Source organism: Streptomyces sp. NPDC053079 (genome assembly GCF_044546695.1).
Taxonomy (GTDB): domain Bacteria; phylum Actinomycetota; class Actinomycetes; order Streptomycetales; family Streptomycetaceae; genus Streptomyces.
On sequence record NZ_JBITZJ010000009.1, the window covers coordinates 1 to 57,671 of the forward strand.

The following is a 57,671-nucleotide window of genomic DNA, read 5'->3' on the forward strand; positions in this document are numbered from 1 at the left end:
GTTACTATTCGCGCCGCCCGCTGGCCCGCGCCCGCCCGGGGGGCCCCCCCCCCCCCCCCCGCCGCCCGCCCCCCCCCCCCCCCCCCCCCCCCCCCCCCGCGCCCCCCCCCCCCGCCCCGCCCCCCCCCCCCCGCCCCCCCCCCCCCCCCCCCCCCCCCCAAACCCGGGAGATCACCGCTGTTTCAGCATGGCACTGGTTTCGGCCATACGACAGAGTCGTGACTGAATTTCGTAGGTGAGGCGGGTGGGCAGGTTGGGGCAGCTGAGCCTTGTCCGTTGGGCGCCGGCTGTGTGACCTCGGCACCGGCCGCGCGTTGAGATTCCGTGATGACGATGACGCTGCCGTGCACGCCGGTCATCATCTCCACCGGTCCACCGGCGCCGCAGCTTCCGGCGGATACGCCCATCTTCGAACAGCTTGTCGCTGACTGGACTGCAGCCGGACGGGCCGTCCCTGGCCACAACGACCCGGAGTGGTCTCGCCTCGTCGGGCAGTCCAGCCCAGAGTCAGCTTCCGCGCCGCCAGGGTCAGCGGGACCGTCAAAGCCACTCAGAAGCGAGCCGTTCTAGCGCCAGCAATGACCAATCAGGAACGAGTTTGACCGCCTCCGTCAGGTCTCTCGCCCAGGCCTCCGCATCTGAGGGACGATGAGGCCCTGCTCCCGCCAGCTCTGCGAGGAGGCGTCGATGCCCGACCACATACCGCCTCCGGACGACGGCCTGAAGCTGCTTCCGGACAATGCCATCCATGGTGTGCCCGGTGATCGCTTCGGATTCGCTCCGCATGCCCGCGTCCTGTGCAACGCCCTGGAGGGTACCGAGGATCTCCCGCTCACCGTCGGTATCTTCGGGCCTTGGGGGACGGGCAAGTCGAGTTTCATGAATGTCTGCCGCGACCTCCTCCGCCAACGGAACGTGCCGACGATTTGGTTCAACCCGTGGAAGTACGACCGGAAGGACGAGGTCTGGCACGCACTGATCCAGACGGTGCTCACCGAGATAGCCAGTGACCTGGAGAAGTCACGGGACAGTGGAAATGAACCATGGCGGGACCGGGTGACCCGGACCCTGGCCACGGTGAAACAGCTGAGTCGCACAGCAGCATGGCTGCTTGCCCGCAGTGCGGTGGGTCCGCTCTCTGGGGGCATCGTGAGGGGGGAGGACGTCGATCGTCTGCAGGAGACGGTCGACGAGCAGGGCACGGAAGCGTATGCGCACGTCAACAGGTTCGAGCAGGACTTCAGGGACGTCGTCCGCGACTATACCGGCGACGGCCGGCTGGTGCTGTTCATCGACGACCTCGACCGCTGCACTCAGGATGCGGCGATCACGGTGCTGGACTCGCTCAAGCTGTTCCTGGGCGAAGCCTCGTGCGTCTTCGTGCTCGCCATGGACCAGCAGGCAATCACAGAGGCGGCTGCTGCGAAGCTGAAGGACAGCTCAGCGGGTCTGGTCAAGGGCCAGCAGTACCTGGAGAAGTTGATCCACTTCCCGTACCACCTTCCCGGAGTACCGTTCGAAGCCCTATACCGCCAGTTTCAGACCGATATACGCCCTGCTGGACTGGCAAGTTCGCGTGAATTGTGGGAGCTGGTCCGGGTCGCCCTCGGCACCAACCCGCGGCGGGTGCGCCGCTTCATCAACGGCTTGAACCTGACGGCCGCCACCTACGCGCTGCACCACCAGCCGCCCTCGGTCCACCGGCTGCTGCAAGCGGCCGTCCTGCTGGTCCTGCGCATGCTGCACCCCGCCTTCTTCCTCCTCCTTCAGGAGGATCCCGAGATATGGAAACGCTTCAATGAGGCGGAGTTGAGGACAACGGGACCGATCGGGCCGGACGAAGTCATCGACAAGCAGAACCCCGGAGTACGACGGCTTCTGGCCGCGGTGTCCACCCACCGGGACGGTTTCGAGTTTCCGCCACCGCCCAAGGCCGAAGAGCTCCGGTTGCTGACCGAAGTCCTCACGGTCACCGGCGGGCTGCCCTCGGCCCCGGATGGTTCATCATGACGGACTCTTGTGTCGAGCAGGCAACTCGCTACGTGGTCGGGCTGGACATCGGTGACGGAGAAAGCGCCCTGTGCTGGCTGTCGACGGACACGGCAAGGCTCCGGGACCAGGCGAACATCTTCGTGCGGGCCACCGGTGAGAAGGGCATCATTACGGCGACAGCCTGGAAGCAGGGCGAAGACGGCCGGCCGCCCCGCCTGCTCTTCGGCGAGGAAGCCGTGTTGTCCAAGGACTGCTTCCAGTTCGGTGTTAATTTCAAGAACCCGCCCGATCCGTTGGACGAGGTGACCCCTCAGACGGTGCTGTTCGCCCAGGCGCTGCTGGGTGAGTTCTTCCGCCGCCATCCCGGGATACGCCGCCGGTGCGTGGTCTACATCGGGCACCCCACCGGGTGGCCCGACGATGTCGTGGCCGCCTACGCACAGCAATTTCACGCTCTCGATGTGCCGGTGCAGCTCATGCCCGAGTCGCAGTCGGCGCTGGTGCACGTCCGGGACCGCAGGGCCACTGACAGCAGTGACGAGTACGGGTACCGAGGGCTGCGGAAGGTGCTTGTGGTGGACATCGGATCGTCCACCACCGACTTCACGTTCGTTGACGACCTGGTGCCGTGCAATCTACCCACAGGAGCCTCCCTGGGCTGTCGGCAGATCGACAAGAAACTGGTCGAACGGGTGATGGCAGCTTCTGCACAGGACACGGGGTTCATCGAGGCCGTCAACTCACCCGGAGGCAAGGAGATGCTTCTCCTTGTGTGCCGCCGCGCAAAAGAGATCCAGTTTTCGCCCCTCGGCGACGACAGCAAGGAGGACCCATTCCTCCGCATGCCCTCCGCGTGTGATCCCCGGTTCTCGCCGATCATGGAGAGGGGCCGTGGCTGCCTGCGCGGTATGGATATACCCGGGCACGTCGTCGCAGCACCCGGTGGATGGGCCGACGGTTTCCGGGCCGTCCTTGCCGAGGTGGCAGAACAGCTTGAGGCGGCTGGTCCGGAACTGATCGTGCTCACCGGCGGTGGTTCACGGATGCCCGTTGTCCGTACCATTTGCATGGAGATTTTCCCGGACGCGCTCGTGGAGAACGACCCCCATCCGGGGCTGACGGTCGCCCGGGGCCTGGCGAGCGCCGGCCGTCACCGGGTCGCGATGGAACGGTTCCGGGACGACATCGGGGCCCTCAAGGAGCGGCCGGACTTCACGGGAAAGATCCGCGAAGCCCTGCTCGACTCCTTCGACGTGGTCAAGGCAAGGCTTCGACAGCGCTTGGAACAAGCACTTGAGGACGGCACGGCAAGCCGCACGCTGCTGGACGAACTCATCGACGAAACGACCGGTGGTGACGAGGTCCGGGAGCACCTACGGAAGGCACTGGAGACCTCGCTGATCCCACTCGTTCAGGAGATATGCCGCACCTACGGTGTCAAGGACGACCACTTCCGCCTCAATCTCGAGGTTCCGGACGTCGTCGGCAGCACCATGAGGGCGCGGCTGCTCACCATTTGCCGTGCCGTGGAATTCTCGAAGAACCTTCTGAAGGCAGCCCGAGCATTTGGCCAGGGCGGCAGCATCGTGATGCGCGGGGCCGTAGAACTGGTTCGAAGGGCCGGTTCGCTGCCGACGATCGCCTCGGCAGGAGTTGTAGGAACGGTCGCTGGCGCTGTCGTGGGAAGTGCCATGGGCGTGGAGAAGCTCGCTCGCCGGCGTCTCGACACGGTGGTTGAGACGGCACAGCTTGAGCCGGACCAGGTGCAACAGCTGGTTGAGCAGGTCGCTGAAGCAATCATGGTGCAGATGGACGCCCGGGCGGTGGAGATCGAACGCTTCCTGTTCTAGTGATCCACCCAGACGGGTATCGGAGCTGCTCGACAAGGCCCAAGATGACCCTGGCCGGCCTGCGCCAGATACCACGGGGTCATGGGCGCGGCCAGCCGCATGTTCGTGGAGATGGTGCGCCCCCAGGGCCGCACTTCGCTTGGATTAGGCCCGCGCCATCGAGGCCGCCAACGAGTCAACCGGCCGCACGGTCGTCCGCGCCTTACGGATCCTGCCGCCCAGCACGGTGCCCGTGCCCGAGCCAGCCGACGCTGATCCGGCGCCCGCCGCCGCGCCGCGCGGACAGGTGCACACCCGGGAGAACGCCTGCGACGGCTACCGCCGGGCGCTTGCCGCGCACCAGGCGGCAGGCCCGCAGCGCCGGGTGGACCCGGCCATCGCGGAAGCGGTGGAGCGGCAGACCGCCGCGATGCGGGAGCTGAGCCGTCGCGCGTTCCCCGAGTCGAAGGCAGCGGCGGACGATGCGCCGGCCCGGATCGAACAGGCCCACGCCCAGCGCCACCGCCAAGCCGCCGCGACGGAGTCGGTCGGCTGCGTCGGGCCCGTGCCGCGCGAGCCGGTGCAGGGGGGCGGGACTTTCGGCCCCGCACACAGCCATCTCACACTGTGCGCGATCTTGAAGTTACGTTCCGTCAATATTCTTGTCCCACCGGCTGGACGCCAGCGCGGCCCGCGACGGCATTACAGGTGAGAGCTCAACGCTCTCCCGGGCTGTTGGGGGGCTGTGAGTCCCGGAAGCCGGAAGACGAGACAGGGATACGTGATGTTCGACGGCACCATGCCGCCTGAGCGCTGTGTGGGGGAAGAGTTCCCCGGACGGCGAGATGAACAGCACCGTGTGCACCAGATGCCTACGGCGCGGGCCGTGCGAGGACGAGCGTGACCGCCAGGCACGCCGTGCTGCGCACGGCTGACCGGAGCTCGGTGGTGTACGAGTCGTTTGTCCTGCGCAAGCGGGACGGGTTCGTGAACTGGGCCTACACGAGGCTGTACTCGTTGGAGGATGCCCGCGAGGCCGCCAACGAGGCGCTGTTCAAGCTGTATCTGTGGTGGGATGACGCGCTGGCCAGCGCCAACGCCGACGCCTACGCATTCAAGATCCTCCGGGACGTGGTGGCCGACATGCTGCGAAAACGCGACCGCCGCCCGTCCGTACCCGTCGGCCTCGCCTTCGAAGCCACCGTCCGCCCGATCGCCGGCGTCCCCGACGAGGAGATCGAACAGGTGTCCGCCCGTCTGGAGATCCACCACGCGGTCACCCGACTGTCCGGCCGCCAACGCACCTGCATCTCCATGCACTACTTCCAGGGCTACGGCATCGAGGAGATCGCCGACATCACCGGTCTCGCCGACTCCACCGTCCGCTCCCACCTCGCCGCCGGCCGCAGCGCCCTGGCCCGACTGCTCGACGCGCCCGACGACGCGCCACCCGCTCATGAGAAAGGCCACCACGGATGATCGACGACATCCTGCGGGGGACACAGATCCGCACCCCCGCCTACACCAGCGAGCAGCGCGCCGAGGACGACCGGCAGCTGCGCGCCCGGATCGAAGAAGTCGAACGCCGACGCGCCCTCGCCGCGCGCAACACGGCCGGCGGCTGGCTCATGCCCACCTCTCCGGAGCTGGCGGCCCTCGTCCTGGAATCGGTCACCGAAGAGTCACCGGAGTCCATCAGCCGGCTCAAACAGCGTCTGTCCTGCGATCTGCAGACCCTGTGCGTCCAGGTCGCCGTCGCCCCCGGCGCTGCCAGCAGGCTGATCGAGTTCGCCGAAGCCGAACGCCCCACCGACCCGGTCGGAGCCCGCGGCCTGGGATGCCTGCTCTACCTGGCCGGCCACCACGAAGGCGCACGATTCTGGTGGCGGTACGCGGCCGGCGCCGACGACGCCACCGCCGCCTACTGCCTCTTCCTCGAAGGCCTGCTGCGCGACCAGCCCGGCGAAGCCGTCCACTGCTACCGCACCCTGAATGCCGGCTCGTTCCTGTGCGACGAGGACTGGGAAACCCCCACTACCCGGACGGCCCCGGCCAGGCCTACCTGGCCGGCCGAAGTCAACGAGCACATCTGCGAAGTACGCACCGGCCCCGGCACCAGCTCGGTACCCATCCCCGAGGGCTACCTCCAGGACGCCACCCCCCACGAACGACAAGAGCTGCTCTGCCACCACTGACCCGGCCCGCCCTCGTGCCCTGCGGCCGCTCGCCAGCCGCAGGGCACCGCCATGTCCGACATACCGAGAAGGGCCCCAATGCTCCGCCAACAAGTCTCCCAGCCTCCCCGCCGCAGGCGGCAGATGAGCCGGGCGGACCGGATCCAGATCACCGCCGCCATCCTCAGCGGCACCCTGCCCGCCCTCGCCATGATCCTCAGCCGGTACATCAGCCACTAGAGGTCCCGGTAGTACTCGCGGAAAACCAACGGAGTAGGCCCTGAACCGCGGCGATGCGGGATTTGAGGCTGATGCAAGCCGATCCGTTCGCGGTGAGCCGGAGGACGGCATAGGTGATCAGGATCCCTCCGCGACGGTGGCCGGGGTCTTCTGCTCGTCGTGTTCGCGCAGCATCCGCATAACGGTGGCGGGCGAGGGGTGCTGGCCTTTTTCTTGCCGTGGGTGATGACGAGACGGGCGGCGATGTCGCGCAGGCTCATCTCCTGGGTGCGCGGGTGGGGGGCCATGGAGAGCATGGCGTCGTCGGTGACGCCGCCGATGGTCTTGCCGCGTTTGCGGGCGGACCCGTGTCCTTCGAGGGTGCGCCTTCAGGGCGGGTCGCCATGGGTTCTCCGGACGGCCGCGGGTATCCCGTTCGTGAGGGGCGCCTCCACCGCGCGCTCGGTCTTGGTCCAGTGCCCGCGTCGGGTGATGATCTGCCACAGGGCCCGCCAGCCGGCCGCGAAACCCAGGTACATGCACACCATGACGGCGGGAGACCAGCAGACCGCCTTCCAGAGCGGCAGGTCGTCGGTGCGGCGCCAGTGGAGCAACGCCGAGGCCAGACAGATGACGAAGGACAGCGACTGCCAGACCAGGACGTTCAGCCACGCCGGACCGGACATGAGGCGAGGCATTCCGGCGCCATCCCCGCACAACGCCCGGAGGATCACGTAGTGCTGGACGATCGAGAAGGGCAGGGTGGCGAGGTACGGGCTGAGCAGGTAGCCGGTGAGTTCGATGCGGCCCGGGAGGCCGACGGCGGTCCGGGTCCAGAGGTCGGGCAGGCGCGTGATCGCGCTCATGTGGCCGTGGTACCAGCGGGTGCGCTGGCGCAGCAGGCGGCGTGGGCTGGTCAGTCCCTGCTGGGAGACGAAGGCCGTGGTGGTGGAGGTGACCGTCCAGCCCCGGGCCGCGAGGCTGATGCCCAGGTCGAGGTCTTCGGTCAGGGAGTCCGACCAGGGGCGCGGCCCGATGCTTTCGAGGGCGGAGAGCCGGCTGAACTGGCCGTTGCCGCCCATGCTCACCGTGCCGGTGGCGGTCCTGCCGATCTGGGTCAGCGCGCTCAGGGTCCAGAACTCCAGGTCCTGTAGCCACAGTACCCAGCGATGGCTGTCGCGGATGCGTACCGTCAGCTGGGCCCCGCCCACCGCCGGGTCCGCGAACAGCTCCGTCACCCGGCTCGCGGCGCCCGGCGTCATCCGGCCGTCGGCGTCCAGCACGCACACCAGCACCCTGCCCTTGTCCAGGCGTTCCTTCCCTGCGCGCTCACGCACCGTGCGCAGCCCGGCGTTGAGGGCGGCGCCCTTGCCCTGCCGGGCGGCGGGCGGTGCCCTGCGGACCAGGGTGACGCGGTCACCGCCGACGTCATGCACGATGCGGGCGGTGGCGTCGTCGCTGCCGTCGTCGACGACGACGATGCGCACGCCCGGCTGTCCGTGGAGCAGGCAGCGCAGCGTATTGGCGATGACGCGCTCCTCGTTCAGGCAGGGGACGAGGACGAAGACGCTCCAGTCGGCGGGAAGCGCGACGGGCCGCTCGTACGTCGGCCTCGACTGCCCGCGCAGTGAACCGTCGGCGCGGTGGGCGAGGACGATGCCCAGGGTGAGGAGCGAGATGTTGTAGGCGCCCGTGAACACGGCGATAAGAACGGCGATATATTGGGTTATTCTGTCTAATTCGGCCATGGGGAGCCTCCTTGTGGGCGCCGCGCACACCCTGGAGTGCAACCTCGCGGGCGGCACCGTTTTCATCGCTCTCGCCCGACCTTTGGACTACCCAGGCGAGATGCCCGATTCACTCCGGTTCATTCAGGTTCGGTGGTTCACGGATCTCACCGACGCACTCGGATACACCCCGGCGCACGATATGCGCCACGGCACGGCGGCCCTGCCGTGCGTCCGACGGTGCCACCGGCCGTACGGCTGAACGAGGCGGGTCCCCGCGGTACCCGGCAGCGGAGAGGGCAGACTGACGGCACTGCCGGCGCGAGGCGGGGGTGACCGGACGACGTGAACGGTACGGGCGGCAGCGCGAAACGTATCGCCCTCGTCGTCGGCACCCGGCCCGAAGCGGTGAAACTCGCCCCGGTCGCCCTGGAGTTACGTCGGCGCGCATGGGCCCGGCCGCTGATCATCACCACCGGTCAGCACGGCCCGGTGGTCCGCGAAACCCTGGCCTGCTTCGGTATCGGCCCGGACGTGGAACTGTCGGCGCCGCACGGCGCGGACAGCGTCACCGAACTGACCGCCGCTCTGCTGAGCGCACTCGGCACAGAGCTGCGCAGGCCGGACATCCACGCGGTCGTCGTCCAGGGTGACACCTCCTCCGCCCTCGCCGGGGCGATGGCGGGGTTCTTCTCCTCCGTCCCCGTGGTGCACGTCGAGGCCGGCCTGCGCTCGGGCGACCTGCACAGCCCGTTCCCGGAAGAGGCGCACCGTCGCATGATCTCCGAGGTCTGCGACCTGCACCTGGCGCCGACGCACACCGCCCTCGGGAACCTGCTGGCAGAAGGCATCCCCGCCCGGCGCATCCTGGTCACCGGCAACACCGTCGTCGACGCGGTCATCACCGCGAGCCGGCTGCCCGCGGACGGTGAGGACTTCCTGCCCGGCAACGCCACACCGCCGCTCGTGCTTGTGACGGCGCACCGCAGGGAGAGCTGGGGCGAACCCATCCACCGCATCGGCGCGGCCGTCGCCGAGATCAGCCGCCGCCACCCGGCCACCACCTTCGTCGTGGCCGCGCACATGAATCCCGCCGTGCGGGCCGAGATCGAGGGCTCGCTGCGCGGACTGCCCAACGTACGGCTGCCGGGTCCCCTGCCCTACGGGGCTTTCGCACGGCTCCTGGCGCACTCCGCCCTTGCGATCACCGATTCGGGCGGAATCCAGGAAGAGGCCGCCGCCCTCGGCGTGCCGGTGCTGGTCACGCGGGACACCACCGAGCGCGTGGAAGGCATCGCCTCCGGCCTCGCCCATCTGGTCGGCATCCACGAGCCCGGCATCATGGCGGCGGAGAAGGAACTCGCCCGCGCGAGCACGCTTCCGCCGGCCGCCCGCCGGCGGGCGGCGATACGCGGCAATCCCTACGGCGACGGGCGGGCGGCGGCCCGCTGCGCGGCCGCCTGCGGCTGGTTGCTCGGGGCATGCCCGAGACCGCGCGATCTGCCGGAACGCTGAATGCCCAGGGTCCATGGCACCAGGCGTGACCCGAGGGGCGGCCGGCGTCAGCTGACGTCGCTCGCCAGCTGAACCTTCGTCGGCCCGGCCCGCCGGAGAGCTCGTTCGTGGCTCTCCGGCGGGGCGGACAACGAGCCAACCGGCTCCATGGAAACGGCCAGGTCAGGGCCTACTCCGTTGGTTTTTCCGCGAGTACTACCGGGACCCCCACTAGGCACTCGCCGACAGGCCTGGAGCAGCACGGTGGATTGGTCGCGAGCCGGAACTGGGACGACCTGGGGCAGCTCTGGGCGGCGCTCGCTGAAGAGTCTCGTCATGGCGGATCGGGGCGGCTGGCGGACGGGCCATCACTCCCGGAATGGCCGTGGCGTTTGGACGGCGAGGTGGTGCTGGAGCCGGGCGTGCCGGAACTGGTAGAGGGCGCCGACCTGGCGGAGGATGCCGATGCGGTGGGCATCGGCCATGAACGGCTGGAGTCGCCACGGCAGCATGCCCTGGAGCGTGAGCAGGGCGCGGGCGGCGGTGTACTGCGGCCAGGCATGAGCCATGAGGGCAAGGATGAAGCCGCAGATGGCGACCAGGGGGAGTTCCAGCTATGAGGATGAGATCGGTTCGAGGGCGCCTTCTGTGGGGCTTGCTGTGATGGTCCTGTCCACTACTTCGAGGAAGGCCCCCGCCGCGTTGGCGGAGCCCGAGTGGGAACGAGTACGACAGACTGTTCGGCGATCGAGAATCGACCGGGCCGCTTGGGCGCTCTCCCGCTCTTTTGGGTGACCTTAAGGATTGCGTTGGATGCGAGGGGAGTCTCTGTCTTCAGAGGCATCGCCGACATGGGGAGGTCGAGATGAAGCGCATCCGCATCTTTGCTTGGTAACCATTCTTGCCGTGGGCGCAGGAACGGGCTTCGCCGCCGCGCAAGGCAATGCGGGCGGCAATCCTGCGGAGAGGCACCGCTCAGCACCGCTGGCTGCACATACCCGGCATGTCAGCAACATTGTCCCAATGCCAGCGGGGCAGACGGCCTTCGCTACGGCAACCTGCCCGGTAGGATCAGTGGTCACGGGAGGTGGCGGCCATGTGCTTGCTGACCCAGCCGTTGAGCCCCCAAGCGCCATCACCGGCAGCTTCCCTGTATCCAGCACCGAGAGCTGGACAATCAGAGCCACCAATAACAGCGAACATTCGGGAAATATCCAGGCCATCGTCATCTGCACCGTTTCCTAAAGCGCGTTCCGCAACCCGGTGAGCGGGCATCTTTCCTGTATGGCTGGGGTGTTGCGGGCCGAGCGGGTGTGGGTGGAGACGTTCACCGGGTTGCGGGCCGGGCAGTTCGAGCGGTTGTTGCGGGTGGTGCGCGAGCGGGGTGGTGAAGGTCCGCGGGTCGGTGGTCCGTGGGCTCTGCCGCTGGCCGAGCGGGTGCTGCTGGTGGCCGTGTACTACCGCACGAACCTCACCATGCGGCAGGTCGCCGTGTTGTTCGGTGTCTCGACCGCCGGCGTGTGCAGGGTGATTCAGCGGCTGGGGCCGCTGCTCGCGCTCGAGCCCGTCCGGCCCGCCGAGAGTGCGGTCGAGCGGCTGTGGATCGTGGACGGGACGTTGATCCCGGTGCGGGACCGCCATGTGGCCGCGTCCAGCCGCAACTACCGGTTCTCCGCGAACGTGCAGGTCATCGTGGACGCGGATACCCGCCTGGTGGTGGCCACCGGCCGGCCGGTGCCCGGCACCACGGCCGATGCCCGCGCGTGGCGGGCCTCCGGCCTGGCGGCTTCCTATGAGGGTGTGACCGCGCTCGGAGACGGCGCCTACATCAGCACGGGCCTGATCGTCCCGCACCGCAAACGGCCCGGCCGGCCCTTGCTGAAAAGCGAGGAAGAAGACAACGCAGCCCACCGCAAGGTCCGTGCCCGGGTGGAACACGTCATCGGCCGCATGAAGAACTACAAGATCCTCCGTGACTGCCGGCAACGCGGCGACAAACTTCATCCCGCAGTCCATGCCGTGGCCCACATGCACAACCTCGCCCTCGCCGCATGACCACCCCAAACAGCCTCATACCCGGCACCACATCCTTGACGAAGGACATAGAGGCACCCCCCCGGCGCTGATGCAGGGACACCGGCCCCGCCGATCTCCTCCGGGACCGTCCCTCCCCGGGGGACACCGCGCCACCGGCCTCCTCGCAGACACCGGCGGGCCGAAGCCACAGGGCCCTGCCCTACCACCCGCCCGGCGGCCTGCACTGCCCCCTGCTAGATGACCCAGCACGCCTATCCCGCCCTCGTACGGACGGCCCTGTGTCACAGAGGCGGCGAGCTGGACCACATGGCAAACGCAGATGCCGAGGCCTACCATGACGGATCCAGAACCCTGGATCGAACAGTTCGGAGACCGATACCGAGGCCGACGGTCACACGAAGCACCGAGACACGCTCAGTGGAGGATCGACATGACGCTTCCCCCAGGCCAACGTGCCGTCGACGGATTCCCACGCTTCGGCACACATCTCCATCACCCGCCTCCGGCCGTCCCCGCCAACCCGGTGATCGAGATCGGCGGAGCTCTGACCGAGGCCATCACTCTGTCCGTGACCGACCTTGCAAAGCTGCCACGAAAAGAGCTCGGAGCCGACTTCCATTGTGTCGCCGGATGGTCGGCAACGGGCCTGCTGTGGGAAGGAATCGCGTTCGAGACCCTCTACCGCACACGGGTCGAACCGCTGCTCGAGCCGGACGCGTCGATCAGCCATATCGTCTTCGAAGGTCTCGACGGCCACCGGTCGATCGTATTACTCGAGGACGCCTTGGCCGACGATGTGCTCATCGCCGACCGTCTCGACGGGAAGCCGCTCGACAGCGACCATGGCGCTCCGGTGCGGCTGGTCAGCCCCGGCCAGTACGGCTTCGTCAGCACAAAGCACCTCTGCCGCATCGAACTTCACACATCCGAACCCCCGGATCCCGACCGGTGGTCACCCATCGCGGCGCACCGCAGGGCGAGGGTCTGGCAGGAGGAACGTCACCGTTATCTTCCCGGCCGCGTGGTGCGGCCGGTCTACCGGGCGCTGATCGGGCCGATCCGCGCACTGAGCGCCCGAGGCAGTCGTACACGGCCGCGGTGATGCCGCTCACCCCGCATCGTCTGACAGAGCCGGCGGCCTCAGGTGATCGTCAGCGTCGTCACACCGGTCGCCCCCGTGAAGCCGGTGGTGAGGCACTGCAGAGCCCCTGGCTGGGGAAGCGTGACGATCTGTAGTGCGGTCCGGCCCTGGAAGCGGCCTTGTGTGACAGTGCCGGTGATCGTGATGACGACTACTTCCCCGCCACCGGCAAGGACTCGGCTCCGGCGCGCCGGGCGTAGTCGTCGGCCGATGCCCAAGCCCCCTCCAGGGCGCTGACGCACCCCTCGTACGCGGCCATGCTCGAAGTGCCGTTGGGCGCTACCCGCATGCTCGCCTGCGGCTCTGCCAAGACGACCAGACGACCGGACCGGTGCGCCAGCCCCGTAGTCTCCTGATCATGGGAGCGGACAGTACGGCCCTCGTCGTCGAGTGGGCCCATCTGGAGACGATCCCCGTCCTCGAGCGCGAGAGCGTGCTTCTCGAGGCCGCGGACCCGGACGCCGATGACGGGACCGTCGAGGACGGCTGGGTCTGGCTGCCGCCCGCCGCCGAAGGGTTCCCGAGCTGGTGCGCGCGGTACGAGTTCGGCGGCACTCTGGGGTCGTTCAAGCCGCATTTCTGGGCGGGCGAGCGGTGGGAAGCTGTACGCGAGCACGCCCCGGCCGACGTGCGCGCCGCGCTCGACACCTTCCTCGCCGGGCTGTTCTGGGATCCCGGAACCGGCAGCGACCCGGACGAGGGCGAGGGCGACGCCGAGCCCTGGCACGGCGCCCTGTGGGGCTACTGCCTACCTTCCGGCGTCCCGGCCCTGGCACGGGCATGGAGCGTGGCCGGCCCCAGGCTCGAAGAGCTGCGTGCACCGTTCGCCGTCCACGCTGCCGACCCCGGAAAATGGGTCGGCCGGTTCGAGGAGTTCACCAGGCTGCTCCACGGGTGGGCCGAGGTCGTTGAGGAAGCCCACCGCCGCGGATGGGGGCTGGTCGGGCTACCGTACTGATCCCCTTCCGCCCCGCGCGAACCTCCGCGCCGCCAGGCTCCGCCAGGACGCACACGCGTCGCCCCTGGACTCCGAGGGCGCTACCCGGCGTCCCTGGCCTTCCGGCAACGCGCAGCGGCGCTGCATGTCAGTGGGCGCTGACATCACCGGCTGCCGACGGCGATTGGGCTGGTCCTGCGCGGGGATCTCGCACCCGCGATCCGTGACGGGGTGCCCTACTCGAAGCTGACCTCGGTATCGGCCCCGGCGGACCTCGCCGCGATGGACGCCCTGTGCGGCTACCTCACCCCGGCACGCGGACACCTGCCCCGGGACTGGCCGACCGTGCCCCTGCGCCGCCCCGACGTCGACGAGCGCGCCGAGGCCGCCCGCCGCCTGGACGCGGCCAGCCCCCTGACACCGGACCACAGGACGGCCGCGCCGAACTTCCCTTCCTCGTGGGAGGCCATCGCCTGCTCCGTGTCGGCGACCAGGGCGCGCGCGATGCCCTTGCCGCGCCACTCGTCGACCACGGCGAGGGAGTCCAGGGTGGCCACGAGGCCGGCAATGATGTGCGCGTTGGGTGATCCCTGAAGCATGGGGTGGGTGAAGGCCCACGCCGCCGGCAGTGCCATCGCGCCTGCGATCAGCGTGCCGGACGATGTCTCCTCCACGACGCGGACCGGCGTGTACTTGTCGGAGTCGAGACTCTGGCGGATCGCGGTCGGCAGCTGCCGCCAGGTGCCGTCGGGGTTGTCCGGGTCGGCCATCCGGATCACGGGCTCCAGCGGGGCCGCGTCGGATGGTGTCGCATCCCGGATCACGATGCCGTCCGGTAAGTCCGGCACGCTCACGGGGATGGTGGTGCCCGGCTGCACCGCGGCCCTGGGGGCTCCTGCAACGAACATGCGCTCACCCAGCACGTTCCCCGAATACAGGCGCTCCGCCTCCCGACGCGCCGGATTGCCCGACCGGCGGGCGCCCTTGCGCGCCCCGTTTCGCTTCCCCGCAGCGTCCCTCCCCTTGTCACCACAAACCTCCCCCACCCGAACTCTGCCTCACACCCGCTTCGACAGCCGGCTTGCCCACCGGAACCCGGTCTCCGTCCACAGGCGGCCCGTGGCCGACTTGGAGGCATGAACGAACACGAGCAGCAGCAGCCGGCCCCGCGCCGCGGCAAGGTCCTGGACGCCCTCGCACGGGCGGAGCGGAAGCCCGGCCGGGAACAGGGCACGGCGAGGGGCTATTGGTCGTACGCCCACGCGCGGCCGGTCTGCCGGTACTCCTCCACCGGGATCGGCTTGATGCCCGGCCGCATCCGGGCGGTGTAGAGCAGGCCGTCGAGATGGTCGATCTCGTGGGCGATGAGCCAGGCCAGGCCCCGCTCGTACACCGTGGTGACCTCGGTGCCGTCCAGGGCGGTGGTCACCACCGTGATCATCAAGGGGCGGGGAACCATGCCGCGGACGTCGAAGAGACTCAGGCAGCCCTCGTATTGCTCGTCCATCTCCTGGGAGCGGGCAGTGATGCGGGGGTTGAGCAGGACGATCGCAGCTACGGGCACTGAGCCATACCCGGAGCCCCGGGCCCCACCGATCCTACGAATGACCGGCCCGAGCCCACCCCTAAAACGTAGGACGGCCACTGACACGCCTCTCAACAGCACGCATCTGACCCACCAATCCCACCAGTTGAACCCTTAGATTGACAGTCCCGTCAGGAGATTCGTCAGCTGGTAGTGGTGGCGTCCGCTGTTGTAACTGCGCATCAGCCCGCGCTGTTGCGGGGGCATGCCATGACGACGCTGGGTGTACGAGCCCTCGTCGTGCAGCGTGCCGGCGTGATTGACGAGCTCGTCGAGAGCCGTGATGGATGGGTGCGGCGCAAAGACATTGTGCTGCAATTAGCAACGGGAGTCCTGCTAATAACAGGCCCTGGCGCTGTCGGGCATATCTGACCAAGACAGGGCGGCAGACTCAGAGACAGCATCGTTGCGCCGAGCCGCCAGTCAGACTAGAAGAGGCTATCGTCCAGCGGGCCCACGATGTGGTCGTAGACGGCCGCTGCGGCGGCGCGCTTGGCCTGGCCTCTACCTGTGTCGACGGCGGGGCTCGATGAGAGGCGCCAGCCCGCGGATCAGCTCACGGCAGACAAGGAAGTGGCCCAAGACACTGGAATGCCCTCCGGGACCATGTCAACGTACAACGTCCCGAAAACACCAGGTCAGCGGAGGAGCGAGGTGCATGCCACCCAAGCCGGAACGGGCATACCAGGCATCAGGTGCCCTCGGGTGCAGGCTGGCCCCTGCGCGGCTCCCCGCCTCGCCCGAGGCCGGAGATCCAAGGAACATACTTGTCCAACAGCCCTCTCTGCTCCCTGCAGTTCATCGCCCCGATCCTCTTCGCCCTCGGCACCCTCAACGCCTCCACCGCGCACCAAAGCTAGAACCATGGCGCGCTGGCTACTGCGCTCTGCCTCTGCGTCTGTGCGGCCGGGCTGGTTACCGAAGACTTCCTGCGACGCGACTACCGGCGTGACCGAGCCATCCTTTTGTACGTCGCTGCCCCACCCAGGTGTCGGCACTCGGCGCATTGCCTGTGCCGTCGACGCACACGAGCGAGTAGTAGTCCGAGCCTCACCCGCCTGAGGATGGTCTCCTCGTGTTGAACGCTGACGGCCCAACGCCTGAGCTTCACTCATACCGCCTGGCAGCCTGACCCCTCGACTCCGGGAGTGGCAGTGGTGTCAATTCGGCTCGGCGATACATAGCCGAGGATCCCCGGTTAGCAAAACCGGGGATCCACCGGAACATTGATGTCGTTCGCAGTTCGGCTGCGCTTCGCGGTGGAGCCGTGCGGACGCAGCTGGCAGTGCCGCACGCATTCACGAGGAGGTAATCACGCGGCTGCTGTCACAAATAAGTGGTAGTCGTCACTCCTTTTGCGCAGTATCTCGCTGCGCGCTGCCGCCGGTGACCGGGGCGCCATGTAGCGCCCGTCTGAGGATCCTCATGTTTCGATTTGTGAAGCCCCCTGCCGTTTTCTCGGCGCCTGCTGGAAATTCAACCCTCCTAATTGGCCTCGCGGAAACGTTCCGCCGATTTGGGGCGAAAAATGGTCACGGTTGCATCTCGGTGCAGGGGTGCAGTGCGTAAGTCTAAAACCGCCAGGGAGAGGTTTGTGGGGATTACGGAAGCGGCTGAATATCTTGACATGAGCGAGCGCTGGATGTATCGAGAATCTTTGCGGCATGGAATCCCGAGATATCGATTCGGTGGAAAGCTGAGATTTTAGGTTTCGGAGCTCGCCGATTGGGCTCGCCAGCAGCGCATCTCGTGAAACCGTCTCGGGATAGCGCAAGTCGTCGGTTTTGGCGTGGGAAGGTGTAGATTGGCTTCGCAGCTCGCCCGGGGCATGGACAGCTTTTTCAAGGACTGCGACTGCTCGAATCCTTCTCGTTGCGCACACGCTTATGTGCTCCGATTCCGGGATGCTACCGGAAGGCAGCGCGAGGAAACGGGTTACCCGACTCAGGATGATGCGATAGATCGGCTTATCGAGGCGTATAAGGAGAAGCGCAATACCCCTCGACAGAAGGCCGAAGTCAAGCGTGAGATCGGACGCCAAAAATTTGGCGAATACGCGGCGACATGGCTTACGCGACAGCGTCACTATGCAGTCGGCAGCGTGCGCACTGTTAAGGGGAGTCTGAATAGTCAGATCTTGCCGGTTCTTGAGTCGCGGCGTATGGATACCTTTACCTCGAGCGTGGTCGAGGACTTTATCCAGGCCATGGAAGAGAAAAAGGTCGGCCTAGGGGCTCAGCAGGCGGCCTTTGATACTCTCAAGAAGATACTGCGTGATGCGCAGCGTAAGGCGGGCTTCGTAGAGGACCCGTTCGAGGGTGTCGTGCCGCCCATGTATATACCGCAGCAGATCATTATCCCGACGCTTGATGAGATTTATGCACTCAAGGGTGTGGGTGACCTCGAGGTGAATCTCATCATAGACCTTATGTCTGGTTGTGGCATGCGGAATGGTGAGGCGTTCGCTGTAAATCTCAATCGAGTGGTCGCAGATGATGTTTACCGAATAACTGAACAGATTGACGGCAAGACTCGCAAACCGGCGCGCCTGAAGCACCGTAAAGTGGGGGAGTTTCGCGAGACCCCGATGCCGGGGAAGGTCCGTGAATCGGTGCTAGAGTATTCGGAGATGCGCAAGGCGGACTCAGCGGGCTACCTGCTGCGTACTCAGAGGAGCCCTCATTGGGGGCATAACACATTGCAATATCGGTGGGACAAGGTAAAGAGACTCGCTGGCATAACTAGGGGCTTGACTCCCTACTCGATGCGCCACTTTTTTGCATCAAACTGCCTTTCTCACAATATTCCGATCACTGACGTTGCGGAGTGGATGGGGCACTCCAGCATCGAGATCACCTTCAAGATTTATCGTCACCTCATGCCCGCCTCTATCGGTCGAGCGGCGAGGGTCCTGAACGAGGGCCTTTGAGGGGTGCCAGTCCATCTCGAATGATGCGGCTGCAACGAATGCATGCATTCAGAGGTATGCGCTCGCGAACCAAACCTGCGAGTGTGCAGGACGGACAGGCCCCGATTGCTGGGCCGCCTTCAAGCCGATGCGGGAGGCAACCGCCGGGCCGTGGGTTGTCGCAGCCCCGCTCCAGGCGATCCGCGCCCTGGCCGGCGGCCGGGCCTCTGCCCCCGCTGCCCGACGCACACTCCTTCGGGCCGTTAGCGCTGCGCCATTCGAAGGCCGCAAAGCAAGTCCCGCAGACGTCCAAAAGTAGTCCTGATTTCTGGCCACCTCGCCGAACACCTTTCCACCAATGCCTCAATCAGTTCACCTAGAGCTGTATCTGGCAGCCGCTCGGCATGGCCAACACCCGCTTCGGCTCCAGCCACCCGAGCTGGCCAAGCGCTGCGCTAGTTCCCCTCCCTCCCAGGCTTCTGTCGCAGCGCCCGGCCGATGGCCGGGACGTGCAGTGTGCGGCGCGCCCTGGGAGTCCAGCAGGGGCACGGAGTCCACGGCCCGGATGCCGATTCTCTGGAGGTGGGCGAAGTGTGAGGGACGTTTGCTGCGCTTGCCCCAGCAGGCGGTAGTGGCTCAACACCGCCGGCGCTGCGCTCTGGCTAGGTCGATCACTGATCGATGTCGTCGAAGACGCTGCGATGCGACCCGTGGGCCTGGTGTCTGCCCCGCTGACCGCCGTGATCGTCCGCAGCGGCAGGCTCCCAACTGTCGTTGCTGGGCGGCCGAGACCGACGCTCGTCGTTATAGAAGTCGCGTGCGTAGTCGAACTCTGCGGCTGCGTCTTCATCGCCTCGTTGGCCGAAGGCCAGGTAGTACCAGAACAAGGTGCTCTCGACGGGGTCGTCATCGTCTCCGGTAGCGTCCGAGAGCCATTCGCCAACCAAGTCGACAAGTCTTGGAACGAGCTCTTGGCGCACGTGCTCGAACAGATGCTCACGCTCCTCGTCGTTGAGGAGGCGATGCCAGACCTTCTTCTGCCAGTCCTCGTCCTCAATCCAGGAGGCGTCCGGACCGGAGACGGCAAGCTCTTTCATCCGGTCAATGGCGCGTTGCCGAATGTCCTCTGACAGAAGACCGGCCTGATGGAGCCGTGCGAGTACGGTCGTCCGGTTGTCGTACTGAGCGGGGGAGTGGAACTTGACGAGCGCTTCGCTCAGTTGCGGGTCTGCAGCCATATAGGCACGCAGGAACGTGTCGCAGCCGCGGGACACCACGTACGACAGGACAGCCTCTTCCGGAGGCAGATGTGCTGCCATGATGCGAGGCGGCCGTAGGGGTGGGCACGCACGGCGGCCAGACGTTTCGCTGCCTGGTTGTAGAGCGAGGGTGGAATACGCAGGAGGGTGCCTTCGCGCTGCTCACTGTCGCGGTCGAGGCAGTCGGTGCGTGACAGCAGAGCCTGGTCGGTCATGCCAGTGAGGACGACCGGCAGCAGGTGTGGCTGGGTGGTCAGCCAGGCGGCGAAACCTTCTCGAAGAGTGGGATGGTGGAAGGCCCAGTACTCCTGTCCGTCGGATGACGTGTTGAGGCGGAGAAAGGCACCGGTGAGCGCGGTCAAGGCTTTGCTGACGCCGGCCTGTGTAGAACCGGCTCGCTCGACGATGTCGCGGTCGCCGGCATCGAAGGCGATCGGGTTCGGCAGGCCGGGCAGTGTCTCGTCTCGGGCCGTTGCGTACGTGAGCGCGAGCGCCGCGTGGGCGTGGGTGTCCAGCTGGTCGTAGACATCGCCGAGCAATTGCTGGGACTGGGCCATGAACGTTGTGATGCCCTGCCGGGTCAGGGGCAATCTGGACGTGAACGCCTGCAGGCCCAGACGGCGCGCAGCCTCGGGGCGAAAGGGCGCGGCGTCGGCTGCCGCTTCCAAATGCGGTTTCATTTGGGCGCGCACGTCTTGGGGCTGGTCGCCGGCGGCGAGGTGGTTGTACAGGATCTGCTGCCGCTCTTCGCGCGTGAGGTCGGCGACGTCCACGGTGACCTGTTGCTCGTGCAGTCGGGGATAGGCGTACGACTTCAGCAGTGGGCGGGCTTCGTTGTAGATGTAGCTGCGGGAGGTCAGCACCACCCGGGCGCCGTTCTTGACCGCGCTCATCACGTGCGGCAGGTCGCGCGCCCAGGCGTGGGTGAGGTGTTCCTCGTGGCGGACCGCGCCGAAGGCGTCGTCGAGCCAGAAGAACTGATCCTTCTCGTGCGGATTCCAGCGTTGCACGAGTTCTTCGGAGGTCCGGGCCTTGATGGCCGCGCAGCCCCAGTTGTCGGCCGCGCTGATGGCCAGCATCAGGGCGATGACGGACTTGCCGACGGCCGGGTCGCCCAGCAGCAGCACGAAGCCGTGATCACGCAGCGCGCGGGCGGCCTTGCGGTAGGCGCCGGTGACGACGAACGTGGCCACCTGTTCGGGCGCGGACGCCATGAGTACCGATGCCTGGGCATAGGCGCGCTCATCGAGGATCTGCGACAGGTCGCCGAGCCCGTAGACGCGGGGGACGAACATCCGCAGCCCGCGATGTGCGGCGATCATGTCGCTCAGCCACTGCCCGTCCAGGACCAGCGGATGTGCCACCCCGGCCGCGCTCAGCCGACGGCGAATCTCCTCCTCGGAGGTGCCGGTGACCCGCGCGTTCGTCAGTAGAATGTACGTTCCGCACACGCCGCGCTTCACCAAGGCGCTGACCTTATCGAATTCGGCTTCCAGCTCGGACGGAGCGAGCGTGGCGTCAGCCTTCTTGGTGTGCTTGCACTGCAGCACGAACGGCCCTGGCGGAATGTCGTGCACGCTACTGGGGCCTGTAGGAAGCTGCCAGGTGCCGTAGAAGGCACCGTCCCGGCCCCCGTCGTTGGAGTCGGCGAATGCCTGCACCGACTGCCCCCATACCTCCCGCAGGACAGCCGCGCACAGGTCCTGGAAGGCCCGCCAGCCCAAAGTGTGCAGCGTAAACCGGGGCGAGCCGACAGCCACGACCTCGCCTGCGCTGCTCACGAGTCGTCCTCGCTGTCATGCTCGTCGGCGTCATAGTCGGCAAGCGCGGCCATGGCTTCCCACATAGCCTCATCGTCGTAGTCCGGCACCACCAGGTCAGGCGTCAGGTCGTCACTGTCGGGATCCAGATCCTCGGACTGAGCCAATACCTCGACCAGGAACCGCTGCGCAGCCTTCAGCAGGCTGGGATCATCCAGCCACAGTCCGAACTCCAGGCTGCGGCGGGAGCTCCCCGTGCCGTTGGCACTGCCCAGCCACAGCCGATGTGGCTTGCAGCCGGTGACATCTGCCACGCCCCCCAGGGCGTCCTCGTCGTGCCACCACAGTTCACCCAGCAGCAGCATCTTGGTGTGGAGAATCGGGACGAGATGGTTTCCGGCCTTGCGGTAGCCCAGAGCGCGCAGCGCTGGCAGCCGGACGTGTTCCTGCGGCGAGCCGGGGCCGAGCACTGGCGCCTTGCCGCCCTGATGGAACCGCAGCTCTTCCAGCTCGGGGAAAGCCTCGGCTGGGAAGCCGGCGGCATCTTTCACCGACTCGGCGACCTTCCGCAACCGCTCTGTGTGGTACTTGCTTCGCGACTGCTTGCTCACCACGACGCACGCGGAGGGAAACTCGGCGATGCGCTGCAGTAGCTCCGCGTCGTCCACCCACAAAAAGGCCCCAAGCATCGCAGGTCCCAGACTTCGCGACCGCCGCTGCTGCTCCAGATCACGGCGGAAGCCATCGATCCCCTCGACGAGACCTGCCAGCACGTTCGTCCCGAACTGGACGGGACGCGTCCCGCCCTCCAGGACTGCCTGCACGTCAAACTGGTTGGAAAACGACGCATCCATATGCCCTCTTGTGCCACCAGCATTATGACGCGACACCATGGATAGCCGGCTACTGAGCGGCGGCACCCTCGCGCTGACCGGCGTCCCCAGCATCCACAACCGACGGCGCCGCCGTCCCGGACGCCATGCGCGCCTGTCGAAGTGCAGCAACGCATCCGCCGTTCACAGTGCGGCGAGCACAAAGGTCAGCAGTGCCAGGGAGAGGGTGGCACTGCCCGCGAAGGCCACGGCACCCCGTAGCAGGGCGCTGGCGTAGGTGGCTCCGTCGATGCGAGCAAGCAGACCGGCCGCAGCCCCTACGAGGATGCAGAAGAGCGCGACGACTGCCAGGAGCAGGGCCAGGAACATCAGGTGGATGGATGAGGTGTTCATGCCTTCTTCCCAGGAGGATCGATGACGGTGTCTCCGGGGAATTTCGCGATTCTGCTGTTCGCCGCGGTTCAGGGCGAACAAAGATGAACGAAGACGGTCGCGGCGAGAGACGGAGGAGCAGGACATGAGGGACGTGCACGAGGATCCGTTGGCGGAACTCGCGCTGCGGCTGCGCACCCTCAGGGCGCAGCGGGGTCTGCAGATGGGCGGGTTGCAGCAGCGAACCGGGCTGGGGCGGACAACGGTCAGCCAGGCGCTGAACGGTCAAGTGGTGCCCTCCGAGGCCACGCTGGTGGCCTTGGCGAAGGCCCTGGGGGCGGATGTGAGCCCGATGCTGGCCCTGCGCGAAGCCGCGGTGCGCATACCGTCGGTCCAGGACTTGGCAGGAAAAGCCGTGCGCGGTCGGCCGATCAGCGACTGGGATCCCCTCGACCTGGAAGTTCATCCTGCCGCGCCCGCGCCGTCCGTGGCTCCGGCGGGGACATACAGTCCCTCCGGTCTACCCGGCTATGTACACCGACAGCACGATGAGGACCTGGCCAGGTGCGTAGCTGCAGCCGCCAATGGGACCAGCCAAATGGCGGTTCTGATCGGCTCATCGTCGACGGGCAAGACGCGTGCTTGCTGGGAAGCGATCCAGCCGCTGGCAGCTAACGGATGGTGGTTGTGGCGTCCTTTCGATCTCACCCGGCTCGAGGCCGCTCTGGCTGAGATCGATCAGCTTGGTCCTAGGACTGTGGTGTGGCTGAATGAGGCCCAGCACTACCTAGGTGCAGGGCACGGATTCGGCGAACGCCTGGCTGCAGCACTTGCCACCCTCTTGTCTGACCCGAGTCGGGGGCCGGTCCTGATTCTTGGCACTTTGTGGCCCGAACATGCTGATAGGTACATGGCCGTTCCGCATCCAGGACTGGCGGACCCGCACGCCCAGGTGAGGGCCCTGATCGCCAATCGCCGGATCAACGTCCCGAACAGGTTCGACGCTGGCGCCCTTGCCGCAGCACAGGCTCTTGCTGGTGCTGGCGACCAACAGCTCGCAGCCGCTCTTGAGCGCACGCGGGACGGGAACCTGGCGCAAGATCTGGCGGGAGGCCCTGAACTCCTCCATCGCTACCACACTGCCCAGCCTGCGGCCCGGGCGGTGCTGCAGGCCGCTATGGACGCCCGTCGTCTTGGCGCCGGTGTCCGTCTCCCGCTCGCATTCCTGGAGGGGGCAGCCGAGGACTATCTCACTGAGACCGAGTATGACACGCTGCCCGATGACTGGTTCGAAGAAGCGCTCGCTGACCTCGCCCGCCCTGTCCACGGCAACCTCGCCCCACTGCGCCGGATCCGCACCCGACACCCACGCCAAACCCCAGGCGTAACGTCACCGGTTTTCGCGAACCAGAAGCACGGTCCGGTGTACCGGATAGCGGATTACCTCGAACAGTACGGCCGCCACGAACGTATGTCGTTGTGCCCTCCGACTTCCTTCTGGCACTCCGCCCACGACCACATCACGGACTCCGATGACCTCGCGCAGCTCGCACAAGAGGCGCTACATCGCTACCGACTCTACTGGGCCTTCTACCTCCACCGTGCCTCCGGCGTCTGTGGGCCTACCGGCGGCGGCACCCAGACGTGTGTCGTACGAATGCGTGAAACCGCTGGAGATTCCGCAGGAGTCGATGCACTAGTTCACCGCGAAGCCAACGCCGGCAGCGTCTGGGCACTGCTGTGGCTCGCAGCGAATCGAGAGAACGCTGGCAAGCGAGACAGTGCTGAACACTACTTGAATAAAGCGGCGGATGCTGGCCACGTCGGCGCCCTCGTGCGACTCCTCGCACTGCGTAGAGACGCCGAGGATACGCGTGACGCCGAAAACCTCGCCCGTCGGGTAGTCCATGCCACCGGCTCTCCTCAAGACCTCCTTCCCAGCATGCTTCTGCGCACAAAAGGGGATGAACTCAAAACACTCAGGCGCAGTAGAAGGCTAGCCCCTTACATGGGCTACATCTGGGCCGCACCACAACGGCGGGTAGTGGCGAAGTCCGCCGACGATGGGGCACCTACCGAAATTTGCATCGAATTTACCGTAGATGGCGCACCGCTAATGGCAGCTCGAAACCCATGGTTCGATGAGGACCCAGAAGAAGCCGAACGCCATGCGCGTCAGGCCGCAGAAGTCTCGGGAGACAGTGACGCTTCGATATTTCTCGCGGACTTGTGCGCGAAGTCCGGAGACCTGCCTGGAGCGGAAGCTTTCGCTCGACGAGCCGCTGAACTCGGCGAACCTGACGCCCTGGTCGACCTCGCCCTCTGGTATAGCAAGGGCGGCAAATACGAGAAATCCAAGGAACTCCTCCAGGGCGCCATCAGCGCAGGCGCCAGCGATGCCCTAGTGGAGTTGGCCGACGTACTACGCCAGGCAGGGGACGAAGACTCAGCAGAGGCTCTCGCACAGCAAATCATGCAACTCGGAGACGTCAGTTCCTACATATTGCTAGCTCACTTGCGGTACCGCGCTGGAAAAGTTGAAGAAGCTCAGTCCCTTACCCGGCAAGCCGCTGACGCCGGCGCCTTCCCCGATGCATTCTTTTCTGATGGCGTGGAGCCGTGGCTTCGCAAGAGCGCAGAGCCATGGCTCATCGATAACATGACCGCGTGGTGGCCGTACGGACTCGACCCAGATGGGACACCAACGATGCCCTGGTGAGCAAGCTCGGCCTGTGCATCACTATCGGCCTGTGTATCACTACTCGCAAAGCCACTGGCTTCGTGACGAACGCGACGCGCTCTCTGTCAGGCGTCCGCCTCCCAGAACACTCGTCGCTCAAACTGTGTCCACCTTCAGATAACACTCTGCCCCTCGCCCAACACACTGCAGTTGGACAAGACAGCCGGCGCGGTGGTGTCGAACCCTGCCAGGACTTCGTGTCAGCGCTCTGAGGCGTGCTCGCCGCACAGTCAGTCCGCCCAGATACGCGTCGGGGTGGGTCTCAGGCTGGTCGACGTTCAGCTTCGCCGCGCCCCGTGGAGGGTAGTTGAGGGACTTGTACCGGGCTGCCGAGCACGCCACAGCCTACTGACTGCCGCCGGGCTCTGAGGTAGAGGAAGGCTGGCCTCAGGATGCCCGGGATAGGGCGGAGGTAGCGGGCCTCTGGCCGCTTCGCCAGCTGCATCCAGCGAGCATCGGTCGGCGGTTGCGGAGAGTTATCGCTGGCCTCTGGCGAAGCCGTCGGAGCGGGACCGGGTCGTCGCTGTCGCAGGGGTCCGTTTGCTGACCTGCTGACTCCGATTGCCCCTCTGACCTGCGAGAACGCTGAGTTCCAAGACGTTGATGAGCATTTTCATAGCGGGCTCCTGAGGCACTGGGAAGGTGGGGCGGTGACCTGCGTTTTTGCAGGTCAGTAGTGGTGTGGGCGATAGTCGACCTTCGCGGGCTCCGGTGGTACCGATGCTGACCAGACGCTGACTGGACTGACGGGCTGTCAGCGTGTCGGCTGAGGCGCTGGACCTGGGAACAGTATCGAGATCGGCGCTGGACGTGGAAGTGATGACGGGCCCGGTCGGTAACCGCGCCGATGCCCTCTTCGTGCGGGAAGCGGGCCAAGCTCGTCCTCGACGCGGCCACTACCTGGGTGTGGACACGGCGGGTGGAATGAGGTCACAGCCGGCCCTGGTGGAGCCTCTGCCAGCGCCTTGGTCATCCTGATCGGCGCGTACTTGGCCAGGACGTGCTCACGCAGGGGCCGGGGCCGGCCGGCTAGATAGTCGGCCGCCTGCCCGGCCACGGCCTCGGTGTCGAGATGCTCACCCGCGGCTTCGAAGAGGTCGTGCCCGCCGATGCGTCGCCAGACGATGTGTTGCGCGCCCCGCATTCGCTCCGTCCTGGACGACCAGGTCGCACGCCCGCCGGCGGACCGGGGTGAGCTCGTCGGTGACGGCCACTCGGCTGAGTGCCACCCCCTCGCGCTGCCCTCCGGTCAGGAGGTCTTCTGCAGCAGCCAAGCGTTCGGCGTGAAGGAGGAGTTGACGAAGACCACGCAGCCGCCGCTGTAGTAGGTCTGGACCTTGGTCCAGCCCTTCGGCGGTTGCGCGCTGGCGCAGGCGTTGACCTGGGTGCCGACGGGGAGGCCGTCCAGTTGCTTGATCATCTTGATGTTCGAGCCGCTCATCACGCGGCAGGAGGCGCTGGTGCCCCAGTTCACGTCGACCCAGCCGTCCGGGGTCATCGAGTCGGCGCACACCGTGCGGGTCTCGCCCGGTGACGCCTGGGCCGGGCTCGCCGCGACGGAGGCGACGAGCGTCGCGCCGAGAAGTGCCAGACCTGCGGTGCGGAGTCGTCTCATGGGGTGTCTCCCAAATGTAAAGAGTGCACTGATGCGCTGATGAGTGATCAGTGTTGGCCACGGCATTCAATGGCCTGTGTGAAGAGTTTGAGGAGAGTGTTTTCGGCCATGAAGGCCGCGAAGGGCCTTCTCAAGGTTTTCTCAAGGCTTGGAGGAAGCCGCGCAAGAGCCGCGAGGCGGTCCAGGTCGGCGGTGAAGCGGGGCCGGTACTCGGCGCGAGATCGTGATCACGTACGTCCTCGCTGGTTCGGCCGGCCCCGAAGTCGTGCCCCTCGCCGGATATCCTGAGTCCTTTGTGCTGGGAGGCATGGGGCAGATGGAATTCCGGTTGCTCGGAGCGGTGTCGGTCGTCACCGAGACGGGTGTGCTGCCGCTCGGCCCCGTCAAGCGGCGCAGTCTGCTGGCCGCCCTGCTGCTGCGCCCCAATTATCCGGTGCTGGTCGATCAGCTGACGGCCGCTCTGTGGGAAGAGAAGCCGCCGCCGAGCGCCCGCGGCGTCATTCAGGGCCATGTGTCGAAGCTGCGCACCCTATTGGCCGGTGCCGACGCCGGTGCGCACGGTGTCGAACTGATCACCCAGGGCGCGGCGTACGTCCTGCGCATGCCGCAAGAGCGGCTCGATGCACACCGCTTCGAGGAAATGGTGGCCCGGGCCCGTAGCCGGAGCGACCCGGCCGAGGCCGTGACGATGTACCGGGAGGCCCTGTCGCTGTGGCGGGGGCCCGCGCTGGCCGACGCCCGTCCGAGCCCACCGCTCCGGGCCGCCGCGCACGCGTTGGAGGAGCTCCGGCTGGCTTCGGTGGAGCAACTGGCCGCGAGCTACGTACAGGTGGGTGAGCACACCCGGGCCGTCGCCGTCCTGCACGCCGAGGCCTTCGCCCATCCGCTGCGCGAATCGCTGTCCGTCGCTCTCATGGGGGCGCTCCAGAGGGCGGGTCGCCGGTCGGAGGCGCTCGACTGGTTCCATCGCACCCGGCGGTTGCTCGCCGACGAACTGGGCGTGGACCCGGGCCGCGAGCTGGTGGACGCCTACGCCTTGGCCTTGTGCGGCGGGGAAGGAGAGGTGGCGAAGGCCACCGCAGGGGACATGCCGAACGCCGCCGCCACGGTTCCGGTTACGTGCCCGGCCACCGCGACGGACGCCCCGCTCCCTGTCCCCCTACCGGCTGCCGTTCCCCACGCCGGTGCGCCCGATCTGCTGCCGCGCGCGCCGCGCGGCTTCCATGGGCGGGCGGCGGAGCTCGCCGCCCTGTCCCGGGCCGCTGCGGGCGAGGGGCCTGTCTGTCTGGTCACCGGGCCTGCCGGGGTCGGGAAGACGGCGCTCGTGCTGCATTGGGCACACGACGGCCGTGCCGGTTTTCCCGACGGGCGGCTCTACGCCGACATGCGTGGCTTCGGCGATACGGGCGAGCCGGCCCTCATCGAGGTGCTGCGCGAGTTCCTGCTGGCGCTCGGCGTCGCGCAGCGCCGTATACCGGAGTCGGCGAACGGCGCGGCCGCGCTGTTCCGGTCGCTCGCCGCCGACCGTCGGCTCCTCGTCGTGCTCGACAACGCACGTGACTCCGAGCAGGTCAGGCCGCTCCTGCCGGGCGGTCCCCGCTGCGTCACCGTCGTGACCAGCCGGTACCGGCTGCCGGGGCTGATCGTCACCGACGCCGCCCGGCCCGTTCCCGTGGACGTACTCACCCCGGAGGACGGCACGGCGCTCCTCGCCGGAGTGCTCGGCGAGGAACGGGTGCGCGCGGAGCCGGTGGCCGCGCGACGACTGGCCGGGCTGTGCGACGGGCTGCCGCTCGCGCTCCGGGTGGCCGCCGCCAGGCTGGCGCAACGTCCTGGCTGGTCGCTGGGCGCGATGACCGCCGAGCTGTCCGACGAGACGCGCCGGTTGAGCCTGCTGGACGTGGAGGACACCGGCGTGCGGGCGGCGCTGCGCCTGACGCTGCAGCAGCTCCCCTGGCATGTCTCCCGTCAGTTCGCCCATCTCGGCCGGCATCCCGGCACGCACGTCGACCGGTACGCGGCGGCGGCCCTGGCGGACACGGACCCGGCAGCCGCCGAGAGGGCCCTGGAGCGGCTGGCCGTCGCGCACCTCGTCACGGAGACGGCGCCCGGCCGCTGGACGCTGCACGATCTCGTACGGCTCTACGCGCGTGGCCTGGACTCCGGGCCCGATGCGCTGAGGCGCGTGCTCGACCACTACATCGCCACCGCCCTCGCGGCTGTGGCGGCGGCCGAGCCCGGCAACGAGGAGTGCTTCCCGATGCCGGCGGATTTCCTGCCGCCCGCCGCTGTGCGGGAGTTCGGCGACCGGTCCGCCGCTGTGGCCTGGTACGCGGCCGAGCGGGACGACCTCACGCTGGCGGTGGCCGCGGCGCGCGCCGCCGGACTGCACGGCAGGGCCTGGCGGATCGTCCTGACGCTGTGGCCGCTGATCGTGTGGCGCGTGCGGGACGGCTGGGTCCCGCTCCTGGAGACCGCGCTCGAGGCGGCAGGGGCCGACGCCGATCAGCACGGCCAGTCGCGGGTGCTGAACGTGCTCGGCTGGGTGCTGATCGAGGAAGGGCGCGCCGCGGAGGCGCTCACCCGCCTGGGGGCCGCCTCCGCGATCGCCGCCCGGGCGGGCGACGTGGTCGCCGAGGCGAACGCGCTGATCGTCCTGGCCATGGCGCAAGCAGCGCTCGGCGACCCGGACGAGGCCGCGGAGGTCTGCGAGCGGGCGGTGGACCTGGCGCGCAAGGCCGGCGACCGGACCATCGAGAGACTGGCCCTGCAGCACCTGGCCCGGCATCGGGTCGACGCCGGGCAATGGCGCCCGGCCCTCGACACGGCGACCAAGGCCCTCGCCTTCAACGATCGATCGGGCACGGCCGACGTGCCCCGGATACTGCTGCTCATGGCGAGGGGAGAGGCGCTGCTGGGGCTCGGGGACGAGGCCGAGGGCATCCGGCAGCTCGACCTGGCGGCCCGGGAGGCGGAGTCCTCCGGCTACGAGGACGGCGCGGTACGGGCGCTCGGTGCGCTGCTGCGGGTATCGGCGGACGAGGGGTTCCGGGCACGGTACGACACGGCGCTGGAGCGGCTCACGGCCCGTCCGTGACTGCGCGTCGGCGGGGACGGTGGGACGCGCGTGAACGGAACACCGGTTCGACGCTTCCGCCGGGGCGCGACGCGACGTCGGCGCGACTGACGGCTCGGAGCCGGAACGCCGCCGGACGTGAGCGGGACATCAGCCGCACGTGTGCGGGACATCAGCGGGCCCGGCAAAGGTGATCACATCGTGCGAACGCGCCGTGAGATCCACGTTTTTACCCGGGGAAAAGGAAGACCGCATGGAGTTCCGCGTATTGGGGACGGTTTCCGTGGTGTCGGAGCGCGGAGAACCTCTCCCGCTCGGCCCCGCCAAGCGCCGCAGTCTGCTCGCCATGCTGCTGCTGCGTCCCAACACGGAAGTCGCCGTCGACCGGCTCACCGAGGCCCTGTGGGACGAGGAACCCCCCAGGCACTCCCGGACCGTGGTGCAGGGCCACGTCTCCCGGCTGCGGACCCTGCTCGACGAGCACCGGGCAGCGGCCCACGGTGTCGAACTCGCCACCCGGAGCGGGGCGTACATCCTGCGGATGCCCGACCCCGGGACACTGGTGGACGCCCGCCGCTTCGAGGAACTGCTCCGGCTCGCCCGGACACGGCACGAGCCGGGCGAGGCCGTGGCCCTGCTCCGCGCGGCGCTCGGGCTGTGGCAGGGCCCCGCGTTCGCCGGGACGGTGGGCAGCCGGGCGCTGGAGGCCGCCGCGCACGAGCTGGAGGAATTGCGGCTGGTCGCCGTGGAGGAACTGGCCGGCGCCCACGGGCGGCTCGGTGAGCACGGTACGGCGGCGGCCGTGCTGCGCGCCGAGGCCGTCGCGCACCCGCTGCGGGAACCGATGATCGCGGCCCTGATGCTGGCCCTGGGCAGAGCCGGCCGGCAGTCGGAAGCGCTGGACTGGTTCCACCGCACCCGGCTGCTGCTGGCCGATCAGCTCGGCGTCGATCCCGGAGCGGTGCTCACCGACGCGTACACCGCTCTTCTACGGGCCGATCTTCTCCAGGACGACGCCCCCACGGCCGCGGCGGTCCCGACGGCTCCTCCTACCGTGTCCGCGGTCGACGTGCCGCAGTTGCTGCCACGCCGGCCCGGAGGCTTCACCGGACGGCAGCCCGAACTGGCCGCGCTCGACCGGGCCACCGTGGGCGCGCCCGGCCCCATCGCCCTGATCACCGGAAGCGCCGGGGTGGGAAAGACCGCCCTCGCCCTGCACTGGGCGCACCAGCACGGTGCCGACTTCCCCGGCGGCCGGCTCTTCGCCGACCTGCGCGGCTACAGCTCCACCCCGGCCCGCGACACCACCCTGGTGCTCCGGGGGTTCCTGCTCGCGCTCGGCGTTCCGGCCGAGGCGATGCCCGAGACCCCCGAAGCCATGGGCGCCCGCTACCGCGCCCTCACCGCCGGACGCCGGATGCTGGTCGTCCTCGACAACGCCCGCGCCTCCGAGCACATACGCCCCCTGCTGCCCGGCGGGGAGCACTGCGTCACCATCGTCACCAGCCGCGACCGCCTCGGCGGGCTCGTCGCCTCGGACGCGGCCCGTCCCGTTCCGCTCGCCGAACTCCCGGCCGCCCAGTCCACCGCGCTGCTCGCCGCCGTCCTCGGCGAGGACGTCATCGCGGCCGAACCCGAGGCCGCCGCACACCTGGCCGGCCTGTGCGACGGGCTGCCCCTCGCCCTGCGCGCCGCCGCCGCCCGCCTCGCCACCCGCCCGCACGCCGGCGGCCTGTCCGCCCTGGCCGTTGAACTCGCCGATGAACAAGCCCGGTTGGACCTGCTGAACGTGGAGGACGCCGGTGTGGCCGCCGCCCTCGGCCTCACCGTCCAGCATCTGCCCGGCCCGGCCCGCCGGCTGTTCCGACAGCTCGGCCTGCACACCGGCCCCACCCTCGACACCCGCACGGCCGCCACTCTCGCCGACTGCCCTCCCGGCCGGGCCGCCACCGCACTGGATCAGCTCGCAGCCACCCACCTGGTCATCGAATCGGGCCCGCGCTCCTACGCGGTGCACGACCTCGTACGCCTCTACGCCCGCAGCCTGGCCTCCGAGGCGCGGGCCGACGGCTACGAGGAGGGCCGAGTCGCGGCGTAGGCAGCGCCGGCGGACCGTTGTTAGCGGACTGTTAGGGCACTGTTGGCGGGCGCTGGAAGGCTGACGTGAGCAAGCCGATCGCGCAGTCCGGAAGGAAGCCCGTGCGCAGTTCACCGTCACCGCAGCACCCCTCGCCCCGTTCCTCGTCGCCGAGCCGCCGCGCTTGGAGGGCCGGTGCGTACGCGGCGGCGGCCGCCGTCGTCACGGCGGCGGCCCTCACCGCCGGCCCCCAGGCGTCGGCCCGCCCCGCCGACCCGGCGCCCGCCGCCGCGGGCGGTACCGGGGCCGCCGACAACAAGCCGCCCGCGGGCTTCGCCTCCTGGGGCGAGCTGGCGGCCGCGCAGAAGCCGCTGAGCGAGGCCGCGAACGCCATCGAGGACGCGCTCGGCGACTCGCCGGCCTTCTCCTCCCTCACCATGTCCGTCGAGGACGGGTCGGTGACCCTCTACCACAAGGGCGGCGAGGAGCAGGTCGAGGCGGCCGTGGCGCCCCAGCGCGCCAAGGGCGTCCGGGTGGAGCTGCGTTCGGCGCCGTACAACAGGAGTGAGTTGAAGGAGGCGGCCGGCAAGATCATCGGCCAGCCGCTGACCATTGACGGACAGTCGACCACCGTGCACTCGGCCGGCGCCCGGTCCGACGGCTCCGGGCTCCTCGTCCAGGGCGAACCGCAGCGCGTCAACGGCTCGGCCCGCTCCGCCCCGCGCAGCGCGGACCCGGGGGTGCCGTGGACCGGCACGGTGGCCGAGGATTCGACGCCGCTGGAATCCCGCGAGCAGGACGCGCCCCTGCACTCCGCCGGGATGCTGCTGCGGGGGCGCTACAAGGGAGGTCCGATCTGCAGTGCGGGCTTCGTCGTCTCGTGGCCCCAGCGGAACACGGACTACCTGATGACCGCCGCGCACTGCGAGAAGGAAGGGGGCGCCGGCAAGCAGTGGTACGCCGGCGACCAGGACACCAAGCTGGGCCCGATATCGGACCGGTGGGAGGAGTACGACACCGCACTCATCCCGACGCACGGCGGCGGCCTGCACAACTTCACGATGTGGGCCGGCCAGCCGATCTACCGCCAGTCCCAGCGCCTCTTGAAGGTGACCCGCGCGGCGCACTCCTATGTGGGCGAGTACCTGTGCGCGTCCGGCTCCCTGTCGGGGGAGGTCTGCAACCTCAAGGTCGTGGAGGGCAGGCACTACACGCGGTACAAGGAATTCAAGGGCAACACCGAGGTCTACACCCTGAAGAACACGGTATCCAACGCCATCACCGCGATGAAGGGCGACAGCGGCGGGCCGGTCTTCAGCTACAACGTCAACGACACCGCCGTGGCCAGGGGCCTCATCAGCGCCGGCGCCGGAACGGGATCCACCTGCAGCAATCCCGCGGTGAACAATTCCCCGGTCGCGTGCTACCGCAACATCTACATGACCGATGTGGTCGACGTGCTGAACAAGAACCCAGGCATGAAGATCGCCGACTGATATCAGGAGACAAGAATAATGAAGAAGACGACCGGCCTTGTCGGCCTGCTCGCCCTGGCATGCGCGACCGTCGTGGCGATTCCGTCCTCGGCGTCCGCCGATGGCCGCGGTGCCATCGAGATCAAGAACGTGCAGACCGGTCTCTGCCTTGACGGCAACAACGCCGGCGGCGTGTACACCAAGGGCTGCGGCGGGAACAACCCGTACCAGCGCTGGTATCTCCACGAGGGCCCCAAGGGCGTGATGCTGCAGAGCAAGGAGACCGGCCTCTGCGTCTCGGGCAAGGGACCGGGGAACGACGGCCTTTACGGCACCAATTGCAACTCCGGCGACGACGCGCAGTGGTGGGAGCAGAGGAACGTTTACGGCAACAGCTACACGCTGCTGAACTACCAGAACAGGAAGGCTCTGGACTCCAACGCCAAGGGCTATGCGTACGTGCACCGGTACGGGGACTCGAACACCTACCAGCACTGGACCATGTGACGCCGTCAGCTCTGCTGATTCTCGTCCCTGTTCTCCGTTTCCGTCGGGCGCCACCCACCGTGTACGCAGTGGGTGGCGCCCGACGCCGTGGCGCGGGGATGCCGGAGTCGTGTACTACCTATGCATGTGGTGCCGAACGCCCAATGATTCCCTGGAGGTACGGTGAACGATCTCGCGGAGTCCATCGAGTCGGTGGAGCAGCTCGCTGCGGTCTGGCGGGCCATGGTGCTCGACCGTGATGCGGGTGCGGATGTGCGCGATCTTCCGGGTATAGCCGTTCGCTGGGCCGACTGCCGGTTCGCCTTCTGGAACTGCCTCACCTTGACGGAGGTGGGTGCGGACGCAGAGCTCATCGGGCGTCGGCTGCGCCGGGCAGCGGAGATCATGCGGGCGAAGAAGTACCCGGGCTTCCTGTGGCTCTTCGAGGACCTCCTCGACGAGGAGGCTCGTTCGGCGCTGGGGACGGCGGTGGAGGAGGCGGGGCTTCAGTACGCCTTTCCCGGCACGGGCATGGCCGGAGATCTGCTTCCCGTGCCCGAGCCGGTCCACCCCGACCTGACGTTCGTGCGGGTGTCGACCGACGAACAGTTGCGAGCCTACGCGGACCTCAACTCGCGCGCCTACGACTTCACCTTGGACGAGGGCCGTGACGGGCTCGTCGGATCCAGGCTCTGGAAGAACGAGGTGTTCGCCTACCTGGCTATGCGAGGGGACGTTCCCGTGGCGTGCGCCGGTGCGGTCGAAGCGGAAGGCCGGCTCTTCGTCGTGCTCGTCGCCACGGACCCGCGGTGGCAGCGCAGGGGCTACGGCGAGGCGGTCACGCGCAAGGCGCTGTACGAGGGCGCCCGGGCCACCGGGCTGACCCGTGCCGTTCTGCACGCCACCGCCGCCGGGGCCCCTGTGTACCCGCGTATCGGGTTCAAGCCGAACTCACCGATCCACTTCTACGCCCTGAAAGGCTGACCGGCTCAGCCGCTCCGGGTGCCGGCGTCGCACCACCAGCAGCACGCCCACTCCCAGCAGCAGCCATGCGCCCACGGCCGCGCCCGCGTACGAGACCGGTGGCTGGAGCGGGGTGACGAAGGAGAACACCGGCAGCCCGGCGGCGGTGAGCAGGGCCGGTACGAGGGCGGTGCTCGCCAGGGCGGGGATGAGGAGGTGGCGTACCGGGCGGAGCCCCGGATGTCGGAGGAAGTACCCCGCACAGGCCAGGTTGGCCGTGATGTACACGCCGACGACCACGATGACGACCCCCGTGGCGATCAGATAGAAGGCGGTGACAGGGTCGTACGCGAAGCCCAGTGCCAGGGCCACCGCGACGGTCACGACGGTCTGTGCGGCGAGGGCCGTCACCGGGGAACGGTGCCGGGGATGGACGGTGGCCAGGAGCCGTGGGAAGAGTCCGGCGCGGCCGAACGCGTAGGCCGTGCGCGTCGCCGCGTTGGCACCCGCGTTGGCGTTGGCGACGCAGGAGTTGACCACCGCCAGGAACACGGGCAGCCACATCAGGCCGAAGGCTCCGCGGGCCACCCCGTCCCACGACGCGTCGCCGTCCGCGCCGAAGCCCGCGAACCGGCCGGGCCCGTAGTAGACGGTCATGGCGTAGGTGGTCAGGACGTAGAAGGCGCCCACGCCCAGGGCCGCGCCGACCACGGCCCGCCGTATCGTCTGCCGGGGTCGGCGGGCCTCCTCGGCCAGCGGGGCGGCGGCCTCGAACCCCGCGAAGGCGAGCATGCAGTAGACCGATCCGGCGAGCACCCCTCCGGCGGCGGACTGGCCGGGGGCAGTGTGCGAAGGGGTGAAGACGGACAGGGTGTTGGCCTTCCCCGCCTGGACGATCAGCAGCACCGCGAACACGACGAGGGCGGCGATCTCGAAGACGCCGAGAACGGTGCCGAGCCGTGCCGAGGCCCGAATGCCCCGGTATCCGGCCGCGGCGACGGCCGCCGCGCCGGCAAGGACCCACGGCCACCACAGGTCCGCCGGGTACGCGGCCCACTGGCGGTGCAGCGTGCCCGCCATGGTGAAGCCGAGCTGGAGCAGCACCAGCGGTGGGACGAGCGCTTCGGCGAAGACGTACCCCCAGGCGACCAGGAAGCCGGCCGCGGGATGCAGTCCCCGGGCGGCGTAGGTCGCCACCGAGCCGGCGGCCGGCAGGTGCCGGGCGAGTTCGCCCAGCGCGGAGGCCGTGAGCAGCGACGCGGCCAGGGCGAGGAGAACGGACAGTGGCAGGCTGCCTCCGGCGAAAACCGCCCCTCCCGGAATCGAGGCCACCACGGCCGCCGCGGGCGCCATGGCCGTCACGCTCTGGAACAGCACCGCCGTCCCGCCCACGGCATCCCGCCGCAGCTCGGCTCCCGTACCACTGCCTCCCGCGTTCGCCATGCCCGCCTCCCCAGCAGTGCGACTGTTCCGTGGCCCAGTGGTGAAGTGGCGCGGGGGTCACGGTAGTGGGGTGGTTGCGGGGCGGGGAAGGAGGCCGCCTCACCCTGCGCCGCCCCCGCAGCGTGCGTCGAGCCATGCCCTGATCGCCTGCGCCGTCGTGTGGGCGTGCTCCTCGGTCATGCTCCAGTGGTTGCCGGGGACGTCCACGGCAAGGTGCGGCATGGGCCAGGAAGTTCGCGGCAGCGGGTCGGTGGCGCGGAGCAGGAGGGTGGGGACGTCGGTCGGTTCCGGCTGCCAGCCGCGGGCGATGCGGGTGTAGGCGCCGAGGGCGGCCATGGTCATGTCGTCCACGGCAGTGTCGAATCGCTCGCCCAAGCGCAGGGGGAGACGGGCCGGCAGGGCGAGCAGCCACGGCTCGTCCTCGAGGTCGGGGGTGACGTGGTAGGTGTCGATGAGGACGAGGCCGATCGGTGGTGTGCCGGTCGCCGCGAGGCGTGCGGCCACCGAGTGCGCCGGGCAGCCGCCCATCGAGGAGCCGAGTACGGCGTACGGGCGGTCGCCGAGGTGCTTGCGCACGGTGCCGGCGTGCAGGTCCACGAGGGTCTCCCAGTCGCGTGGCACGGCGTCGCCGTGGACGATGCCCGGGTGCTGGATCTCCAGGACGTCCCGCTCGCCGCCGAAGGAAGCGGCCAGCGTGGCGTGCCAGGGCCTGCCGAGAGTGGGCGAGAAGCCGGGCAGGCACACCAGAGTGGGACCGGTGGTGCCTTCTGCGAGCTTGAGGGGCGCGAGCTCGTGCGGGGCGCTGTCGGCGCGTCCGAAGACAGGCACGGCGATTGAGGCGGTCACCAGCAAGTGCATTGCCGACACCACGTCGCCCGCCTCGCACACGCGCCGGTAGAGGGAGGCGAGGCGCTGCGTCGGCCGTGCCGCTCCCGGTGGGGAGGCGGGCCCGGCGGCGGCCTCTTCGAGCAGGGCTCCGCCCAGTTCCTCGTGAAGACGGCCGGCCAGCTCCGCGGCGCTGGGCCGCTCGAACACGACAGAGGCGGGCAGCGGCAGGCCGGTGAGCGCGCTGAGACGGTTGCGCAGCAGTACCCCGGTCAGGGAGTCGAAGCCCAGCTCGACGAAGGGCCGGCCGGGGGGCACGGCGGCCGCGCCGGTATGGCCGAGCACCGTGGCGACTTCCTCACGGACCAGTTCCAGCAAGGCCGGTGCCCGCTCGGACGCGGGCAGTGCGGCGAGCCGTTCCCGCCAGGCCCGGCCCGCGATCGCGGGGTCGTCGCCGGCTCCGGCCGCGGCCCGGGCCGCTGACTGACGGGTCGTGCGCAGCAGCCCGCGCAGGGGCGGCGGCACCGACCGCCCGGCGGTCCCCGACGGCCGGGAACGGTCCAGCAGCAGCGGGGCGAGCACCGTTTCGCCGCTGCCCAGCGCCGCGTCGAACATCGCCAGCCCCTGTGCGGGGGAGACGGCGCGCAGCACGCCGTCCAGGGCCTGGCCGTGGCCGGTGGTGCGCGCCGCCATTCCCTCCCCGCCCGCCCACGGCCCCCACGCGAGGGAGAGCGCCGGCAGGCCGAGGGAGGCGCGGTGGTGTGCGAGCGCGTCCAGGAAGGCATTCGCGCAGGCGTAGTTGGCCTGGCCGGCGGTGCCCAGCAGTCCGGCCGCCGAGGAGAACAGGATGAAGTGCGACAGGGGCAGATGCCTCGTCAGCTCGTGAAGGTTCCAGGCGGCGTCCGCCTTCGGCCGCAGCACTGCGGTGAGCCGCCCGGGTGTCAGGGACTCCAGCACGCCGTCGTCCAGGACACCGGCGGCATGCACGACGGCGCTCAGTTCGTGCGCGTACGTCTTCACGACGTCGGTCAGGCGGGGGCGGTCGGCGGCATCGCGCGCGATCACCTCCACGTGGGCGCCGGACTCCTCCAGCTCTGCCGCCAGCCGCCGCGCGGCAGCCGACCGCAGGCCATGACGGCTGAGGAGGACGAGGCGGCGGACGTGGTGCCGGGTGACGAGGTGCCGGGCCAGCAGGCCGCCCAGGGCTCCGGTGCCGCCCGTCACCAGGACCGTGCCTTCTGCCGGAAGACTGCCCGGCCGGTTGTCCGAGCCGGCCAGTCGGGGGACGCGCACGGCTCCTTCCGCGAGGGAGAGCTGGGGTTCGCCGGTGGCGACGGCGGCGGGCAGCAGGCGCAGGGACTCGGGCCGGCCGTCGGTGTCCACGACCGTGAGGCGCCCGGGATACTCCGCCTGCGCCGAACGCACCAGGCCCCACACCGCCGCGGCCGGCAGGTCCGGCTCCGTCGAGGTGGCGCCGCGGGTCACCACGACGAGGCGCGACCCGGGCGCGGCCGGGGCGGACAGGCGGGCTCGCAGCACGGCCAGGGCACGTGCGGTCACGGCATGGGTGTCCGCGACGGGGCCGGCGCCCGAGGAGGGAGAGGACAGGGAGATCACCACCGTCCCGGGGGCGGTCCGCCGTCCGGCCGGCGGCGAGGGAAGCACGGCGCGCACGCCGATGTCGTCGGGTTCCGTCACGGACAGGGACGGCCCGTCGCCGTCGGCCGGAATGCCGACCCACCGCAGGCCGTACAGAGCCCCGCTCGCTTCCGCAGCTGCGGCGGATTCCGGTACCGGCCGGGTGGTCAAGGACTCCACCCCGGCCACCGGCCTTCCCGCGGGATCGGCGAGGTCCACGGCGACCGTGTCCGTGCCGGTGGTGCGTATGCGTACGCGCAGCGCCGTGGCACCGACGGCGTACACGCTCATGCCGCGCCAGGCGAACGGCATCCGGACGGGACCGGCCGGCGGCCGGGCGAGCAGCGACGCGTGCAGGGAGGCGTCCAGCAGCGCGGGGTGAATGCCGTACCGGCCGGCTTCCGCGCTCGTCGCCCCGGGCAGCCGCACGTCCGCGAACACCTCTTCATCCGGCCCGCGCCAGACCGCTGTGACGCCCCTGAAGGCAGGACCGTACGCGTAACCGGCGTCGGCCAGGCGCTCGTACGCACCCGTGAGGTCCACGGGCACCGCACCCGTGGGCGGCCACGCGGAGGCGCCGGAATCATGGCCTCCACGCCCGGTGGCCGGGCCGAGCCGTCCGGTCGCGTGGTGCGTCCAGGCACCGAGCGGGCCCGACTCCCGCGGGCGGGAGTGGACATCCGCGGTGCGGCGGCCCGAGGCGTCCGGTTCACCGAGTGCCACCTGCACTTGGATTTCTTCCCCGGAGCCGGACAGGGGCAGCGGCGCCAGCAGCACGAAGTCCTCGACGACCTCCAGCCCGCACGCGTCGCCCGCGTGGACCACCATGTCGGCGAACGCGGCGGAGGGTACGAGCACCTGCCCGGCGACGACATGGTCGCGCAGCCACGGCTGGGCCGTGACGGAGAGGTGACCGGTGCACAGCAGGCGTTCCGTGCCGGGCACGGTGGTCGTCCCGGTCAGCAGAGGGTGTTCGTCGCCGGCCGGGACGTGGGCGGCGGTGTCGTCCAGCCAGTGGCGTCGCCGCTGGAAGGGGTAGGTCGGCAGGTCCACCCGCCGGGCGCCGCTGCCCGTGAACACCCGGGGCCAGTCCACCGGCACGGCGTGCGCGTGCAGCCGGCCGAGCGCGGCCAGGACTGTCTCCGCCTCCGGCGCCCCGGCCCGTGCGGTGGCCGTGCACACCAACCCCTCGCGCTGCCCGGCAGCGCTGCTCATGGCAGCCGCCGTGAGCTGCGCGTCGGGGCCCACCTCCGCGCAGGCGGTCACCCGCTCGTCGTGCACGAGACGATGCAGGGCGTCGCCGAACCGTACGGCTTCGCGGGCGTGGCGCACCCAGTAGGACGCCGAGCGCAGGTCGTCCCCGTCCGCCCGGCGTCCCGTCAAGGACGAGATCACCGGGATACGCGGCCTGCTGTAGGTCACCGCGGACGCGACGCGGCCGAACTCGGCGAGCATCGGTTCCACCAGCGGTGAGTGGAAGGCATGGCCGGCGCGCAGCCGCGTGGCGCGGCGCCCGCGCCCGGCGAACCGGGACGCGACGGTGAGCACGGCTTCCTCCTCCCCGGAGACGACGACCGACTGCGGACCGTTCACCGCCGCGATCGCCACGCGGTGCGTCAGATCCGCCAGCTCTCGCGCCACCTCGTCCTCGGAGGCCGCCAGAGCCACCATGGCGCCCCTGCCGGGCAGTTGGCGCATCAGCCGCCCCCGGGCCGCGACCAGCTCCACCGCTCCCGGCTCCGACAGGACGCCCGCGACGTGAGCCGCCGCCAGCTCGCCCACGGAGTGCCCGACAACGGCGTCCGGCCGAACCCCCCAGGTCTCCAGCAGCCGGAACAGCGCCACTTCGAAGACGAACAGACCCGCCTGCGCGAAGTCGGCCCTGTCCAGCAGAGCGGCATCGCCGGTGTCTCCGTCCGCCCACAGCACGGAGCACAGGGGCCGCTCCAGGCTGCCGGTGCTGTCGAACCGTTCACACAGGGCGTCGAAGGCAGCCGCGAACGCGGGGAAGGCACGGTGCAGTCCCCGTCCCATGCCGGGCCGTTGCGCGCCCTGGCCGGAGAACAGCAGGGCCAGCCGTCCGGCATGCGGGACCGGCCCCGCCCCGGCGCCGCCAGGTCCGGCACCGGTCGCCGCCCACATGTCCAGAGCCTTCAGCAGCGCCTCGCGGTCCCCCGCGGTCACGGCTGCCCGGTGCGTGAGTGCCGCCCGGGTCGTGGCCAGGGAAAAGGCGACATCCAGCAAGGACAGCCCGGGTCGTTCCCGCAGCAGGGACGCGACCTGCCCGGCCCGCGCGCGCAGGGCTCGCGGATCCGCGCCCGACAGCAGCAGCGGTGGCACCGTACTCCAGGACCCTTCCGGAGGGGGCTTCTCAGCGGTCCCCTCAGCAGGCGCCTCAAGCACCTCTTCCAGGATGACGTGGGCGTTGGTCCCGCCGATACCGAACGCGGACACTCCGGCCCGGCGCGGGCTGCCGGGCGCCGGGTGCCACACCTCCTCCCGCGTCGGAAGCCGTACGGCGCCCGACGACCAGTCCACGTGCGGTGACGGCTCCTCGCAGTGCAGAACGCGCGGCAGCCGTCCGTGACGCATCGCCATGACGGTCTTGATGACACCGCCGACACCGGCCGCGGCCTGCGTGTGGCCGATGTTGGACTTGAGCGCACCGAGCCACAGCGGCCGGTCGACGGGCCGCTCCCTCCCGTACACGGCCTGCAGCGCCCGGGCCTCCACCGGGTCGCCGAGCGCGGTACCGGTGCCGTGCGTCTCGACCGTGTCGACGTCGGCCGGGGACAGCCCGGCGGCGGCCAGGGCCCGGCGGATCACCTCCTGCTGGGCCGGGCCGCTCGGCGCGGTCAGGCCGTTGGACGCGCCGTCGGAAGCGACGGCCGAACCGCGGAGCACGGCCAGCACCGGATGGCCGTTGCGCCGGGCGTCGGACAGGCGCTCCAGCAGGATCACCGCGGCGCCCTCGGCCCAGGCGGTGCCGTCGGCGGCGGCCGAGAACGGTTTGCACCGGCCGTCCGGCGCCAGACCGCGCAGCCTGCTGAACGCGACGAACGAGGCCGGAGTGGCCATGACGGTGACGCCCCCGGCCACGGCCAGTGAGCACTCGCCGGACCGCAGGGCCTGTGCCGCCGCGTGCACGGCCACCAGCGACGACGAGCAGGCGGTGTCCACGGTCACGGCGGGCCCGCGCAGGTCCAGGGCGTAGGCGATACGGCCCGAGGCCACGCTGCCCGCCGAGCCCAGGGCGAGGTGCGCCTCCAGCTCGTGCGGGCCGCGGTGCAGGAGACGGCCGGCGTAGTCGTCGTGCATCACGCCGACGAAGACACCGGTGTCGCTGCCGCGCAGGGCCGTCGGGTCGATGCCGGCCCGCTCGCAGAGCTCCCAGGTGGTCTCCAGGAGCAGCCGCTGCTGCGGATCGGTGGCCAGCGCCTCCCGTGGCGACATCCCGAAGAAGGCCGCGTCGAAGTCGGCCGCCCCGCGCAGGAACCCGCCGCGGAGGGTGACGGACCTGCCGAGCCGGTCGGGATCCGGGTCGTGGAGAGCAGACAGGTCCCAGCCCCGGTCGTCGGGGACGTCCGAGGTCGCGTCACCTCCGTCCGCGACCAGCTTCCACAGGTCCTCGGGCGAGGCCACGCCGTCCGGATACCGGCAGGCCATCGCGACGACGGCCACCGGATCCGCCGACGGCGTACGCGCCCCGCCGCCGTCCGGGGCCGGGCCACCGAGCAGCGCGGCCTCCAGGAACGCCGCCGCGGCGGCGGGCGTCGGGTGGTCGAACACCAAGGTGGCGGGCAGCTCCAGGCCGGTGGCCGCGCCGAGCCGGTCACGCAGCAGCACGCCCCCGAGGGAGGTGATCCCGAAGGCGGTGAAAGGCCGGTCCGGCGCCAGGTCCCGCTCCGGCACGCCGCTCGCGTGCGCCGTCGCGGCGAGGACGAGGCGCAGCACGGCGTCGGACCGCCCGGACGGGGTCAGCGCCGGCAGGCGCCCGCGCAGGGCCGACGCCGTGGCCTCGCGCGCCGACTCGAGCCGTTCGGCCAAGTGCCGGGCCAGCGCGGGACGATCGGTCTTGCCGGAGGGGGTACGGGGCACGGAGCCGGTCTCGTACACCTCGTCGGGCACTTTGAAGTCCGACAGCCGTTCCCGGCACAGGGCACGTACGCGGTCGGTGTCGACGCCGCGCCGCGCATCGGTGACCACGAACGCCACCGGCACCTCGCCCAGCACGTCGTGCGGCCTGCCGACGACGGCCGCGTCCACGACGCCGGGGCAGGTGAGCAGCACGTGCTCGACCTCGACCGGGTTGATGTTCTCCCCGCCACGGATGATCAGTTCCCTGACCCGGCCCGTGACGCGCAGACCGCCGTGCCGCCCGCGGCGACCGAGATCGCCTGTGCGGTACCAGCCGTCCTTGAACGCCCGCGCGGTGTCCTCCGGGCGGTTGTGATAGCCGAGCATCAGGTTCGGACCGCGGACCCAGATCTCCCCTTCGTCCCCGTCGGCGACGTCGTCACCACGGGCGGGGCCGGCCAGCCGTACCTCGACGCCGGGCACCGGCAGACCGCCGGCGCCGACGCCCCCGGAACCACCGAGCCGGTCGACCGTGATCTTCCCGCAGGTCTCGGTACTGCCGTAGCCGTCGAGCAACGGCGCACCCAGCAACTCCTCGACGTCCGCCCGCAGATCCTGGGGACACGGTGCGCCCGCGGTGACGCACAGACGCAGACCCTTCGGCGGCCGGGAGGCCTCGCGGACCGCGCTCGTGAGCAGACGGTAGGTAGCGGGCACACCGGCCACGATGGTGAAACGCTGCCCGGTGAGCGCCTGCGCGACGCTCGCGCCCCGGTCGAGGAGGTACGCGCTCGCACCCACGGCCACCACTCCCAGCACGCACAACGAGTGCGCGTAGGCGTGGAACATGGGCAGCGGCCACAGCAGCCGGTCCCGCGGCCCCAGGCCCCACAGCGGGACGTAGGCCGCCGCCACGGACCACAGCGCGGCGCGCTGGCTGGAGACCACGCCCTTGCTCCGTCCCGTGGTCCCCGAGGTGTAGAGGATCCAGGCCGGCTCGTCCAGACCGAGGTCGTCCCGGGGCGCGCACCCCGGATCCGCCCCGGCGAACTCTTCGAAGGAGTGGGTGGCCGCGGCTGCTCCGTCCGGTACGGCGCTCGTGCCCACCATCACGATCCGCGACCGTAACCGCGGCCGCAGCGCCGCCCATCGCGAGACCCGCGCCAGCAGTGTCTCCTCGGTGATCACCGCGACGGCCCCGCTGTCGTCGAGGAAGTGGGCGAGCTCCGCGTCCGCGGCCCCGGAATCGAGCGGGACCCCCACAGCTCCCGCCCGCAGAACCGCGAGGCAACCCTCTACCATCTCCACCCGGTTGCCCAGAAGGAGCGCCACCCGGTCGCCCCTGCGTACCCCCAGCCGCATCAGGTGGCCCGCCAGCCGGCGGGTCCGCTCCTCCAGCTCCTTGTACGTGACGCCCCGCCGTGCGTCGCGGAAGGCGGTCTTTCCGCCCACCCGGGCCGCGTGGGCCTCCAGTACCCCCGGCAACGCACGGATCAATTCGCCGCGGATCTCCGTCATTTCATCCCCACCCCTCCGCCTCGATGCGCGCGAAAGCGCCCCACGCGGACCACACCACGATCCTCGCCCGCGATGCCAGGGGGACTCGGCGGTCCCGGCCCGCCGGGCCGGTGCGTGCACTCACCTGATCGGGTGACCTCGATTCCCCCTGCGGGTAGCGGGGAGCGCGTCGGGCAGCCTCTCCCGGAGGCTTGCCGGACGGGAGGAGTCGCTGTTGTGGCACCAGGACTTACCCGAGCCGGACTGACCGATGTCGTGCGGCTGTTCGTGATCGGTGTGCTCCCCGCCTTCGCCCAGGGGTTCCTGATCCGTCGTCCCCTCGCCCTCCGGCTGACGGCCGCGCTGGACACCCACGCGTGGGGCTGCCGGGTGCTGGACGACCTGCGCGAGCGCCACGGTCCGGGACCCGTGCTCGCCACCGCTTTCGGCTGGACAGGGCTCGTTCTTCTTTCGGCCGATGACGCTCGCCGCGTGCTGGCCGAGACCGGTGTGTCGTTCACATCCGCCAACCGTGGGAAAACGGCCGCCCTGTCGCACTTCGAGCCGGATGCCGTGTTGATCACCCCGGGTGCTCTCAAGGTGGAGCGGCGCCGGTTCAACGAGGCCGTACTCGACGGTTGCGCGGCCGATCCGGGGTTCCGCGAGGCCTGCCGGGCAGTCGTCGAGGAAGAGATCCGGCCGCTGCTCGTGGAGGACACGCTCACCTGGAAGCGGTTCCACGCCGCCTATCAGCGCATCGTGCGCCGGATCGTCTTCGGCGACGCCGCCCGTGACGACGAGCGCATCACCGACCTGCGGGACAAGCTGCGAAGCGACGGCAACTGGGCCATGCTGCACCGCAAGCGCCACCGCCTGCGCGCCGAGCTGTTCGCCCGCACACAGAGCTACCTCGACCTGGCCGAGCCGGGCGGACTGGCCCGTGGAGTGAGCGCCACGCCCGCCGCGGCCGAGATCGAGCCCGTGGCCCAGATGCAGCACTGGTTCTTCGCCTTCGACGCGGCCCCCATCTCCGACTACCTCACGCTCGCCCTCCTCGCCTGCCGCCCGCAGCATTCGGCCAGGGCCCGCGCGGACCGTGCGTACCTCCGGGCCTGTGTCCTGGAGGCCCAGCGCCTGTGGCCCACGACCATGGTCATCCTGCGCGACACCACCGTCGAGACGCACTGGCCGGGCGGCTGGACCCTTCCCGCGGGCACGGCGGTGATCTTCTGCAACCCGTTCTTCCACCGTGACGCCCGGCTCCTTCCGTACGCCGACCGGTTCGAACCCGAAGTGTGGCTCGACGGGCGGGCCGAGGCACAGTGGTCGATCGCACCGTTCAGCCGCGGCCCCGCCCGGTGCCCCGGCAAGGAGATCGTCCTCTCCACCAGTGCCACGCTCCTCACCGAACTGCTCACGCGTGACTGGCACATCACCTCGCCGCACCGCCTGGGTCCCGAACGGCCTCTCCCGCGCACCGCCGATCACACGTCGCTGCGGTTCGCGGCGGGCAACCGCGCCGTCCACGGCTGACGTCGTGAGGGCATCTCCTCGGCCGGCTGCCCCTCCGGTTCCGTTGCGGGTGCCGTAATTACTTCCTGCAGCCAATACGGACCCCGGGACCGGAAATCTTCCTGACCTCGACCCCCGTCATTCACGGCGCCAGATAGGCGTGGAAGACGTTCTCCGGGTCCCATGCGGCCTTGAGTTCCTGCAGGCGGTCCCAGTCGGCGGGCGCGTACGAGAGCCGGGCCCGGGAGGCGTCGGCTTCCAGGTCCGTCTCGGCGATGTAGTGGCCGCCGTGGCCCGACGGATCGACCGAGGTCATGGCATCCCGCAGCCACTGCGTGTTGGTCCCGTCCGCGGCGGGGTCGTTCCAGATCGCGTAGCACACGAGGTAGGACTCGCCGAGCGGGGAGAAGGCCATGTTCCGCAGGAGAGCCGGGTCTTCGGATACGGGCAGCACCGGCGCGAGGACGACGGATTTGCCGGAGGGCGCGTGGGCTACCGCGTCGGCCATACGGTTCAGTTGCGTCTCGTACGTCTCCCCTGACCACAGCGTGTCCGCCGCGTACCGGTGAGCCGAGGGCCACACCGCGTCGGCGCCCTGGTGCAGGCGGGCGAACGACGTCGGTTCGGGCGCTGGTCGGAGGACGGCGCTCTCGGCGAAGGAGCAGGACTGCGCCGGTGAGAGAGCGGCGAGTGCCTCTTCGCGTGTCGTGGCGAACGCGGTCATGCCGACCAGGATCCGCGGACCGGGCGGGGCCGTGGCGGCCGGCTCACCGGAAGCGGTAAGGACGAGGGCCGTCTCGACGTTCGCCGGGAGTCCGCGTGCGACCCCTTCCGCCCAGGCCGCCACGGGGCCGGTCGCGGCCAGTGGGAAGGTCAGGCTGGTGGTCACGATGGCCCCCGGGTGGGGGTGCAGACCGAGCCGGAAGCGGGTGACGACGGCGAAGAAGCCGGGCCCCGCGCCGCGGGCGGCCCAGAAGAGGTCGGGGTTCTCGGTCTCGCTGCACGTGACCGTACGGCCGTCGGCGGTGACGGCCTGGATCTCCAGGACGTCGGCGCATGACGGTCCCCACGCGCGGGAGTTCCACCCGAGTCCGCCGCTGAGCAGGAACCCGCCCACCGCGACGGAAGGACAGTGGCCCACGGGAAAGGCGAGGTCGTACGGGGCCAGTGCCGTGACCAGGTCCCGCCCGGTGGCGGCGGGCCCCACAGTGGCCGTCATCGACCCCGGGTCGATGCTGCACTGGCGGAGCCCGGAGAGGTCGAGCAGCAGGCTCCCGTCGCGTAGCTGGGAGCCGGACCAGTTGTGTCCACCGGAACGCGTCGAGACGCGCATTCCCTCGGAGCGCGCGCAGGAAAGGGCCTCGGCGACGTCCCGCTCGGAGGCCGCCCGCACGATGGCCTCGGGGAAGCGCTCCGGCTTGAGCCCGTTCCACACGGCGGCGGCCCTGGCGCTGTCGTACGCGCGGTCGCCCCGCCGGATCAGGGCTCCTTCGAAGCGTGCTGCGGGAGAACACCCGGGCATCATGACCTCCTCGAGGGGCCGGCCGGTCGCGGCCGGTGGGTCGCGGTCGGCGGAGGGCCGGTCGCGGCCGGTCAGTGGACGGTCAGGCCGAAGATCACGATGAACAGCAGATAACAGAGCACCACTGCCGCCGCACCCGCCACATGGACGCGGACACTGCGCGCGCGGCTGGGCACGAGCCAGAACGCGAGACACTTGTTCACCAGAGGCATCAGCAGCCAGGTCAGTGCGCTGACGCTCAGCACATTGCCGATGAACAGGCCCACGTACCCCGGGACGTTGAGCTCGTCCAGCTCGGCACCCACGGTCAGGTTCAGCACCATGACGGTGGGATAGAGCGCCAGGATCACGGACATGGCCTGCTTCCAGTTGGGCGGAGCGGTGTCCTGCGCTCCTGTGCCGAAGCGGAACCAGCCGCTGAACGCGGAGCCGACCTTGTGCACGTCGTAGGAGACGAAGTAGGCGCGCCCTTCCTCGAGCAGTCCGCCGCGGACCTCGGACTCGAGCCATTCCTCAAGGTGCGCGGGGGAGTCGAACCGGAAGACGACGACCCAGCGCTCCTGGACCCCTTTGACCGGTTTGAACAACTCGGATCCCATGAATCCGGGGGACTTCTCCTGCGCCTTGAGGACCTTCTCCTGCCACCGCAGGAAGCCCTCTTCGCGTCCGGGCTTCACCTCGTGGGCGACGACGGCGGTGACGGTCTCGGGGGCCTGTTCGGCGGGGGCGCCGCCACGGAGCACCTCTTGTGTCGGTGGCCCTTCGAAGAATCTCCGGCCTTCTGCGAGAAGTTCCTGCCGGCGGTCCGATTCCAGCCAGGCGGTCAGGTAGCCGATCCCGGAAAACCGGAAGACCGTCACCCATTCGTTCTCGGAACCGGCGCCGGGCGGGTACACCTCGGAGCCCTCGAACCCATCGAATTCGCGGGCGGCCTCGTTCGTCCGGTTCTGCCAGCGCTGGTACTCGTCGACGTGGCCTTGGCGCACTTTCTGCGAGGTCACAACGGTGGCGTGATCGGCCGCGGAGTCACGGCTTGCACGTGGACTCACGTAGAGTAGCCTAGTCCATATAGTATTTATGCGGCAAACCGGGCATCCGATTGCTTGCTCCGCGAGCCCCTCCACAGCGGGAGACCGACTCCGATGGGAGCTCCGTGATGGAACACAAAGAACTCATCACCGAGGCGGTGCGCCTTGCCACCGAGTCCGTGGAGAACGGCTGGGGCGGCCCGTTCGGTGCAGTGATCACCCGCGACGGGGAGATCATCGCGCGTGGACAGAACCGGGTCCTCCTGACCGGCGACCCCACGGCCCACGCCGAAGTCGAGACCATCCGCAAGGCCGTGCAGTACCTCAACCCCGAGGCGCCGTCGATCGCCGAAGACCGTCAGAACGAGAGCACCCTGGCCTACGTCCCCCGCCCCGACGGCTCACCGGACCCCGTGCCCGAGCGGGCCCGCATGCTCCAGGGCTGCTCCATCTACATCAGCGGCGCTCCGTGCCCGATGTGCATGAGCGCCATCTACTGGTCCCGGATCGACGCCGTGTACTTCAGCCGCAGCCTGGAGGACACCCGAAGCATCGGCTTCGACGATTCGTTCCAGTACGAGGACTTCGGGAAGCCGCTCGACGAGCGGAGGATCAAGATCGAGCAGATCCATCCCGAAATCGGCGCCCACGCCTACGACGCGTGGACGAACAAGCCCAACCGGCACCCGTATTGAGCGGACGGGTGCGCTTCTGAACTCGCGAAGCCGGCACGGCGACCGCCTTCCGGCGCGTCAGCCACGTCTGGCGGCGCATGGTGATCAGGCCGACGAGGTCGAGGTTCTTCAGCACGAGATCGATGACGACCTGGGCGGCGATGTGCCACCGGGGAAGGGAATGCCGACGCGCGAATCTCCGTGCCGTGCCCGCCTGGCGCAGGACGTACCACGCCGCCACGGCAGCCGGCACGAGCGGCTGCCCGTTGACGGCCAGCACTACGAGGTAGATCTCGCACAGCCAGAACCCGCCGCGGCTGATGACATCGGTAAGCGTGCCGACGGCGAGGTAGGGATACCGCCAGACCCAGCCCGTGACGAGGGCGGTGAGTCTCACCCGCCAGAAGTTACGGGCGTTCCTCAGCCGTTGGCCGAGGAACTCACGGCCGGTGCCCGGGTAGCGTGACCACACCGTGGCAGTGCGCTGGAAGACGGTGCGGTAACCGGCCCGCAGGGTCAGCTCGGTGAGACGGGTGTCGTCCCCGACGACGCACCGGCGCCCGAGGAAGGACTCGTTCACGAAGGCGTCGGCGACCTCCGCGAGCACCGTACGCCGATAGACCGCGGTGCGCCCGATGAGGCACATCATGGCCCGGCCCGCCGCGGTGAACGCGGGCAACCTGCCCTGTCCCTTGAAGCGTTCTCCCGCGTACTCCCAGAAGCTGTCCGGATCGAGGGCGTACTGGGCGGTCGCGACGCCGCCCACCCGCAGGTCGGCGAAGGGGGCACACACCGCGTCCGCCACGCCGCGCGCCCAGACGACGTCGGAGTCGACGAGTGCGACCAGGTCGGCGGAGACGGCCTGCCATCCCCGTCGCAGCGCGTCGCGCTTGTCCGCCCTGTCGGTGGTGAGGACGCGCACGGGAAAACGGCGCGCCGTCTCGAGGCAGGCCTGGTCGTCCACGTGTATCACGCAGACGACTTCGGTCACCTCGTTGGAGAGCCATGATTCCAGCGCCCGCCGGAAGAGCACCGGGTCCTCACGGTAGACGGGCGAGACCACGGCGAGCGGCCGGCGGTAGGCGGCCGTGACGGGCCGGTAGCGTCGTCCGACCCGTCGGTGGGCCGCGTTCACGGCCCACCCGAGGGTGGCGAGGGCGGCGGGCGGCACGGCGGTCAGGAGGTACGGTGCGAACGAGGGCACAGGGTGGTCCTCCGCGCTCCGGCCGACGAGACGGCAGGACGTGATCGGTCGGTGTCCTTCGCCGTCCACGGTTCCCGTTCGCCGGGGGAGTCGAACGTGCCGCCGCCTTCATGTCCCGTTCTCGCCGGTCGGCCGACCGGTGGGTGCGAGGACATCGCGGGCCCGGTGTGAACCGCCGGGCGATCTGCCATGCTGCCGACCATGGTCGGCATATCTTCCTCGCCGGGGCCGCAGCGTGTTCCTGGACCACAGGAATCACCAGCACCGGCCCGCATCGTGCTGCATGCCATCAATGGCGTCGGGGCCGGTCACCTGGCCCGCCAGACCGCGCTGGCGCGGCATCTACGGTCGCGGCAGCCCGGGCTGGACCCGGTCATTCTCGGTTCCGGTCCCGCCGTGGAAGAGGTCTGCGGCGACGTGCCGGTGATCGAGCTGCCGTCGATGGGACGGGCGGGACGGTACCGCGACGAGCCGGCCCATCCCGACATGCTGGCCGCCATTACGGCGATGACGCACGCGGCTCTGGCGGGCCTGCGCCCCCGGGTGGTCGTCCACGACACCCTGGTATGGCCGACGGTCGAGCGGGCGGCGGCGCTGGTCGGCGCGCGGCAGGCGATCTGTCTGCGGCCGCGCCGGGATCTCGCCGACTACCTGGCCCGGCCGGACTGCCCGCTGCGGCGGATGGACTTCGTCTTCGTTCCCGACGATCCGGCCGGACATCCGGAGTTCAGGCACCAACTCGCGGCAGCCGGAATCCCGGCAGCCTGGACGGGGCCTGTCTTCCGGACCGCCGCGGCCGGACCGGCGGAGACGCGCGAAAGGCTGGGCATCTCTCCCGAGGAGCGGCTGGTGGTGGTGATGTCCGGCGGCGGGCGCGGCCACGGGCCCGAAGCACAGGAGCACTTCGACTACAGCCTGGCCGCCCTCGCGCGGGTGACCGGGCCCGGGCTGTCGGTCCTGCTGGTACTCGGCCCGATGTTCCGCTCCCGGTTGGAGATCCCGGCGGGATTCCCGCACCGCCTCACCGTGCTGCGCGGCTCCCGCGAACTCCCCGACGTCCTGAACGCGGCGGACCTGGTGATCTGCCGCGGAGGCTACGGGTCCTTGCACGAGGCCACGGCGGGAGGCGCAAGAGTCCTCGCCAGCCCCGCCCAGCGGAACTACGACGATCAGCGGGCCCGGGTCGAACAGTTCGCGACCGACAGCGCCTGCGAGGTGGTGGAAAGCACCGTCCCGGAAGACCTGGCGGTGCAGATCGGCCGCGCGCTCAAGGCCGGAAAGGTCCGGGGCGGGGCGAAGACACCGTGGCGGGAGTCGCTCGACCAGGTGGGAGAGCGGCTGGTGCACCTGTCGCGCCAGGACGGGGACGTTCCCCGGGGCCTGGCCGAGCAGTTCATGTACCGCTGAGCCGCAGGACGAGTCGGGAGAGGGCGAGATGCCGGGTTCCGTGGGGAAGATTTCCTACTGCACGACGTGCAAGAACCGTCTCTGGCAGCTTGCGGAAACGTTTCCCGGCAACCTGCAGCGCGTGGCCGAGGCGGGGAACAGCGAGATCGTTCTCGTCAACTACCACTCCGACGATGAGCTCGATTCCTGGATCCGGCAGTTCCAGCCCTCCATTGACAGCGGCATCCTGCGCTATCTCCATCAGCGAACCGAGCCCCACTTCCACGCCTCGAAGGCCAAGAACCTCGCGCATCTCGCGGCCACCGGCCGCTACCTCGTCAACCTCGACGCCGACAACTACCTCGGCGACACCATCCCCACCTGGCGCACCCTCTGGCGGGAACAACCGGACCTGCTGATCCACGGCTTCAGCCCCGACAAGAACCGCCCGCAACGCACCGAGGAGGAGGCGTCCCGTATCCGTCCGGACAGCGGCAACGGGACGTACGGACGCATCGGGCTGCCGCGCACCCGGTTCCTCGCACTCGGCGGCTACGACGAGCGCCTCCTGCCCTCGGCGCACGAGGACCAGGACCTGATGGACCGGGCCGCCACCACCGGCCTGTCCATCGTGCGCAGCCGGCAGTCCGGGCGGGTCGCGATCCGCAACAGCCACCGGGAAACCATGCGGTACTCGGGGATCCCCCTGGACTGGTGGGACGCGAGGGAGCTGAACAAGGAGAGATCGGCCGAGAACCTCCGGCTCGGCAGGCTCACCGCCAACCTCGGCCGCTCTCCGATGAAAGTGCTGCTGAACTTCAGCGAGGAGACCGCCTTCTGATGCCGACCGCGCAGCTACCGCCGGGGAAGATTTCCTACTGCACGACGTGCAAGAACCGTCTCTGGCAACTCGCGGAAACGTTTCCCGGCAACCTGCAGCGCGTGGCCGAGGCGGGCAACAGCGAGATCGTTCTCGTCAACTACCACTCCGACGATGAGCTCGATTCCTGGATCCGGCAGTTCCAGCCCTACATCGACAGCGGCATCCTGCGCTATCTCCACCAGCAGACCGAACCTCACTTCCACGCCTCGAAGGCCAAGAACCTCGCGCATCTCGCGGCCACCGGCCGCTACCTCGTCAACCTCGACGCCGACAACTACGTCGGCGACACCATCCCTATCTGGCGCACCCTCTGGGAAGAGGATCCGCACCTGGTGATCCGGGGTTTCAGCCCCAACGCGGACGGCCGGCTGGACCCGGGCAACGGTTCGTACGGACGCATCGGACTTCCCCGCGCGGCCTTCGACAAGCTCGGCGGATACGACGAGAACCTGCTTCCGATGGGCTGCCAGGACAGCGACCTGCTGGACCGGGCACGCGCCCACGGCATGCGCGTGGTCCGGGTGCCCCAGCAAGTGCCGTTCGCCATCCGCAACACCGATGCCGAGAAGGTGAAGTACACCGGAAGCCCCTTGAGCTGGCACGACATGTGGCAGCGAAACCTCCGCCGGGCCGAGGAGAACCTGCGTCTCGGACGGCTCACGGTGAACCACGACCGCACGCCGGTCAAGGTCCTGTTCAACTTCACCTGGCAGAGAGAACTCTGACCACGGGTTGAAGGATCCGGGGCCTCTGTCTGAGAAGCCCCGATGCGGCGCGTTCTGCGGCGCAATGCGCCTGTTGTGCTCATACGCGCCGCCATCGTGCTGACGAGGCGCCGTGCCGGCGGTGGTGCTGCCCGGGAAGCATGGGGCCCGTTGCGTGACCTGTACCTGTCGAATGGCGGGGGCCGAATCATCCTCGACAGCACTCGAGAAAGAGGGAGCGACATGACGGCGCAACAGGTGGAACAGGCGGAACAGGGGAAAGTCCAATCCCGGGACAACGGCCGTCTGCTCTCCTCTCCGTCCGCCGCAACCCTACGGTGGCGTGGACTCGTGGTAGCGGCGCTCATTTCGCTCTACGGCTTGATTGCCTGTTACGCGGCCGATTCATCGCTCCCGACCAATGCGCTGACGCTTCCCGGGCAAAATCAGCAGGCTATTCGCTCGCTACTCCCGGAAGGATGGGCATTCTTCACCAGATCTCCGCGCGAGAAAGATGTTCTGCTGTGGCGGCGGGTCGGAAACCAGTGGCAACAGTGGTCCCTGAATCAGGCATCCGCAACGGAGTGGTTCGGGGGGAAAAGAGAACAGCGCGCCCGGAGTGTTGAAATGGGGTTGCTTCTCTCGCGGGCTGTGGAAAAGGGCGCGCACTGGAGTGACTGCGAGGTCGTTGATGTGGCGAAGCCACTCGGGGAGATCGTGCAGCAGTGTGCGCATTCTCCAGGGAAAGCGGGTCCCCCGGTGAGGGTGCGTAGTGGGAGTCCAACGCCTACTTTGTGCGGTCCGATTGCCCTCACCAGGCAGGAACCATTGCCCTGGAGTTGGGCGCGTTTCGGCGTCGAGGAGCAGATGCCCGTGCAGCTTCTCCGCATGGAGGTTTCATGCTGAGGCGTGATCGTGATCCGCTGGCGCGGCTCGGAGGGTGGGCGACACAGACGCTGTGCACATCCCCCTTCACCAATGTTTATGGTGTCGCCCGTAGCCTGCTCGCTGCGGGAACCCTGATCACGTTGGTGCTGAACTCGACCGACACCCTCTTCACCGAGGGAAGCGGAATGGAGCCGCCGCCCCAGTGTGAAGGAATCTCAGCCGCTTCCGCCTATTGCTTGTGGGGGCCGGAGCCGGGTCGATGGTTCTCCATCGCCGTGCTTCTGGTGGTAATTACTGGGTTTTTCCCGCGATGGACGGTCGTACCCCACTGGTATGTCGCCTTCAGCCTGAACGTCTCGGCCTCCATTGTGGACGGAGGCGATCAGATCGCAGCCGTGCTGACGCTGCTGCTCATCCCTGTCGGCCTGTGCGATGGGCGGAGAACCCACTGGAGGGAACCGACGCCGTTCGACAGGGCCCCGGGCAACTGGAGGTTCACCGGATGGCTTGTGGGTTGGATCGGCATCTTCGCCATCCGCTGCCAGGCAGCCGTCGTGTATTTCCACGCCGGCGTCGCGAAACTCGGAGTCGCCGAATGGGCGGACGGAACTGCTATGTACTACTGGCTTTCCGATCCGGTGATGGGAGCGCCCGCCTGGCAGCGGTTCTTCATCGATCCGGTCATCCATAGCGATGTCACGGTCCCCCTCTTCACCTGGGCGGTCCCTCTGGGCGAGGTCGCACTGGCGATCGCGCTCGTGCTCCCGTCACGTCGTTGGCGACCCTTTCTATGGGGGGCCATCATCTTCCACATCGGCATCGCAGTGACCATGGGGCTCATTTCCTTCTCGCTCACGATGATCGCCCTGGACATCATCTTCCTGCACCGTGCCGATCAGCGGCTCTCCTGGCCGACCTGGATCAAGCCGATCCAAACGCATTCCCTGTCGACGGCGGAACTGACGAAGGGGCCCACGGAATGATGCGATCCAAATTGAAGCTGGTCTCGTGGGGGCTGGCCGTGTCGACGGCAGCAGGATGGCTGTGCGTGGCTTCGCCCACGTTCGCCAGTGAGCAGAGGGCGCTTTCTTCTGCTCGTCAAGACGCTGTCGCGTTCGATGCGCGGACCGTGTTCCGTGGTGTCTTCTTCGGGCATGGTCCGGTCGGAACCGCGCTGGCTCGCCACTTTCCTGGCCTCCCCGCTGCCACTCCCCGGTCGACCGCCGAGGAGAACAAGCTGATGGATCGGCTTGAGGAAACGCACCCGGGCGTCATCGAGGACTTCCGGGCAGCCGTGACCAGCGGCTCCCACGTCCGCACCAAGCAAGCACTCGTCACCACCAGCCGCGTCGTCGTCGACACCGTCCGGCCCAGCGGCAGCCCTCTCGATCCGGGTGACCCGTCGGGGAAGTGCCTCGCCCTCTACTTGGCGGTGGCCGTCTGGCAGTACGCCTACGTCGATACGTATCTGTGGGAGCTGTACAAGTTTTGGCGAGCGCAAGACGCGGATCGCGTTCTCAGGGCCGACGACCTGGTCCACGACGTCATTCGGATGTCGGGGGGCCACCGAACCGCTTACGAGCGAAGGGATCTGTGAGACGTGAGGAAACTCAGAGTGCGATGCGTGGCGTGGGGACTCGCCATGTCAATGGTGGCAGTAGGGCTGCATGCGGCTTCGCCCACGTTCGCCAGCGAGCAGAAGGTGCTTTCGTCCGCTCGTCAAGAAACCGTCGCTCACGATGCGCGGACCGTGTTCCGTGGCGTTTTCTTCGGGCACGGTCCGGTCGGGACCGCGCTGGCCCGTCACTTTCCCGGCCTCCCCGCCGCCACTCCTCGATCGACCGCCGAGGAGAACAAGCTGATGGATCGGCTTGAGGAAACGCACCCGGGCGTCATCGAGGACTTCCGGGCAGCCGTGACCAGCGGCTCCCACGTCCGCACCAAGCAAGCACTCGTCACCACCAGCAGCGCCCTGATTGACACCGTCCGGCCCAGCAGCGAAGAACTGGAAGACACACAGCCCAGATTCCTCTTCGCCTTCTTCTTCGTGCGCCTGGTGCTGGTGCTCTACGTTCGCGTCACGAAATTCAGGGCCGCTACGGAGGAAGGGGCTCTGGGCCTGGACACGTTGACGCATGACGTCATTACGGCGGCGCATGCCTGAGCCTTGAGCAACGAAGCCCCTCTCCTGGCGGCAGGAGAGGGGCACGAGATCACTTCTTGCGGCGCTTGCGGGGCGCGGGCACGGTCGGTGCCTCGGTCTCGCGGGCGGCGGCGAAGAAGGGCGCCATTACCTCTTCGTACTGCTTCAGGGATTCGGGACCCAGGTCGACCTCGAGCCACTTGGGCACCTGGATTTCCTTGATTTCCGTCACCGGGGAACCGTCCTCGTCCACCTCTCCGGTCAGGTCCTCCATTTCCTCGGCCACCGTTACGGCGAACTTGACCGTGGTCAGATTATCGGTGACCTCGGGGGCGAGGTCGTCGAAGTCGATCCGCTTGACGTAAATCGTCGTCGTGATCGTCTGACCGCCGACCTCGATCGTCTTCACGCCTTCTTCCACGCTGGGCTGACCCTTGTGGGATTCGTCGACCTCAATGAATTTGGTGCCCATGGACGGCGCCTCTCCTTTCTCACTGCTTGTGGGTAAAGTCTAGTGCAGCAAGGGTTGTTGACGCCAATTCAGATGCGGGTGTGCCGTCCTTGCCCGCCCTTTTCGTGTGGGAGAACCGCATCACGGGCTGTACGGATAACTACCTTTTGGTGAAAATTGTGAGTCCGTCACCACGGAATGCCGCTGGTGTGCTGCAGTCCCCGCCGCCCACGCGATCGGGACGTCAGCTCTCGCACGACTCCTCGAGGTACGTGCGTGCCATTGCGCCGGCACGCGTGAACCAGTCGGCGAGCACGGCGACTTCGTCCGGCGTGTAGTCCGCGAAGAGCTCCGCGAGGAGCGTGTAGTACGGCCCGTAGACGGCTCGCACCCGCTCGGCGGCCGCCGGGACGGCGACGACGCGCACGCGGCGGCGGTCGGCGGGGTCCGGCTGCCGGGTGACGAAGCCGCCGCGCTCCAGACGGTTGAGGACTCCGGTCACCGCACCCGTCGTGACGTGCGCGCGCCCGGCCAGGTCGCCGGCGGTGACCGGGGAATCCCCGGCCTCCAGGACGTACGCGAAGCAGATGAGGTCCGTCACGCTCAGGCCCAAGTTCCGTGCGAACTCCTGCTGTCCGACGATGCTCGTCGCGATGAGGCCGTCCATGGCGCTGATCGCGTCCGAGGTGGAGGCGGTGGGGCGGTTCTTGCCCTCCATTGAAAATCCCTTAGTGCGTAAGATAAATTCCTCACTTGCTAAGCCATCATAAGTCTGGCGCCGTAGCGGGGCCGCGGCATGCCGTGGGCCGGGCGGCGGGTGCGAGGGGGCAGGTATATGAGCGGACATCAGCACGACGAGGGCCACACCCTCGCCGGATGGATCGGTTGCGTCATCGCCACGACCGGGGCCGCGGTCACCGGCGCGGGCATCTGCGGCTGGCGCCCGGGGATCTGGCTGGGGCTCGGCGTCATGGCAGCGGCGGTGCCGGTCACTTGGGCCCTGCATCTCACAGGCTGGGGCAAGCCGCCCGGCCCGCGGCCCGCCGACCAGTGGGCGATGAAGGTACGGGACCGCGCCGCGCGCCACGGACACCCGG

General features: G+C 69.0%; 42 protein-coding genes and 3 pseudogenes (1 of these 45 running past the window's edge). 28 read left to right on the plus strand and 17 right to left on the minus strand.

From position 1 onward, the window contains the following. Positions 1-687: 687 nt before the first annotated feature. From ACIGXW_RS29985 to ACIGXW_RS30010, 6 genes are all read left to right on the plus strand, one after another. Positions 688-2,010, plus strand: a complete 1,323-nt coding sequence (locus ACIGXW_RS29985) for a P-loop NTPase fold protein (RefSeq protein ID WP_399575945.1) — start codon at positions 688-690, stop codon at positions 2,008-2,010. Positions 2,011-2,042: 32 nt separating this feature from the next. After that, positions 2,043-3,842, plus strand: a complete 1,800-nt coding sequence (locus ACIGXW_RS29990) for an Hsp70 family protein (RefSeq protein WP_399575947.1) — start codon at positions 2,043-2,045, stop codon at positions 3,840-3,842. 232 nt (positions 3,843-4,074) lie between these two features. Continuing rightward, positions 4,075-4,533 (plus strand): hypothetical protein, encoded by a 459-nt coding sequence (locus tag ACIGXW_RS29995; RefSeq protein WP_399575949.1) that lies wholly within the window; start codon positions 4,075-4,077, stop codon positions 4,531-4,533. Between the two features lie 188 nt (positions 4,534-4,721). Then, the gene (locus tag ACIGXW_RS30000; RefSeq protein WP_399575951.1) at positions 4,722-5,300 is read left to right on the plus strand and encodes an RNA polymerase sigma factor; all 579 of its coding nucleotides are present in this window, start codon (positions 4,722-4,724) and stop codon (positions 5,298-5,300) included. Next, positions 5,297-6,016, plus strand: a complete 720-nt coding sequence (locus tag ACIGXW_RS30005; RefSeq protein ID WP_399575953.1) for a hypothetical protein — start codon at positions 5,297-5,299, stop codon at positions 6,014-6,016. Before ACIGXW_RS30000 ends, ACIGXW_RS30005 begins: the two co-directional genes overlap by 4 nt. A gap of 78 nt (positions 6,017-6,094) precedes the next feature. Beyond that, complete coding sequence (locus ACIGXW_RS30010; RefSeq protein ID WP_399575955.1) at positions 6,095-6,235, plus strand: hypothetical protein; 141 nt, start codon at positions 6,095-6,097, stop codon at positions 6,233-6,235. A gap of 368 nt (positions 6,236-6,603) precedes the next feature. Here ACIGXW_RS30010 and ACIGXW_RS30015 read toward each other — a convergent pair whose 3' ends face one another. Continuing rightward, positions 6,604-7,962 carry a glycosyltransferase gene (locus ACIGXW_RS30015; protein WP_399575956.1) on the minus strand — a complete coding sequence of 453 codons (1,359 nt, stop codon included), beginning with the start codon at positions 7,960-7,962 and terminating at the stop codon, positions 6,604-6,606. Between the two features lie 324 nt (positions 7,963-8,286). Between ACIGXW_RS30015 and wecB the strand changes: the two genes are divergently transcribed. Further along, the gene (gene wecB / locus ACIGXW_RS30020; RefSeq protein WP_399575958.1) at positions 8,287-9,456 is read left to right on the plus strand and encodes a non-hydrolyzing UDP-N-acetylglucosamine 2-epimerase; all 1,170 of its coding nucleotides are present in this window, start codon (positions 8,287-8,289) and stop codon (positions 9,454-9,456) included. 347 nt (positions 9,457-9,803) lie between these two features. On the opposite strand, the gene ACIGXW_RS30025 is transcribed toward wecB, so the two are convergent. Beyond that, complete coding sequence (locus ACIGXW_RS30025; RefSeq protein WP_399575960.1) at positions 9,804-10,004, minus strand: hypothetical protein; 201 nt, start codon at positions 10,002-10,004, stop codon at positions 9,804-9,806. A gap of 715 nt (positions 10,005-10,719) precedes the next feature. Here ACIGXW_RS30025 and ACIGXW_RS30030 point away from each other — a divergent pair. The 4 genes and pseudogenes from ACIGXW_RS30030 to ACIGXW_RS30045 all read left to right on the plus strand — a co-directional run. After that, a complete protein-coding gene (locus ACIGXW_RS30030; RefSeq protein ID WP_399575962.1) occupies positions 10,720-11,490 on the plus strand; it encodes a transposase family protein in 771 nt (256 codons plus the stop codon). Between the two features lie 412 nt (positions 11,491-11,902). Next, entirely contained in the window at positions 11,903-12,574 is a 672-nt protein-coding gene (locus ACIGXW_RS30035; protein WP_399575964.1) for a molybdopterin-dependent oxidoreductase, read from the plus strand. 397 nt (positions 12,575-12,971) lie between these two features. Beyond that, entirely contained in the window at positions 12,972-13,571 is a 600-nt protein-coding gene (locus ACIGXW_RS30040) for a hypothetical protein (RefSeq protein ID WP_399575965.1), read from the plus strand. 162 nt (positions 13,572-13,733) lie between these two features. Continuing rightward, positions 13,734-13,982 (plus strand): annotated as a pseudogene (locus ACIGXW_RS30045) (hypothetical protein); the annotation flags it as partial. A 38-nt stretch (positions 13,983-14,020) separates the two neighbouring features. On the opposite strand, the pseudogene ACIGXW_RS30050 reads toward ACIGXW_RS30045, so the two are convergent. The 3 genes and pseudogenes from ACIGXW_RS30050 to ACIGXW_RS30060 all read right to left on the minus strand — a co-directional run. Further along, a pseudogene (locus ACIGXW_RS30050) lies at positions 14,021-14,458 on the minus strand (GNAT family N-acetyltransferase); the annotation flags it as partial. Between the two features lie 335 nt (positions 14,459-14,793). Further along, positions 14,794-15,114 carry a peptide deformylase gene (locus ACIGXW_RS30055; protein WP_399575967.1) on the minus strand — a complete coding sequence of 107 codons (321 nt, stop codon included), beginning with the start codon at positions 15,112-15,114 and terminating at the stop codon, positions 14,794-14,796. Between the two features lie 135 nt (positions 15,115-15,249). Next, entirely contained in the window at positions 15,250-15,453 is a 204-nt protein-coding gene (locus ACIGXW_RS30060; protein WP_399575969.1) for a hypothetical protein, read from the minus strand. 1,486 nt (positions 15,454-16,939) lie between these two features. Between ACIGXW_RS30060 and ACIGXW_RS30065 the strand changes: the two genes are divergently transcribed. Beyond that, entirely contained in the window at positions 16,940-18,064 is a 1,125-nt protein-coding gene (locus ACIGXW_RS30065; RefSeq protein ID WP_399575970.1) for a tyrosine-type recombinase/integrase, read from the plus strand. 650 nt (positions 18,065-18,714) lie between these two features. Here the strand turns inward: ACIGXW_RS30065 and ACIGXW_RS30070 are convergent. The 4 genes from ACIGXW_RS30070 to ACIGXW_RS30085 all read right to left on the minus strand — a co-directional run bounded on the left by ACIGXW_RS30070 (position 18,715) and on the right by ACIGXW_RS30085 (position 22,288). Beyond that, positions 18,715-19,281, minus strand: a complete 567-nt coding sequence (locus tag ACIGXW_RS30070) for a hypothetical protein (protein ID WP_399575972.1) — start codon at positions 19,279-19,281, stop codon at positions 18,715-18,717. Continuing rightward, the gene (locus ACIGXW_RS30075) at positions 19,260-21,083 is read right to left on the minus strand and encodes a hypothetical protein (RefSeq protein ID WP_399575974.1); all 1,824 of its coding nucleotides are present in this window, start codon (positions 21,081-21,083) and stop codon (positions 19,260-19,262) included. The genes ACIGXW_RS30070 and ACIGXW_RS30075 overlap by 22 nt, the downstream gene beginning before the upstream one ends. Beyond that, entirely contained in the window at positions 21,080-21,916 is an 837-nt protein-coding gene (locus tag ACIGXW_RS30080; RefSeq protein WP_399575976.1) for a hypothetical protein, read from the minus strand. The genes ACIGXW_RS30075 and ACIGXW_RS30080 overlap by 4 nt, the downstream gene beginning before the upstream one ends. 162 nt (positions 21,917-22,078) lie before the next feature. Beyond that, a complete protein-coding gene (locus ACIGXW_RS30085; RefSeq protein WP_399575978.1) occupies positions 22,079-22,288 on the minus strand; it encodes a hypothetical protein in 210 nt (69 codons plus the stop codon). Between the two features lie 124 nt (positions 22,289-22,412). On the opposite strand from ACIGXW_RS30085, the gene ACIGXW_RS30090 reads away from it, so the two are divergent. Further along, entirely contained in the window at positions 22,413-24,986 is a 2,574-nt protein-coding gene (locus ACIGXW_RS30090) for a helix-turn-helix domain-containing protein (protein ID WP_399575979.1), read from the plus strand. Positions 24,987-26,256: 1,270 nt separating this feature from the next. Here ACIGXW_RS30090 and ACIGXW_RS30095 read toward each other — a convergent pair. Continuing rightward, positions 26,257-26,622, minus strand: a complete 366-nt coding sequence (locus ACIGXW_RS30095) for a hypothetical protein (RefSeq protein ID WP_102917538.1) — start codon at positions 26,620-26,622, stop codon at positions 26,257-26,259. Between the two features lie 316 nt (positions 26,623-26,938). Between ACIGXW_RS30095 and ACIGXW_RS30100 the strand changes: the two genes are divergently transcribed. From ACIGXW_RS30100 to ACIGXW_RS30120, 5 genes and pseudogenes are all read left to right on the plus strand, one after another. Further along, complete coding sequence (locus ACIGXW_RS30100; RefSeq protein WP_399576402.1) at positions 26,939-29,719, plus strand: BTAD domain-containing putative transcriptional regulator; 2,781 nt, start codon at positions 26,939-26,941, stop codon at positions 29,717-29,719. 232 nt (positions 29,720-29,951) lie between these two features. Continuing rightward, a pseudogene (locus tag ACIGXW_RS30105) lies at positions 29,952-31,763 on the plus strand (BTAD domain-containing putative transcriptional regulator); the annotation flags it as partial. Between the two features lie 98 nt (positions 31,764-31,861). Continuing rightward, positions 31,862-33,271, plus strand: a complete 1,410-nt coding sequence (locus ACIGXW_RS30110) for a hypothetical protein (protein WP_399575981.1) — start codon at positions 31,862-31,864, stop codon at positions 33,269-33,271. A gap of 18 nt (positions 33,272-33,289) precedes the next feature. Further along, complete coding sequence (locus ACIGXW_RS30115) at positions 33,290-33,757, plus strand: RICIN domain-containing protein (RefSeq protein ID WP_399575983.1); 468 nt, start codon at positions 33,290-33,292, stop codon at positions 33,755-33,757. A gap of 162 nt (positions 33,758-33,919) precedes the next feature. After that, positions 33,920-34,720 (plus strand): GNAT family N-acetyltransferase, encoded by an 801-nt coding sequence (locus ACIGXW_RS30120; RefSeq protein WP_399575985.1) that lies wholly within the window; start codon positions 33,920-33,922, stop codon positions 34,718-34,720. Here ACIGXW_RS30120 and ACIGXW_RS30125 read toward each other — a convergent pair. Both ACIGXW_RS30125 and ACIGXW_RS30130 read right to left on the minus strand, forming a co-directional pair. Then, positions 34,688-36,142 carry an APC family permease gene (locus ACIGXW_RS30125; protein WP_399575986.1) on the minus strand — a complete coding sequence of 485 codons (1,455 nt, stop codon included), beginning with the start codon at positions 36,140-36,142 and terminating at the stop codon, positions 34,688-34,690. The two genes, ACIGXW_RS30120 and ACIGXW_RS30125, sit on opposite strands and share 33 nt — an antisense overlap. 99 nt (positions 36,143-36,241) lie before the next feature. Continuing rightward, on the minus strand, positions 36,242-44,200 hold the full coding sequence (locus ACIGXW_RS30130) for a type I polyketide synthase (protein WP_399575988.1): 7,959 nt from the start codon (positions 44,198-44,200) through the stop codon (positions 36,242-36,244). Positions 44,201-44,416: 216 nt separating this feature from the next. Between ACIGXW_RS30130 and ACIGXW_RS30135 the strand changes: the two genes are divergently transcribed. Next, positions 44,417-45,712, plus strand: a complete 1,296-nt coding sequence (locus tag ACIGXW_RS30135; protein ID WP_399575990.1) for a cytochrome P450 — start codon at positions 44,417-44,419, stop codon at positions 45,710-45,712. Between the two features lie 121 nt (positions 45,713-45,833). On the opposite strand, the gene ACIGXW_RS30140 is transcribed toward ACIGXW_RS30135, so the two are convergent. Together ACIGXW_RS30140 and ACIGXW_RS30145 are read right to left on the minus strand one after the other, a co-directional pair. Continuing rightward, positions 45,834-47,213, minus strand: a complete 1,380-nt coding sequence (locus ACIGXW_RS30140) for an FAD-binding oxidoreductase (protein WP_399575991.1) — start codon at positions 47,211-47,213, stop codon at positions 45,834-45,836. A gap of 71 nt (positions 47,214-47,284) precedes the next feature. Further along, positions 47,285-48,262, minus strand: coding sequence for an antibiotic biosynthesis monooxygenase (locus ACIGXW_RS30145; RefSeq protein WP_399575994.1), 978 nt, complete (start codon positions 48,260-48,262; stop codon positions 47,285-47,287). Between the two features lie 107 nt (positions 48,263-48,369). Here ACIGXW_RS30145 and ACIGXW_RS30150 point away from each other — a divergent pair, with 107 nt between their 5' ends. Then, positions 48,370-48,936 (plus strand): nucleoside deaminase, encoded by a 567-nt coding sequence (locus ACIGXW_RS30150; RefSeq protein WP_071966962.1) that lies wholly within the window; start codon positions 48,370-48,372, stop codon positions 48,934-48,936. On the opposite strand, the gene ACIGXW_RS30155 is transcribed toward ACIGXW_RS30150, so the two are convergent. Beyond that, complete coding sequence (locus ACIGXW_RS30155) at positions 48,854-50,119, minus strand: glycosyltransferase (RefSeq protein ID WP_399575995.1); 1,266 nt, start codon at positions 50,117-50,119, stop codon at positions 48,854-48,856. The genes ACIGXW_RS30150 and ACIGXW_RS30155 overlap by 83 nt on opposite strands. Positions 50,120-50,395: 276 nt before the next feature. On the opposite strand from ACIGXW_RS30155, the gene ACIGXW_RS30160 reads away from it, so the two are divergent. The 7 genes from ACIGXW_RS30160 to ACIGXW_RS30190 are packed head-to-tail and all read left to right on the plus strand — an operon-like array spanning position 50,396 to position 56,144. Further along, positions 50,396-51,526, plus strand: coding sequence for a glycosyltransferase (locus ACIGXW_RS30160; protein WP_399575997.1), 1,131 nt, complete (start codon positions 50,396-50,398; stop codon positions 51,524-51,526). Between the two features lie 40 nt (positions 51,527-51,566). Further along, the gene (locus ACIGXW_RS30165; RefSeq protein ID WP_399575999.1) at positions 51,567-52,346 is read left to right on the plus strand and encodes a glycosyltransferase; all 780 of its coding nucleotides are present in this window, start codon (positions 51,567-51,569) and stop codon (positions 52,344-52,346) included. Further along, positions 52,346-53,113: a glycosyltransferase gene (locus ACIGXW_RS30170; RefSeq protein ID WP_399576001.1), complete on the plus strand. Its 768-nt coding sequence runs from the start codon at positions 52,346-52,348 to the stop codon at positions 53,111-53,113. Before ACIGXW_RS30165 ends, ACIGXW_RS30170 begins: the two co-directional genes overlap by 1 nt. 42 nt (positions 53,114-53,155) lie before the next feature. Further along, a complete protein-coding gene (locus tag ACIGXW_RS30175; RefSeq protein ID WP_399576003.1) occupies positions 53,156-53,998 on the plus strand; it encodes an SdpA family antimicrobial peptide system protein in 843 nt (280 codons plus the stop codon). After that, on the plus strand, positions 53,992-54,963 hold the full coding sequence (locus ACIGXW_RS30180) for a sporulation-delaying protein SdpB family protein (protein WP_399576005.1): 972 nt from the start codon (positions 53,992-53,994) through the stop codon (positions 54,961-54,963). Before ACIGXW_RS30175 ends, ACIGXW_RS30180 begins: the two co-directional genes overlap by 7 nt. Continuing rightward, positions 54,960-55,577 carry a hypothetical protein gene (locus tag ACIGXW_RS30185; RefSeq protein WP_399576006.1) on the plus strand — a complete coding sequence of 206 codons (618 nt, stop codon included), beginning with the start codon at positions 54,960-54,962 and terminating at the stop codon, positions 55,575-55,577. The genes ACIGXW_RS30180 and ACIGXW_RS30185 overlap by 4 nt, the downstream gene beginning before the upstream one ends. Positions 55,578-55,604: 27 nt before the next feature. Continuing rightward, positions 55,605-56,144, plus strand: coding sequence for a hypothetical protein (locus ACIGXW_RS30190; RefSeq protein ID WP_399576008.1), 540 nt, complete (start codon positions 55,605-55,607; stop codon positions 56,142-56,144). Positions 56,145-56,193: 49 nt separating this feature from the next. On the opposite strand, the gene ACIGXW_RS30195 is transcribed toward ACIGXW_RS30190, so the two are convergent. Together ACIGXW_RS30195 and ACIGXW_RS30200 are read right to left on the minus strand one after the other, a co-directional pair. Then, positions 56,194-56,595: a hypothetical protein gene (locus ACIGXW_RS30195; protein ID WP_360910101.1), complete on the minus strand. Its 402-nt coding sequence runs from the start codon at positions 56,593-56,595 to the stop codon at positions 56,194-56,196. Between the two features lie 223 nt (positions 56,596-56,818). Next, a complete protein-coding gene (locus ACIGXW_RS30200; protein ID WP_399576010.1) occupies positions 56,819-57,292 on the minus strand; it encodes a MarR family winged helix-turn-helix transcriptional regulator in 474 nt (157 codons plus the stop codon). A 117-nt stretch (positions 57,293-57,409) separates the two neighbouring features. Here ACIGXW_RS30200 and ACIGXW_RS30205 point away from each other — a divergent pair, with 117 nt between their 5' ends. Then, positions 57,410-57,671, plus strand: the 5' portion of a protein-coding gene (locus tag ACIGXW_RS30205; RefSeq protein ID WP_399576012.1) for an HGxxPAAW family protein. The gene runs 122 nt beyond the window's last position; the window shows 262 of its 384 coding nt (coding positions 1-262); it begins with the start codon at positions 57,410-57,412; its stop codon lies off the right edge, out of view.

Bases quoted from the DNA above. Each gene is read 5' to 3' on its own strand.
- ACIGXW_RS29985 (WP_399575945.1), top strand. From the start codon at position 688: ATGCCCGACCACATACCGCCTCCGGACGACGGCCTGAAGCTGCTTCCG.
- ACIGXW_RS30005 (WP_399575953.1), top strand. From the start codon at position 5,297: ATGATCGACGACATCCTGCGGGGGACACAGATCCGCACCCCCGCCTAC.
- ACIGXW_RS30010 (WP_399575955.1), top strand. From the start codon at position 6,095: ATGCTCCGCCAACAAGTCTCCCAGCCTCCCCGCCGCAGGCGGCAGATG.
- ACIGXW_RS30015 (WP_399575956.1), bottom strand. From the start codon at position 7,962: ATGGCCGAATTAGACAGAATAACCCAATATATCGCCGTTCTTATCGCC.
- ACIGXW_RS30025 (WP_399575960.1), bottom strand. From the start codon at position 10,004: ATGGCTCATGCCTGGCCGCAGTACACCGCCGCCCGCGCCCTGCTCACG.
- ACIGXW_RS30030 (WP_399575962.1), top strand. From the start codon at position 10,720: ATGGCTGGGGTGTTGCGGGCCGAGCGGGTGTGGGTGGAGACGTTCACC.
- ACIGXW_RS30035 (WP_399575964.1), top strand. From the start codon at position 11,903: ATGACGCTTCCCCCAGGCCAACGTGCCGTCGACGGATTCCCACGCTTC.
- ACIGXW_RS30040 (WP_399575965.1), top strand. From the start codon at position 12,972: ATGGGAGCGGACAGTACGGCCCTCGTCGTCGAGTGGGCCCATCTGGAG.
- ACIGXW_RS30070 (WP_399575972.1), bottom strand. From the start codon at position 19,281: ATGGCTGCAGACCCGCAACTGAGCGAAGCGCTCGTCAAGTTCCACTCC.
- ACIGXW_RS30080 (WP_399575976.1), bottom strand. From the start codon at position 21,916: ATGGATGCGTCGTTTTCCAACCAGTTTGACGTGCAGGCAGTCCTGGAG.
- ACIGXW_RS30085 (WP_399575978.1), bottom strand. From the start codon at position 22,288: ATGAACACCTCATCCATCCACCTGATGTTCCTGGCCCTGCTCCTGGCA.
- ACIGXW_RS30090 (WP_399575979.1), top strand. From the start codon at position 22,413: ATGAGGGACGTGCACGAGGATCCGTTGGCGGAACTCGCGCTGCGGCTG.
- ACIGXW_RS30095 (WP_102917538.1), bottom strand. From the start codon at position 26,622: ATGAGACGACTCCGCACCGCAGGTCTGGCACTTCTCGGCGCGACGCTC.
- ACIGXW_RS30100 (WP_399576402.1), top strand. From the start codon at position 26,939: ATGGAATTCCGGTTGCTCGGAGCGGTGTCGGTCGTCACCGAGACGGGT.
- ACIGXW_RS30115 (WP_399575983.1), top strand. From the start codon at position 33,290: ATGAAGAAGACGACCGGCCTTGTCGGCCTGCTCGCCCTGGCATGCGCG.
- ACIGXW_RS30125 (WP_399575986.1), bottom strand. From the start codon at position 36,142: ATGGCGAACGCGGGAGGCAGTGGTACGGGAGCCGAGCTGCGGCGGGAT.
- ACIGXW_RS30130 (WP_399575988.1), bottom strand. From the start codon at position 44,200: ATGACGGAGATCCGCGGCGAATTGATCCGTGCGTTGCCGGGGGTACTG.
- ACIGXW_RS30140 (WP_399575991.1), bottom strand. From the start codon at position 47,213: ATGCCCGGGTGTTCTCCCGCAGCACGCTTCGAAGGAGCCCTGATCCGG.
- ACIGXW_RS30150 (WP_071966962.1), top strand. From the start codon at position 48,370: ATGGAACACAAAGAACTCATCACCGAGGCGGTGCGCCTTGCCACCGAG.
- ACIGXW_RS30170 (WP_399576001.1), top strand. From the start codon at position 52,346: ATGCCGACCGCGCAGCTACCGCCGGGGAAGATTTCCTACTGCACGACG.
- ACIGXW_RS30175 (WP_399576003.1), top strand. From the start codon at position 53,156: ATGCGGCGCGTTCTGCGGCGCAATGCGCCTGTTGTGCTCATACGCGCC.
- ACIGXW_RS30180 (WP_399576005.1), top strand. From the start codon at position 53,992: ATGCTGAGGCGTGATCGTGATCCGCTGGCGCGGCTCGGAGGGTGGGCG.
- ACIGXW_RS30185 (WP_399576006.1), top strand. From the start codon at position 54,960: ATGATGCGATCCAAATTGAAGCTGGTCTCGTGGGGGCTGGCCGTGTCG.
- ACIGXW_RS30195 (WP_360910101.1), bottom strand. From the start codon at position 56,595: ATGGGCACCAAATTCATTGAGGTCGACGAATCCCACAAGGGTCAGCCC.
- ACIGXW_RS30200 (WP_399576010.1), bottom strand. From the start codon at position 57,292: ATGGAGGGCAAGAACCGCCCCACCGCCTCCACCTCGGACGCGATCAGC.